This window comes from Streptomyces sp. NPDC092045 (assembly GCF_044756005.1).
Lineage (GTDB): Bacteria > Actinomycetota > Actinomycetes > Streptomycetales > Streptomycetaceae > Streptomyces.
In genome coordinates, this window is record NZ_JBIVSC010000025.1 from 2486 (window position 1) to 57500 (window position 55015).

At 75.5% G+C, this 55015-nt stretch carries 55 protein-coding genes and 1 pseudogene (1 of these 56 only partly in view); 30 read left to right on the top strand and 26 right to left on the bottom strand.

Features of this window, described 5'->3' with window-relative positions; all coding sequences use genetic code 11:
- Window positions 1–162: 162 nt before the first annotated feature.
- Window positions 163–924 (bottom strand): nucleotidyltransferase family protein, encoded by a 762-nt coding sequence (locus ACIQKA_RS31750; RefSeq protein ID WP_402543075.1) that lies wholly within the window; start codon window positions 922–924, stop codon window positions 163–165.
- Between the two features lie 221 nt (window positions 925–1145).
- Here ACIQKA_RS31750 and ACIQKA_RS31755 point away from each other — a divergent pair, with 221 nt between their 5' ends.
- The 8 genes from ACIQKA_RS31755 (at window position 1146) to ACIQKA_RS31790 (ending at window position 15782) form a co-directional block, all read left to right on the top strand.
- Window positions 1146–1328, top strand: coding sequence for a hypothetical protein (locus ACIQKA_RS31755; protein WP_383159917.1), 183 nt, complete (start codon window positions 1146–1148; stop codon window positions 1326–1328).
- A 145-nt stretch (window positions 1329–1473) separates the two neighbouring features.
- Window positions 1474–1743, top strand: coding sequence for a DUF6480 family protein (locus ACIQKA_RS31760; protein WP_383438423.1), 270 nt, complete (start codon window positions 1474–1476; stop codon window positions 1741–1743).
- A 139-nt stretch (window positions 1744–1882) separates the two neighbouring features.
- A complete protein-coding gene (locus ACIQKA_RS31765) occupies window positions 1883–2416 on the top strand; it encodes a DUF5709 domain-containing protein (RefSeq protein WP_383159912.1) in 534 nt (177 codons plus the stop codon).
- Window positions 2417–2970: 554 nt separating this feature from the next.
- Window positions 2971–3828 (top strand): DUF4132 domain-containing protein, encoded by an 858-nt coding sequence (locus ACIQKA_RS31770; protein WP_390108922.1) that lies wholly within the window; start codon window positions 2971–2973, stop codon window positions 3826–3828.
- Window positions 3825–8774 (top strand): DNA-binding protein, encoded by a 4950-nt coding sequence (locus ACIQKA_RS31775; protein WP_402543076.1) that lies wholly within the window; start codon window positions 3825–3827, stop codon window positions 8772–8774. The genes ACIQKA_RS31770 and ACIQKA_RS31775 overlap by 4 nt, the downstream gene beginning before the upstream one ends.
- 212 nt (window positions 8775–8986) lie before the next feature.
- Entirely contained in the window at window positions 8987–10141 is a 1155-nt protein-coding gene (locus ACIQKA_RS31780) for an AAA family ATPase (protein WP_383159997.1), read from the top strand.
- Entirely contained in the window at window positions 10138–13908 is a 3771-nt protein-coding gene (locus ACIQKA_RS31785; protein ID WP_402543077.1) for a DUF5682 family protein, read from the top strand. The genes ACIQKA_RS31780 and ACIQKA_RS31785 overlap by 4 nt, the downstream gene beginning before the upstream one ends.
- A complete protein-coding gene (locus ACIQKA_RS31790) occupies window positions 13905–15782 on the top strand; it encodes a hypothetical protein (RefSeq protein ID WP_402543078.1) in 1878 nt (625 codons plus the stop codon). The genes ACIQKA_RS31785 and ACIQKA_RS31790 overlap by 4 nt, the downstream gene beginning before the upstream one ends.
- Before the next feature lie 46 nt (window positions 15783–15828).
- Here the strand turns inward: ACIQKA_RS31790 and ACIQKA_RS31795 are convergent, their stop codons facing one another.
- Window positions 15829–16332 (bottom strand): hypothetical protein, encoded by a 504-nt coding sequence (locus ACIQKA_RS31795; protein ID WP_383185071.1) that lies wholly within the window; start codon window positions 16330–16332, stop codon window positions 15829–15831.
- Window positions 16333–16442: 110 nt separating this feature from the next.
- A complete protein-coding gene (locus tag ACIQKA_RS31800; RefSeq protein WP_391096800.1) occupies window positions 16443–16871 on the bottom strand; it encodes a hypothetical protein in 429 nt (142 codons plus the stop codon).
- A gap of 220 nt (window positions 16872–17091) precedes the next feature.
- Here ACIQKA_RS31800 and ACIQKA_RS31805 point away from each other — a divergent pair, with 220 nt between their 5' ends.
- From ACIQKA_RS31805 to ACIQKA_RS31815, 3 genes are all read left to right on the top strand, one after another.
- Complete coding sequence (locus ACIQKA_RS31805) at window positions 17092–18570, top strand: threonine/serine exporter ThrE family protein (RefSeq protein ID WP_390108936.1); 1479 nt, start codon at window positions 17092–17094, stop codon at window positions 18568–18570.
- Between the two features lie 189 nt (window positions 18571–18759).
- Window positions 18760–19374 (top strand): flavodoxin family protein, encoded by a 615-nt coding sequence (locus ACIQKA_RS31810; RefSeq protein WP_383448487.1) that lies wholly within the window; start codon window positions 18760–18762, stop codon window positions 19372–19374.
- Window positions 19375–19478: 104 nt separating this feature from the next.
- A complete protein-coding gene (locus ACIQKA_RS31815) occupies window positions 19479–19640 on the top strand; it encodes a hypothetical protein (RefSeq protein WP_402543079.1) in 162 nt (53 codons plus the stop codon).
- Window positions 19641–19723: 83 nt separating this feature from the next.
- Here the strand turns inward: ACIQKA_RS31815 and ACIQKA_RS31820 are convergent, their stop codons facing one another.
- Window positions 19724–20017, bottom strand: a complete 294-nt coding sequence (locus tag ACIQKA_RS31820; protein WP_383160580.1) for a hypothetical protein — start codon at window positions 20015–20017, stop codon at window positions 19724–19726.
- 367 nt (window positions 20018–20384) lie between these two features.
- Here ACIQKA_RS31820 and ACIQKA_RS31825 point away from each other — a divergent pair.
- From ACIQKA_RS31825 to ACIQKA_RS31835, 3 genes and pseudogenes are all read left to right on the top strand, one after another.
- A pseudogene (locus ACIQKA_RS31825) lies at window positions 20385–20843 on the top strand (SRPBCC family protein); the annotation flags it as partial.
- A 608-nt stretch (window positions 20844–21451) separates the two neighbouring features.
- A complete protein-coding gene (locus ACIQKA_RS31830) occupies window positions 21452–21925 on the top strand; it encodes a universal stress protein (RefSeq protein ID WP_383160015.1) in 474 nt (157 codons plus the stop codon).
- 31 nt (window positions 21926–21956) lie between these two features.
- On the top strand, window positions 21957–22400 hold the full coding sequence (locus tag ACIQKA_RS31835; protein ID WP_383185068.1) for a DUF6213 family protein: 444 nt from the start codon (window positions 21957–21959) through the stop codon (window positions 22398–22400).
- On the opposite strand, the gene ligD is transcribed toward ACIQKA_RS31835, so the two are convergent.
- On the bottom strand, window positions 22348–23265 hold the full coding sequence (ligD, locus tag ACIQKA_RS31840; protein ID WP_402543080.1) for a non-homologous end-joining DNA ligase: 918 nt from the start codon (window positions 23263–23265) through the stop codon (window positions 22348–22350). The genes ACIQKA_RS31835 and ligD overlap by 53 nt on opposite strands.
- 198 nt (window positions 23266–23463) lie before the next feature.
- On the opposite strand from ligD, the gene ACIQKA_RS31845 reads away from it, so the two are divergent.
- The 4 genes from ACIQKA_RS31845 (at window position 23464) to ACIQKA_RS31860 (ending at window position 27705) form a co-directional block, all read left to right on the top strand.
- Window positions 23464–24654, top strand: coding sequence for a zinc-dependent alcohol dehydrogenase (locus ACIQKA_RS31845; RefSeq protein ID WP_383438452.1), 1191 nt, complete (start codon window positions 23464–23466; stop codon window positions 24652–24654).
- A gap of 121 nt (window positions 24655–24775) precedes the next feature.
- A complete protein-coding gene (locus ACIQKA_RS31850) occupies window positions 24776–26050 on the top strand; it encodes a cytochrome P450 (protein WP_402543081.1) in 1275 nt (424 codons plus the stop codon).
- Window positions 26051–26136: 86 nt separating this feature from the next.
- Window positions 26137–26361, top strand: a complete 225-nt coding sequence (locus ACIQKA_RS31855) for a hypothetical protein (RefSeq protein WP_383160028.1) — start codon at window positions 26137–26139, stop codon at window positions 26359–26361.
- Window positions 26362–26439: 78 nt separating this feature from the next.
- Complete coding sequence (locus ACIQKA_RS31860; protein ID WP_383160031.1) at window positions 26440–27705, top strand: cation:proton antiporter; 1266 nt, start codon at window positions 26440–26442, stop codon at window positions 27703–27705.
- A 67-nt stretch (window positions 27706–27772) separates the two neighbouring features.
- Here ACIQKA_RS31860 and ACIQKA_RS31865 read toward each other — a convergent pair whose 3' ends face one another.
- Window positions 27773–27922, bottom strand: coding sequence for a hypothetical protein (locus tag ACIQKA_RS31865; RefSeq protein ID WP_383160033.1), 150 nt, complete (start codon window positions 27920–27922; stop codon window positions 27773–27775).
- A 255-nt stretch (window positions 27923–28177) separates the two neighbouring features.
- Between ACIQKA_RS31865 and ACIQKA_RS31870 the strand changes: the two genes are divergently transcribed.
- From ACIQKA_RS31870 to ACIQKA_RS31885, 4 genes are all read left to right on the top strand, one after another.
- Complete coding sequence (locus ACIQKA_RS31870; RefSeq protein WP_383160036.1) at window positions 28178–28585, top strand: VOC family protein; 408 nt, start codon at window positions 28178–28180, stop codon at window positions 28583–28585.
- A 52-nt stretch (window positions 28586–28637) separates the two neighbouring features.
- Window positions 28638–28889 carry a hypothetical protein gene (locus ACIQKA_RS31875; RefSeq protein WP_383160038.1) on the top strand — a complete coding sequence of 84 codons (252 nt, stop codon included), beginning with the start codon at window positions 28638–28640 and terminating at the stop codon, window positions 28887–28889.
- Window positions 28890–29092: 203 nt separating this feature from the next.
- Window positions 29093–29344 (top strand): BON domain-containing protein, encoded by a 252-nt coding sequence (locus ACIQKA_RS31880; protein ID WP_383438463.1) that lies wholly within the window; start codon window positions 29093–29095, stop codon window positions 29342–29344.
- Window positions 29341–30168: a metallophosphoesterase gene (locus tag ACIQKA_RS31885; protein WP_383160044.1), complete on the top strand. Its 828-nt coding sequence runs from the start codon at window positions 29341–29343 to the stop codon at window positions 30166–30168. The genes ACIQKA_RS31880 and ACIQKA_RS31885 overlap by 4 nt, the downstream gene beginning before the upstream one ends.
- Window positions 30169–30252: 84 nt before the next feature.
- On the opposite strand, the gene ACIQKA_RS31890 is transcribed toward ACIQKA_RS31885, so the two are convergent.
- Window positions 30253–31128, bottom strand: a complete 876-nt coding sequence (locus ACIQKA_RS31890; protein ID WP_402543082.1) for a glucose 1-dehydrogenase — start codon at window positions 31126–31128, stop codon at window positions 30253–30255.
- Between the two features lie 299 nt (window positions 31129–31427).
- Here ACIQKA_RS31890 and ACIQKA_RS31895 point away from each other — a divergent pair, with 299 nt between their 5' ends.
- Window positions 31428–31796, top strand: a complete 369-nt coding sequence (locus tag ACIQKA_RS31895) for a PRC-barrel domain-containing protein (RefSeq protein WP_383160048.1) — start codon at window positions 31428–31430, stop codon at window positions 31794–31796.
- A 221-nt stretch (window positions 31797–32017) separates the two neighbouring features.
- On the opposite strand, the gene ACIQKA_RS31900 is transcribed toward ACIQKA_RS31895, so the two are convergent.
- The 17 genes from ACIQKA_RS31900 to ACIQKA_RS31980 all read right to left on the bottom strand — a co-directional run bounded on the left by ACIQKA_RS31900 (window position 32018) and on the right by ACIQKA_RS31980 (window position 47317).
- On the bottom strand, window positions 32018–32308 hold the full coding sequence (locus ACIQKA_RS31900; RefSeq protein WP_383158342.1) for a WhiB family transcriptional regulator: 291 nt from the start codon (window positions 32306–32308) through the stop codon (window positions 32018–32020).
- 139 nt (window positions 32309–32447) lie between these two features.
- Complete coding sequence (locus ACIQKA_RS31905; RefSeq protein ID WP_391096792.1) at window positions 32448–33479, bottom strand: saccharopine dehydrogenase NADP-binding domain-containing protein; 1032 nt, start codon at window positions 33477–33479, stop codon at window positions 32448–32450.
- Between the two features lie 188 nt (window positions 33480–33667).
- Window positions 33668–34789 carry an NUDIX domain-containing protein gene (locus ACIQKA_RS31910; RefSeq protein WP_402543083.1) on the bottom strand — a complete coding sequence of 374 codons (1122 nt, stop codon included), beginning with the start codon at window positions 34787–34789 and terminating at the stop codon, window positions 33668–33670.
- Window positions 34790–35151: 362 nt separating this feature from the next.
- Window positions 35152–36870: a PP2C family protein-serine/threonine phosphatase gene (locus ACIQKA_RS31915; RefSeq protein ID WP_402543084.1), complete on the bottom strand. Its 1719-nt coding sequence runs from the start codon at window positions 36868–36870 to the stop codon at window positions 35152–35154.
- 251 nt (window positions 36871–37121) lie between these two features.
- Window positions 37122–38267, bottom strand: coding sequence for a DUF6596 domain-containing protein (locus ACIQKA_RS31920; RefSeq protein WP_391096789.1), 1146 nt, complete (start codon window positions 38265–38267; stop codon window positions 37122–37124).
- Window positions 38267–38683 carry a YciI family protein gene (locus tag ACIQKA_RS31925; RefSeq protein ID WP_383158329.1) on the bottom strand — a complete coding sequence of 139 codons (417 nt, stop codon included), beginning with the start codon at window positions 38681–38683 and terminating at the stop codon, window positions 38267–38269. Before ACIQKA_RS31925 ends, ACIQKA_RS31920 begins: the two co-directional genes overlap by 1 nt.
- 232 nt (window positions 38684–38915) lie before the next feature.
- Window positions 38916–40493, bottom strand: a complete 1578-nt coding sequence (locus tag ACIQKA_RS31930) for a phytoene desaturase family protein (RefSeq protein ID WP_383158327.1) — start codon at window positions 40491–40493, stop codon at window positions 38916–38918.
- A complete protein-coding gene (locus ACIQKA_RS31935; protein ID WP_383158324.1) occupies window positions 40490–40954 on the bottom strand; it encodes an SRPBCC family protein in 465 nt (154 codons plus the stop codon). The genes ACIQKA_RS31930 and ACIQKA_RS31935 overlap by 4 nt, the downstream gene beginning before the upstream one ends.
- Window positions 40955–40967: 13 nt before the next feature.
- The gene (locus ACIQKA_RS31940) at window positions 40968–42008 is read right to left on the bottom strand and encodes an SDR family NAD(P)-dependent oxidoreductase (protein ID WP_391096787.1); all 1041 of its coding nucleotides are present in this window, start codon (window positions 42006–42008) and stop codon (window positions 40968–40970) included.
- Between the two features lie 74 nt (window positions 42009–42082).
- Complete coding sequence (locus ACIQKA_RS31945; RefSeq protein WP_383158320.1) at window positions 42083–43198, bottom strand: YihY/virulence factor BrkB family protein; 1116 nt, start codon at window positions 43196–43198, stop codon at window positions 42083–42085.
- Window positions 43199–43242: 44 nt separating this feature from the next.
- On the bottom strand, window positions 43243–43494 hold the full coding sequence (locus tag ACIQKA_RS31950; RefSeq protein ID WP_383441972.1) for a hypothetical protein: 252 nt from the start codon (window positions 43492–43494) through the stop codon (window positions 43243–43245).
- 124 nt (window positions 43495–43618) lie between these two features.
- A complete protein-coding gene (locus tag ACIQKA_RS31955; RefSeq protein ID WP_402543093.1) occupies window positions 43619–44224 on the bottom strand; it encodes a maleylpyruvate isomerase family mycothiol-dependent enzyme in 606 nt (201 codons plus the stop codon).
- Between the two features lie 132 nt (window positions 44225–44356).
- Window positions 44357–44770, bottom strand: coding sequence for a hypothetical protein (locus tag ACIQKA_RS31960; protein WP_383158315.1), 414 nt, complete (start codon window positions 44768–44770; stop codon window positions 44357–44359).
- 112 nt (window positions 44771–44882) lie between these two features.
- Window positions 44883–45410 (bottom strand): NUDIX hydrolase family protein, encoded by a 528-nt coding sequence (locus ACIQKA_RS31965; RefSeq protein WP_383158347.1) that lies wholly within the window; start codon window positions 45408–45410, stop codon window positions 44883–44885.
- Between the two features lie 95 nt (window positions 45411–45505).
- The gene (locus ACIQKA_RS31970) at window positions 45506–46078 is read right to left on the bottom strand and encodes a DUF2267 domain-containing protein (protein ID WP_391096786.1); all 573 of its coding nucleotides are present in this window, start codon (window positions 46076–46078) and stop codon (window positions 45506–45508) included.
- A gap of 128 nt (window positions 46079–46206) precedes the next feature.
- Window positions 46207–46605: a DUF2267 domain-containing protein gene (locus ACIQKA_RS31975; protein ID WP_402543094.1), complete on the bottom strand. Its 399-nt coding sequence runs from the start codon at window positions 46603–46605 to the stop codon at window positions 46207–46209.
- Between the two features lie 277 nt (window positions 46606–46882).
- A complete protein-coding gene (locus ACIQKA_RS31980; RefSeq protein WP_383429730.1) occupies window positions 46883–47317 on the bottom strand; it encodes an Hsp20/alpha crystallin family protein in 435 nt (144 codons plus the stop codon).
- A gap of 131 nt (window positions 47318–47448) precedes the next feature.
- Between ACIQKA_RS31980 and ACIQKA_RS31985 the strand changes: the two genes are divergently transcribed.
- The 3 genes from ACIQKA_RS31985 to ACIQKA_RS31995 all read left to right on the top strand — a co-directional run bounded on the left by ACIQKA_RS31985 (window position 47449) and on the right by ACIQKA_RS31995 (window position 49938).
- Entirely contained in the window at window positions 47449–48156 is a 708-nt protein-coding gene (locus ACIQKA_RS31985) for a type III effector protein (protein WP_402543085.1), read from the top strand.
- A gap of 82 nt (window positions 48157–48238) precedes the next feature.
- The gene (locus tag ACIQKA_RS31990) at window positions 48239–48835 is read left to right on the top strand and encodes a helix-turn-helix domain-containing protein (protein ID WP_383429726.1); all 597 of its coding nucleotides are present in this window, start codon (window positions 48239–48241) and stop codon (window positions 48833–48835) included.
- 107 nt (window positions 48836–48942) lie between these two features.
- Window positions 48943–49938 (top strand): class I SAM-dependent methyltransferase, encoded by a 996-nt coding sequence (locus ACIQKA_RS31995; RefSeq protein WP_402543086.1) that lies wholly within the window; start codon window positions 48943–48945, stop codon window positions 49936–49938.
- A 339-nt stretch (window positions 49939–50277) separates the two neighbouring features.
- On the opposite strand, the gene ACIQKA_RS32000 is transcribed toward ACIQKA_RS31995, so the two are convergent.
- Window positions 50278–51189 carry an NAD-dependent protein deacetylase gene (locus ACIQKA_RS32000; RefSeq protein WP_383441979.1) on the bottom strand — a complete coding sequence of 304 codons (912 nt, stop codon included), beginning with the start codon at window positions 51187–51189 and terminating at the stop codon, window positions 50278–50280.
- A gap of 20 nt (window positions 51190–51209) precedes the next feature.
- The gene (locus ACIQKA_RS32005) at window positions 51210–51713 is read right to left on the bottom strand and encodes a VOC family protein (RefSeq protein ID WP_383158299.1); all 504 of its coding nucleotides are present in this window, start codon (window positions 51711–51713) and stop codon (window positions 51210–51212) included.
- A gap of 141 nt (window positions 51714–51854) precedes the next feature.
- Here ACIQKA_RS32005 and ACIQKA_RS32010 point away from each other — a divergent pair, with 141 nt between their 5' ends.
- The 4 genes from ACIQKA_RS32010 to ACIQKA_RS32025 all read left to right on the top strand — a co-directional run.
- Window positions 51855–53228 (top strand): cytochrome P450, encoded by a 1374-nt coding sequence (locus tag ACIQKA_RS32010; RefSeq protein WP_402543087.1) that lies wholly within the window; start codon window positions 51855–51857, stop codon window positions 53226–53228.
- 106 nt (window positions 53229–53334) lie between these two features.
- Window positions 53335–53952, top strand: coding sequence for an ATP-dependent endonuclease (locus tag ACIQKA_RS32015; RefSeq protein WP_402543088.1), 618 nt, complete (start codon window positions 53335–53337; stop codon window positions 53950–53952).
- A 262-nt stretch (window positions 53953–54214) separates the two neighbouring features.
- Window positions 54215–54904 carry a helix-turn-helix transcriptional regulator gene (locus ACIQKA_RS32020; protein ID WP_402543089.1) on the top strand — a complete coding sequence of 230 codons (690 nt, stop codon included), beginning with the start codon at window positions 54215–54217 and terminating at the stop codon, window positions 54902–54904.
- Window positions 54905–54936: 32 nt separating this feature from the next.
- Window positions 54937–55015 carry the 5' end (the start) of a DUF3291 domain-containing protein gene (locus ACIQKA_RS32025; RefSeq protein WP_383158290.1) on the top strand. It continues 449 nt past the right edge of the window, so the window shows 79 of its 528 coding nt (coding positions 1–79); the start codon lies at window positions 54937–54939; its stop codon lies beyond the right edge, outside the window.

Genomic DNA, 55015 nt, shown 5'->3' on the forward strand with positions numbered 1-55015 from the left:
GGGGTTGGGTTTTCTTTTGGGTTACGCGTGCGCCGGCGCGGCTCCGGGGCCGCGGGGGGGGGGGGGGGGGGCGGGGGGGGCGGGGGGGCGGGGGGGGGGCCCCCGGCCCCCCGCGGCCCCCCCCCCCCTCCGCTCTCTTCGTGTGGCTCCGACGGCGCGGCCCTAGGAGGGACCGGCTCCGCCGGGGGTGGTGGGGCCGTAGGTGGGCAGTACGTGGAGCAGTTCGAGCAGGTGGAGGAAGGCCTCGGCCATCGGGGCGCCCTCCGTCTCCTGGCGCACGCGCGCCCAGTCGACCCGTTCGCGCAGGCCTCGTGCCACCGGCAGCAGGGTGCCGAAGTCGCAGTGGTGCTCCGAGAACGCCATCAGCCGCGAGACCAGGAGGTCGGTCGGCGCGATCACCGGCATGTGCACCGAGTCCACCGGGAGCGTCTGGGCCCGTTCCAGGAGCTCGGTCGTGACCGGCCGCCCCGCGAGCGAGAAGATCAGATCGATCTCCTCGCCGCCAGAACGCGCCTTGACCAGCCAGTCCTCGGGCGGATCGACGATCCGGATGCCGTGCTCCCGCAGCGCGTCCGTGACGGCCCCGGCGTCCTCCCGGCGTACCGCGAAGTCCGTGTCGTGCTGGAGCCGGACCGGGATGCCGTGCGCGTAGGCGGCGACGCCGCCGATCAGGGCGAACGGGCATCCCGACGCCTTCAGCACCGCTCCGACCTGCTTCGTCGTCTCCAGGATCGCCTGGGTGTGGTCCGGGGGCAGCGCGGTCGCGTCGCCCTCACGGGATCCTCCCGCTCCGTGGTCCTCCCGCGGGGCCTTCCGGGGCTCGGGAGATCCGGTGCCCGCGAACACGTGGTCGTGAGCGGCGGACGCGGGGTACGCCTCCCCGTTCGCCGGCCGGCGCGGGGCCGGGTCTTCCGTGAGGTTCATCGCCTGCTCCTGTCCTTGCCACTGATCGCGACGGCCCCTCCCCGAAGGGACGGCCCCCGAGGGGTGGAACCGCGTCTACCCAGAGCGGGCTCGCTCATACGCCCCGGTGATCGGCCGCGAACGGCGAGAATCGGCCACCGGAGAACTGTCTGTCCGGTGCCGTTCCGGGTAGTCGCCGGGGCGAGAGAGCACGAACAGAACCGACCACGAGGAGACCGGCCGTGCGGACCACGGAGCAGCGGACGAGAAGAGAACGGCGCCGGCTCACGGACGAGGAGTTCCACGCCCTGATGCGGGAGGCCTCGGACGAGGCGCGGCGCCTGTCGCTCGGCGAACCACCCGGGGCGGAGCCCGACTTCGCCCTGCGCACCCAGCACGCCGAGTTCGGTGCCGCCGCCCACTGACCGGCGGGCCGGGACACCGCCCGGCCGCGCGGAGGCCGGCCCCGTACGCCGGGCCCGTCGCACGCCGGACAGGGCGGGCACGAGCGGATGGCCGCGTCCTCGCGTACCGGCCGTGCGGCATCCGGATTCCGGAGGGAGACACGCCATGACCGGACCGAGCAATCCCGACCCGGACCCCCGGGACACACCCGGCGTCGGCACCGGGGAGGGAGGCGACACGCCCCGCGTCGGCCCCGGGGGCGGAACCGCGCCCGGCGAGACGCCACCGGCCGAGTCCGGAACGAGCACGGGGACCGGGCCCTACCGGCCGCTCCGGCGCGGATGGGCGGCCGGCCCGCTCCTCGCCCTGTGGATCGTCGTCACCCTGTGCGCGCTGTTCTTCCTGGTGTACGCGATCATCCTGGCCACCGGCTGAGCGGGCGACCGCCGGTCCCCGGGCCGTGAGGACGACCGGTCCCGGGGCGCCTTCTCCCGGCCCGGGCTCCTGAGCGCGGACCCCGGCCTTCGCCCACCGGCCCCGACAACGACCTCTGATCTTCGAAAGGAAACCGACCATGGACCGCAACGAGCCCGGCACGGACGAGGCCCGCGGCGACGACGTCTACCAGCCCACCCACTCCGACGTGGACAACCGCCCCAGCGACGCGCTCGATCCGGACAACGCGATCGTGACGGACCCGCTGGAGGACATGGCCAACCCCGGCTACTCGCCTCCCGAGCGCCCGCGAGGCGTGACCCGCCACGGCACCACCCAGCGGGAGCAGCGCGAGGGCGAGTCCCTGGACGACCGCCTCTCCCAGGAGGTCCCCGAGGAGCCGCTGCCGGAGGGCGACAGCATCGGCGACCTCCCGGGCGGCGCGGGCGAGCCGGTCGACGAGCAGGCCGGCAGCACCCGGGCGGGCCGCCTCGCCCCGGTCGACACCCCGAGGGAGACGGGAAACCGCACGGTCGCCCGGGACGTCGGCCCCGACGACTGGGCCGCACCGGCCGAGGAGGCCGCGATGCACGTGGACACCGGGGCGGACGCCACGGTGGACGAGACCGAGCAGCCGTCCGGGTGGCGCGAGGAACCCGGAACGGAGCGCTGACCGCCTGCGACCCCCCGCACCTCCCGGCGCCCCGACGGTTCTGACCGTCGGGGCGTCGGGGCGTTGCGACGAGTGGACCCCGTTCGATCGGGCAGGGGCCGGGTGCCGCTGTCCGGGCGCTTCCCCTCCTGCCCGGGCAGCGGTTTCGAACGGGAAGAGGAACAGAGCAGGAGGAGAACAGGAGAGGAAGGGCCCGGAGGCCCAGGACCCCGCCGACACCCGTTCCCCGCCCCGCCACGCCCGTGGGACGGGAAGGTGCCGTACGGCGAGAGGCACCGTACGGCGAGAGGTGCCGTACGGCGAGAGGCACCGTACGGCGAGAGGTGCCGTACGGCGAGAGGCACCGTACGGCGAGAGGCACCGCGCGGCGAAGGACTGTGCGGCGAAGGGCTGTGCGAAGGCAGGCCGGCCGGGCGGGGACCGCCTGTCCGGGCCCCGAACACGCGTTGTCAGTGACCCTGGTTAGTCTCCCCTCATATTGCGGTTCCAGGGGCTTTCGACCCCTTGGTTCGAGCTGCGTGGTTTCTGACGAACAGGCGGAGGGGGCACGGCCGATGGCGTGGCTGACGGTGGACGAGGGGTACGAGATCACCCTCGATGAGGGGCGCGTGGTCGCACGGCGCGCGGGGGGACGGCAGTTGAAGACCCTGCCGAAGGCGCTCCGGGACCATCCCGAGGCGGACCGGCTGCGGCGCCTCGCCGAATGGCTGGACCGGCACGCGGACGCGTGCGTGGCCCAGGTCGACACCTGGATGGTCTCCTCGCTCCCCGTGCCCACCGGGCTGATCGCCCGCGTGTGGCCGGACGAGGCCTGGCAGGCCGCCCTCCGCGACATGGCCGTGGTGGGCGACGACCCGGACGAGGTCGGCTTCCTGCGGGACGTCACCGCCGACGGCGAGCTGAAGGTGGTCGACCTCGACGGCGAGACCGTACGGCTCTCCCCGCGCACCGTGACCCTCCCGCACCCCGTGCTCCTCCCCGACCTGGACGACGTGCGGGACTTCGCGGCCGAGCTCGGCATCACCCAGCGGGTGGAGCAGATCCACCGGGCCACCTGGGCCCGGCCGGCCACGGCCCACCCGGAGACGGCCACGGAGGTACGGGACTACGCGGGCGGCAGGTTCACCTCCCGCTTCGGCCTCGCGGCCCGCGCCACCTCGCTCGGCTACCGCGTCTCCGGCGGCTACGCCACCTGCAAGGTCCGCGACGGCGGCCGCGCCACGGAGGCGTCCGTCTGGATCGGCGAGCCCTACTGGGACGGGGAGTCGGAGACCGGCGGGCTCGGCTGGCACGACGACGGGGGCCGCGCCGTGCGGCTGAACGAGGTCGGACCGGTGGCCTGGTCCGAGGGAATGCGCATGGCCGCTGCGCTCTACGCCGGCCGCACGATCGAAGAGGGTGGGGACGCGTGACCGGCACGACCGCTTCCGACAGGACCACGGACGGCGCTCCCGGAGGGGCCCGCGACAACGCGGAACTGCTCGCGGCCGGCGCCGTGCTCCCGGCCGGCGTCCGCGACGCGGGGGCCTCGGCGGTCGAGCTGACCGCCCGGACCTACCGCCACCCCGTCCTCGGCGAGGACCGCGTCGTCGTCCGCCTCGCCGCGGCCGAACTCGGCCCCGCCGAGGACCTCGCCGCCGGCTTCCTCGGCCTCGAACCCCACGGGGAACCGGCCGTCGTCGGCCTCGGCCGCCGCCAGGAACTGGGCTTCCCCGAATGGGTCCTGGTCCACCACCCCGAGGACGGCCACCACGCCCTCGCGGTCGTACCGGAGCTCGACCGCCTCGCCCGGCAGGCCAAGACCAAGCCCAAGGCCGCCCTGGACGCCTGCCTCGAACTCGCCGGCCGGCTCGCCTCCTCGGTCCCGCACTTCCTGCCCGTCTTCCACGAGCAGGCCGCCCGGATCTTCCTCGGCGTCGAGAACACCACGTACGCGGGACAGCTCTTCGCCCGCGCCCGCACCAGCGAGGCCGAGCACGGCCTCGTCGTCGACGAGGACCGGCTCGACGCCGTCTTCCTCGAGTTCGCCCTGGCCGGCGCGCTTCCGGTGAAGGTCCTGACCGGTTACGGCAAGGAGCTCGCCGCCCGGCTCGCGCCCGCCGAGGCGTACGAGCGCTTCCGGCGCCTGTGCGTGCGCCGCACCGCCGGCGGCCTCGCCCCCTCCGCCCAGGCCACCGTCGAACTGCGGCGCCTGGCCCGCGCCGCCGGCCTGTCCGCCCCCGAGGCGGAGCAGGACTACCTCGCCGAGCTCCTCCCGCTGCCGGCCACCCTGCGGGCGGCCGAGGGCTGGTGGAAGACCCACCGGTCCTCCCTGGTCGCCCTGGCCCGCCGCGTCCCGGCCGTACGGGGCACGCTCCTGGAGATGGTGCCGCCCTCCGACGGCGGCGAGTTCAGCGACCTGTGGCTGGGGATCCTCACGGAGTCCGGGGCGGACGCCGGACTGACCGGCGCGGACGTGCCGCCGGAGGAGCGCTGCGCCGACGGCGCGGCCGGCTGGCTGGAGCGCTTCCACACCGCCCGGCACCGGGGCTGGGGCAGCCGCCCCACCCTGCCCGCCCTCCTCGACCTGGTGGAGCGCGCCGCCGGGCGGCTGCGCGCCGACCTCGCGGCCCGCCCCGACGGCCGGGACGCCCTGCGGATCGGCGTCGAGGACCTCGACCTGCTCGACCTGCTGCTCTCGCTGGACGTCCCGGTCGCCGACCCGGCGGTCGACGGCCCCCGGACGAACGCCGCCGCCCTCAACCTGTCGGACTGGGCGCGCGGGAAGAACCCCCGCGACCTGGCCGCGGTCGCCGCCGACCCCCGCTTCCGCCCCGCTTTCCGGCGCGCCGCGAACGCCTACCACGACGCCTCCTCCGGAGCGGACGTGATGCGCCGGCTCGCCGCCGCGGCCGGCGGCCGGCCGATGCTCACCGAGTGGATGCGCGACGTCGCCCGCGACTCGGTGGCCGCCGGACTCCCCGGACTGCCCAAGGCGCTCGCGCGCCTGTCGTGGCTGCCCTCCGAAGCCCTCGCGCTCGCACCGGAGGAGGTCGCGGCCGCCGCCGGCGCCGACCTCGGCGAGACCCTGGCGCGCACCCTGCGCGGCGGCCTGTGGGAGGAACTCCACTGGCCGGCCTGGGAGGAGGCCGTCGCGGACCTCACCCCCGGGCGCAACAAGCTCGACGACCTCGTCGTCTTCGAGGCCTGGCCCCACCTGATCGTGGCCAATGCCACCCGGGTGCGGGTCATCGACGCCGAATCCACCGTCCTCACCCACGACCTGCGCGTCCCCACCGGCCGGTCCTCCCACCGGTACGGCTTCCACTACGTCGACGGCGCCCTCCTCGTGTTCTGGACCGGCCACGGCACCAGCGACGTGCAGGGCTACTGGCACACCGCGCCCGACCGCGTGTTCACCCTGGACGCCGACATCAGCTACTGGTCCCTCCGCTCCGACCGCCCCAGCCTGCCGCTGCCCGGCGGCGGCCGCACCACCGGCGCCGGAGTCCTGCACGCCGGCGACACGAAGCTGCCCGGCGAACGGTCGCTGCTCTCCGACGGCACCTCGTACTGGGTGTGGGAGCGCGTCGAGCGGTACGAGAACGACGTGCGGTACGACGACAGCGGCTGGACCGAGTACGACCCCGCGGAGAACGCCCGGGGCCGGCGCTCCCTGCCCGGCTTCCTCGCCGACGCGACCCGCTCCCACGCCCCCGGCGCCGAACTGGCCGCGCAGTCCTCGTGGCTGCGCCCCGCCCCCGCCGTCGACGGCTCGGCCCTCGGCACCCCCGTCGACGGCCTGCTCGGCTGGCGGGTCCTGCGGATCCCCGGCGACGGATGGTGCGCCGACGACACCTCCGGCCGCAGCGTCTCCCTGCCCGAGGGCTCCGACATGCCCGTCGCCGCCCTGGCGTTCCCGGGCGACGACCGGCCCAGGGCCCTGACCCGCCAGTGGCGGGAACTGCTCCTCACCGACCCCGACGGCGTGATCACCACGACGTCCGACGGCGACCGGAACGACATCTACGGCACCGCCGCCACGCCCCTGCCGCCGCTCACCCACTTCTACGCCCTCCGCCCGCGCGACCCGCGGGGCTCGGACGTGCTGCGCGCCGCCGACGCGGAGACGGCCGGCACCCTCCTGAAGGCGGCCGTCCTGGCGGAACGGGCCGCGGACGTACCGGACCTGGTGACCGCCGCGCTGCCGGGGATCACCGCGCCCGAGCTGGTCGCGGGCGTGACGAAGGCGCTGCGCTTCGCCGTGGCGCAGCAGAACGCCCTGGACGCCGTGGCCGCCCGGCTCGACCCGGCGACCGAACCCGAGGAGGCGCGGGTCGAGGGCCCCCACGACAGCCTGCTCGCCGAGGCGCTCGACGGACTCACCGGCTCCGGCTACTACAGCCGGGGCGCCGCCTCGGACGTGGCCCACCGCTTCCTGGGCGAACTGGCCGAGGCACGGTCCGGCACCTCCGCCGCGGCCCCTCCGGGGACGCTCCACTACGACCTGCCCTCCCTGCCGTACTCCCCGTTCTCCCTCGTCCCCCTCCTGAACGAACCGGCGGCGGTCGCCTACCGGGCCGTCGCGCCCGGCAGCAGTGACGAGCACCGGGCCGCACTGCTCGACCTGCTCGGCCGGGTCGACGCCCTGGGCCTCGCCTCGACGGAGGGCTCGACCGACCACTGGCGGCAGGTGACGCTCCACCTCACCACCCCGCACCTGCACACCCCCGACGGCCAGGAGCGCGACACCTCCCGCCGCACCGTCCTCCCGTTCGGCGGGGGAGCGGCCCTCGGGATCACCGAGAACGACCGGGGCGTCGACGACGGACGGGAGTTCGAGGCGCTCCTCCACGCCCCCGACGGCCGGTTCGAGGCACCCGCCCCGTACACCCTGCTCACCGCGACCCCGGTGGGCGACCGGACGCGCGGCGCCGACTGGCTGACCGCCTTCCTGCGGGAGGCGGAGAACCGGGCGGCGGCCCCCTTCCTCCCGGAGGCGGCCGAGGAGTTCAGCAGGCTCACCGGCGTCCCCGGAGCACTGGCCCGGCTCGTCCTCGCCGGCATGCCCAAGGTCGACGACTGGGGGAACGGCTTCCTGCCGACGGAGCTGCGCACGTTCCTCGGCCTGAAGGTGGCCGAGGCCGCCCAGGCGCGCGACGAACTGCGCTCGCTCTCCGTCGAGGTGCGCCGGGCCGTGGTGGCGGCGCTCCTCCCCGAGGACCCGGCGCTGCTGTGGACCGAGGGCCCCGACGTGGCGTCGGCGGCCACGGCCTGGAACGCGTACGTGGGACGGCGCACCCGCGTCCCGGACCGGCTGATCGCGGAGGCCACCCGCGGGGTCCTCACCGACTGGTCCGTCCACCGGGCCCTCCCGGCGCTCCTCGACCCCGCCTCGTCGCCCGAGCTCTCCACCGACGTGGCGTGGCACATCGCGGAGGACCGCCCGGCGCCCGTGCGGCCGGTCGACCGGCCGTTCACCGAATCGGTACTGGTCGCCTCGATGGGCATGTCGGCCTGGCTCGCCCACCGGCTCCCCGCCGGCGACCCCGCGCGGGCCGCGCTGCCCGGTGTCCTCACCGCCGTGCGGCAGCGCCTCGCCTCGCCCGACCTGCTCGTCTCCGCCGGGGGCTACACCAGCCTCGCGGAGTTCCGGAAGGTGGCGGGCACGCCGACCGAGACGGCACCGGACCACGAGCGGTACGGCGCGGTCCTCATGGCCACGCACGACGGCCAGCCCCAGCCGGCCCTGCGGACCGCGCTGCTCGACTCCACCGGCTCCGACCCGTACCTCGCGGTGCTGCGCGGCGCCGACCAGCATCCGATCGGGGTCGAGACGGCCCTGCGGCGGGCCCACGACCCGGCGTTCGCACGGCTCCTCGCCGACCCGGGCGCGCCCGCCGCGGGGGAGACGGACCAGGACGGCACCTGGTGGCCGCAGGACCCCTCGCGCTCCGTGCCCGATCTGGTCGCGGAGGTCGCCGGGACCCACGGCCTGGGAGCCGACGCGGCGGCGCTGTACCTGATGCTCCTCGCGCTGCCCGACCCCACCGATCGCGACACCGCCCGGTGGACGGGCTGGAAGCCGGCCCGCCTCAAGGCGGCCCGCGCCGAACTGGCCGCCACCGACCTGGTGGTGACGGCCGTACGGGCCAGGGCGGGACGCTCGCTGTTCCTGCCCGGCGCCTGGTCCGAGCAGAAGCGGCTCGGACCGCCGGTCGAGCAGTGGAAGCTGCCGATGTACGGGCCGTTCCTGTGCGCCCTGGTGCCGGTCGAACCGGTCGCCGAACTGTTCGCCCGGGCGTGGCGGCGGACCCTCGACGGCGACGTCCCCCGCTTCGAGGAGCTGAAGGTCCGGCGCACCAGGCGCCGCCGCTGACCGACCGCCGCCGGCCGGCCACCACCGCCCGGGCAGCCTCGCCCGGCCGACCGCCCGCCGGGCCGGCACCGCCCGGTCGGCCCCGGCCGGCCGGCGGTCCGCCACGGCCCGGCGCACCGCCGATCATCCGCCGCACGCGGCGACGGCGCGGCGCACCCCCTCCCGGGTGCGCCGCGCCGCCCCACCCGTACCCCCTTCCGGAGGAACCCCGCATGACCGTCACCGAACAGCCCGCCCCCGCCCGGCAGGTCCAGCCGGCCGAGGAGCGCCACGCCGCCGAACTGGCCTTCCTCGCCGCCCAGGACCCCGGCCCGCGCCCGCCCGGCTGGGCCCTCACCCCCCGCGCGGTCGTCACGTTCGTCTGCGGCAGCGACGGCGCGGAACTGGCCCTGCCGAAGCGCCGCGCGGGCCTGCCGCCGAAGCTGGTGATCGCCCCGAAGTTCGTCGGCGAACGCGCCCTGGTGGAACGCTGCGTGGTCACCCTCGCCGGAGAGCGCGGACTGCTCCTCACCGGCGAGCCCGGCACCGCCAAGTCGATGCTGTCGGAACTGCTCGCGGCCGCCGTCAGCGGCACCAGCTCCCTCACCGTGCAGGGCACCGCCGGCACCACCGAGGACGCCTTCCGCTACGGCTGGAACTACGCCCTGCTGCTCGCCCAGGGCCCCACCCCGCAGGCCCTCGTCGACTCCCCGGTGCTCGCCGCCATGCGCACCGGCCGGGTGGTGCGGGTCGAGGAGATCACCCGCTGCCTGCCCGAGGTGCAGGACGCCCTGGTCTCGATCCTGTCCGACCGCCGGATCACCGTCCCCGAACTGACCGCCACCGAGGACGCGGTGGTCGCCGCCGCGCCCGGCTTCACCGTCATCGCCACCGCCAACCTGCGCGACCGCGGCGTCTCCGAGATGTCCGCCGCGCTCAAGCGCCGCTTCAACTTCGAGACCGTCGACCCGATCGCCGACGCCGACGCCGAGGCCGTCCTGATCCGCCGCCAGGCCGTCGCGGCGGTCCAGCGCGCGGGCGCGCCCTTCGGCGTCGACGACGCCGTCCTCGACGCCCTCGTCACCGTCTTCCGAGACCTGCGCTCCGGCCGCTCCACCGAGGGCTGGGACGTGGAACGCCCCGGCACGGTCATGTCCACCGCCGAGGCCGTCCAGGTCGCGGCGTCCCTCGGGGTCGCGGCCGCGTACCTCCCGGGCGGGGACGTCCTCGACCTCCTGCCCGGCCACCTCCTCGGCGTCGTCCGCAAGGACGACCCGGCCGACCACGCGCGCCTCCTCGGCTACTGGGACGGTCCCGTCCGCCGCCGGGCCGAGAACGGCTCGGCGATGTGGCGCCGCCTCTGGGACCTGCGCGGGAGCCTGCGGTGACGACCCTCGACCCGCGGGCGGCCGTGGACGCGCTCGCCGCGTCCCGCTCCCCGTACCTCCTCGGGGTGCGCCACCACAGCCCGGCCCTGGCCGCCGTGGTGCCCGCCCTGCTCGACGAGGCGGGCGCCGAGGTGGTCTGCGTGGAGCTCCCGGCCGACTTCCGGCCCTGGCTGGAGCACCTGGCGGACCCGGAGACCGTCGCCCCCGTCGCCCTGGCCGGGGCGGGCGGGGGCGGACGCCTGGCGTTCTACCCCTTCGCGGACTTCTCCCCGGAGCTCGCGGCGGTGCGATGGGCCCGGGACCACGGCGCGGAGGTCGTCTGCTGCGACCTCCCCCTGTCCGACCCCGGCTGGTCCCTGACGGACACGGAAGGGTTCCCGGGCGTCGACACCGCCGACGGCGACGCCACCGACGCTGGTGCCCCCGGTGGTGGTGCGGCTGACGGTGGTGCCTCCGGTGGTGGTGCCCCGGACGGTGGTGCCTCCGATGGTGGAGCCGTCGACGGTGTCGCCTCCGGAGGTACGGACGAGGGCGCCGGCACCGCTGTCCGTCCCGCCGGCCCGGACAGCGGGGAGACACGGGGGCGCGACTCCTTCGCCGGGGCGCTCGCCGCGGCCGGCACCGGCCGGGACGGCGAGGACATGTGGGACCGCGCCGTGGAGGTGCTGGCCCCCGGCTGCTCCCCGGAAGCGGTGCGCCGCGCCGCCCTGGGCGTGGGCTGGGCCCTGCGGAACGACGGCGCCGTGCCCGCCACCGACCTCGCCCGCGAGGCCCGGATGCGGCAGGTGATCGCCGCGGCCTCGGCCGGGGGCCGCCGCGTCGCCGCCGTGATCGGCGCCTTCCACGCCCCCGCGCTGCTCGCACCGGCGGACGGCGAAGGCGCCGAGAGCCGAACCGTCCCGGAGGCCCCGGACGCACTCCCGGAAACCCCGGCCACGACCCCGGACCCGGCCGTCGCGGTGACCTCGTTCGTCCCGTACTCCTTCGACCTGCTCGACTCCCGGTCCGGCTACCCCGCCGGAATCCGCGACCCGCTGTGGCAGCAGGCCGTGCTCGCCGCGGCCGGAGACCCCGAGCGGATCCGCGAGGCGGCCGCCGTCGCGGTGACCGGCCTGTGCCGGGAGATGCGCCGCGCCGGTCACACCGCCGGCACCGGCGAGGCCGCCGAGACGCTGCGCCTCGCCTGCGACCTGGCCGTGCTGCGCGGACTGCCCGCCCCCGGGCGCGGCGAACTCCTGGAGGCCGTCACCACCGTCCTCGGACAGGGCGAACCCCTCGGCCGGGGCCGGGCGCTGGCCCGCGCCCTGGAAGCCGTCCTCGTCGGCACCGCGCGCGGCCGGATCAGCCCGCACGCCCCCCGCTCCGGCCTGGGTCCCTCGGTCGAGGAGGAGCTCACCCGGCTGCGGCTGCCCCGCCCGGAGGAGCCCGAGCCCCGGGAGGTGCGCCTCGACCCGCTCCGCTCCCCGCTCGACGGACGCCGCGAGGTCCTGCTGCAACGCCTCCTCGTCATCGGAGCCTCCTACGGCGAACCCCTCGCCGTGGCGGCCACCGGCGACGGCACCGCCCTCGGCACCAAGTGGCGCCTGACCTGGAACCCGTCCGTGCCCGCGCGGCTCGACCTCGCCGGGGTCCGGGGAGTCACCGCGGCCCAGGCCGCCGCCGGCACCCTGGCCGAGACCGCGCGCCGCGCGGCCGCCGAGGGCGGCCCCACCCCGGCCCAGATCCTGACCGGGCTCACCGCCGCCGCCCGCTGCGACCTGCCCGACCTGGTCGACGCGCGGCTGCGCGAGGCCTCCGCCGTCCTGCCGGACACCGCGAGCCTGCCCGAACTCCTCGAAGCACTGGACCTCCTGGAGGGCATCCGGCGCGGCCACCACCCCGGCGCCACCGAGGACGCCCGTGCCACGGCCGGCGCGCTCACCGGCGAACTCCTGGAGGCCGCCGTGCGGTCGCTGCCCGGCCTGTCCGGCAGCGACACCCCCGCGGACGCCGGTGCCCTCGTGGCGCTCGCGGACCGGTCGGCCGCCCGGCACCTGGGCCTCCGGATGGACCGGGCCCTCGCCGAACTCGCCTCCGACAGCTCGCCGTTGATCCAGGGCGCCGCCCTGGCCGTACGGGTCCTGCTCGACCTGGACCCGGCCGCGGACCTCGGCGAGCGGGCGGCCGGCTGGATCGACGGCGCGACCTCGCCCGACACCCGGCGGTCCCTGACGAAGCGCCTCGCGGGACTGCTCACGGCCGCCGGCCCGCTGCTCCAGGCGTCCCCGGAAGCGCTCGCCCCGCTCCTCGACCGGATCGACGCCCTGGCCGACCAGGACTTCCTCGACCGGCTCCCGGCCCTGCGCGGCGGCTTCGACGCCCTCGCCCCGGCCGCCCGGGACCGGCTCCTGACCACGGTCACCGAGCGGCTCGGCGACCGGCTCGACCTCTCCCTCGACGCCCCGCCCGAACTGCTCGCCCTGTGGGCGGCGGCCGACGCGGCCGGCCTCGCCGCACTGAAGTCCCTGGCCCCGGCCGCCCCGGAGGCTCCGGCCGACCCGCGTCCCGCACCCGAAGCGGAAGCCGAGCCCACGGCAGAAGCCGCACCCGAGGCGGAAGCCGCACCCGACACGGAAACCGACACGCCCCCCGCCGAAGCACCGGACCGGCGGCTCGCCGCCGCCGACCGCTGGCGGCTCCTCCTCGGCCGCCACAAGGACCGGCTGTCCGCCGACGCGCGCCGCTACGCCCGCGCCCTGGACGAGCTGTACGGCAGCGGACGCGGCGAGGGCGCCGACGACCTGGACGCCGGATCCGGCGGGGGCGGGGGACAGGAGGCCTCCTTCCCCACCGCGCGCGAGTGGTCCCGGGAACTGGAGGCCCTCTTCGGCGCCGACGTGCGCGAAGAGGTCCTGGCCGAGGCCGCCGACGCGGGCCGCGTCGACGTGCTCGCCCAGCTCGACCCGGCGGCGGTACGCCCCTCGGTGGAGCTCCTCGGCTCGGTGCTCTCCCTGGTCGGCGGCATGCCCGAGGCCCAACTCGCCCGGCTGCGACCGCTGGTGAAGCGGCTCGTCGACGAGCTCGCCCGGGAGCTGGCCACCCGTCTGCGCCCGACGCTCTCCGGACTCGCCACCCCGCGCCCCACCCGCCGGCCCGGTGGACGCCTCGACCTCGCCCGCACCCTGCGCGCCAACCTCGCCCACACCCGGCGCACGGACGACGGCCGGGTCGTGGTCGTGCCGGAGCGGCCGGTGTTCAGCACCCGGGCGAGCAAGGAGTCGGACTGGCGCCTGATCCTCGTGGTCGACGTCTCCGGCTCGATGGAGGCCTCGGTCATCTGGTCGGCGCTGACCGCCGCGGTGCTGGGCGGCGTACCGACCCTGTCCACCCACTTCCTGGCCTTCTCCACCCAGGTGGTGGACCTGACCGACCGGGTCGAGGACCCCCTGTCGCTGCTCCTGGAGGTACGGGTCGGCGGCGGCACGCACATCGCGGCGGGGCTCGCGCACGCCCGCTCGCTGATCACCGTGCCGAGCCGCACCCTCGTCGTCGTGGTCAGCGACTTCGAGGAGGGGGCCCCGCTCGCCGGCCTCCTCGGCGAGGTCCGCGCCCTGGCCGCCTCCGGCGCGCACCTCCTCGGCTGCGCGGCGCTCGACGACGCCGGAGCGCCCCGCTACTCGGTGCCGGTGGCGCGCCGACTCGTCGCCGCCGGAATGCCGGTGGCCGCCCTCAGCCCGCTCGCCCTCGCCCGCTGGGTGGGCGACCGCCTCCGTGGAGAACCCCGTTGAGCCCCGAACCCCTGCCGCCCGTCGCCCCCGACGTCCTCGCCGAGGCCGTGGAGCAGCTCAGCGCGCGGCTGCGCAAGAAGCTCGACGCCGCGATCGCGGGCTGCGCCGAGCACGCCGTCCGGGCCGCCGACGGCTCCCTCGACGTGCGCTTCGGCGAGGACGCCCTCGTCACCCTGCGCCCCGGCCCGTCGGGCACGGTCACCGAAGCGGGGCAGGCCGTCTGCACCTGTCTGCTGGCCCCGCGCTGCCTGCACCGCGCGGCGGTCCTGGGCGCGGCACCGATCGCGGACGCGGACGGGTGTGCGGATACGGACAGAGATACGGGCACGGACACGGCGCCGGAGGCCCCGGAACCGACGGCGGACCCCGCGGCCCCGCCCCGGGCCGACTCCGTCGCCGCCTCCACCCCCGCTTCCGTTCCCGTCCCCGGACCCTCCGCGAGCACCACGCCCCCGCTCACCCCCGCCCAGGTCCGGGCCGCCACCGCCCTGTGGGAGGTGGCCGCCGAAGCCCTGTCCGCGGGGGTCACGGCCGGTGGGGCCGTGGTCCAGGCCGAACTGCTGCGCGCCGCCCACACCGCGCGCCTGACCGGGCTGCCCCGTGCCGAAGCGGCCGCGCTGCGCGTCGTACGGGGACTGCGCGCGGCGCGCGAGCGCGGTCGGGGACAGCGTCTCGGCGACCTCACGGGTGCCTTCCGGGACCTCCTGTCCGGTGCCGCCCTGCTCGCCTCGGGGACGGCGGGACCCGGCGAGGCCGGCACCGCGCGCCGCGCCTACGGACAGGGCGGCAGCCTCAGGGCGTACGGCCTGTGCCGGGAGCCGGTGCTCTCCGCCACCGGGTACGGCGGCGTGTCCACCCACCTGGTGGGCCCGGACGGTTCCCGCTACACGATCTCGGACGTGCGCCCCGGCGGCCTCGCCCGTGCCAGGGGAGCGGGTTCCGCGTCCGTGGCGCTCGGCGGGGCCGTCCTCGACCACGCGGGGCTCGCGCGCGGGGGGCTGCGGATCGTCGGCGCCACCGTCTCGCCGGACGGACGGCTCGGGGCGGGCCGGGGGGTGAACGCGACCCCGCTGCGCGGCGTGGACTGGTCCGAGGAGCCCGCGTCGGCGCTGTTCGCCGGGCCGGTGGGCGAGGCGGTGGCCGCGGCGCTCGACGCCGGTTCGCCGGAGGCCGGCGGCCCCGGGGCGGCCCTCCTCGGCTGTGACGTGGAGGTGGTCGGTCCGGCGGGCGAGTACCTGGTGGTCCGTGTCGCCGGGGGCGGGCCGCTGCTGCGGCTGGGCGCGGCCCATCCCCATCCGGAGCTCCCGCACACCGCGAACCTGCGCAGGATCGCGGAACACCCCGGGCTCGCCCTGCGCGTCCTGGGGCGTCCGGACCTGGACCGGGCGGCGACGCTCCGGCCGCTGGCGGTCGGCCCGGTGCCGGGGGAGGCGCACACGCTGCGGTTGCCGGAGGAGTGGCTCGGCCGGGCCGACCTGGGGTACGACCGCCTCCAGGGAAGCCACTTCCCGCGCGGTGCCGGGGACTCGGGCACGACCGCCCCGGCCGCCGCCGTACCGGATCCGCTGGCGGACGCTCCGCTGTGGCGGGTGCGCCGGCTCCTCGAGACCGGGGTCGCGGGCGGGCGGCGGGCCGTGGCCGAGGCCGGCCGGGGGACGGACGCGGTCGGGCTCCTGGCCCCGCTGCGCCGGGCGGGCCTCGGCGGGGCGGCGCAGCTCGCGGCGGCCCTGACGGCGGAGGCGGACCGTCGTCCCCGTGACGCCTTCGGCCGCCTCACCGACGCCTCGGCCGACGGCTACGCCCGGGCCTGGCTCGCCTCGGCGGTCCATCTGGCGGCGGCCGAGAGGTCGTTGGTGGTGGCGTCCTGGTCCTGACGGGAGCCGGAGGACCGGGCCCGCGCCCGGAGAGGGCGCGGGCGGCCTACGCGTAGGTGCAGACCCGGGTGAGACGGTGCTCCTCCACGAGCGCCACGACCGCCCGGGGCGGGCCGGTGGGCTCGACGCCGTGGGCCCGGAGGCAGGCGCGGAGCCGCGCGTCCCGCTCCCCGGGCGGTTCGTTCGCCGCCTGCCACGCCCGGTCGACGGGCAGGAACGGGGCGTAACACGCCTCGTCGGCGCCGGACTTCGTCGCGCCCTCGGGAATCCCGTACCGCACGAGCGGGCCGTCGCCCGGGACGATCCGCAGCGGGAAGCCCCGCTCGCCCATGCAGTCCGCGTAGGCGGCGAACGCGGCCCGGTACCGCTCCTCGGTCACCCGTGGACCGGGGAGCGGCCCGTCCGCCGGGGACACGGCCGGACGCGACGAGGGCCCGCCGGGTCCGGGCGCGACGGGCGGCGGCGCGCAGCCGGTGAGGAGCAGCCCGAGGACACCGAGGAACCCGAGGGGGAGGAAGAGGAACGGGGCGACCCGGGCGGGCCCGGGCACGGATCCGCCTTGCACGCGAGGTCCGCGCACGATGTCCACATCCACATCCACATCCACGTCCACGCCCGTGCCCGTGTCCATGTTCGTTCCCATGTCCTTTCCGCACCCGGTCAGTTGATGTGGACCTCGTAGACCGTGCCCCACTGCCGGGCGATGTTCTCGAACTTCGGGAAGGTGTGGCGGTACTCGTAGCCGTCGCCCGGCGCGTAGACGAACCAGCCCGCGTTGTTCCCGCTGTCGACGCGGACGGTGTAGCGCTGGTTGATGTTCATCTCACCCGCGTTCGCCAGGCACAGCTGGTAGACCGTGCCTCCGCTCGCGGAGTTCTGGAAGTGCACCCTGAAGTAGTCGTCGAACGAGAAGTTGCAGGTGAACGGGTCGACGAAGTTGATCGCCGACGCGGGGGCCGTGCCCGTCGAGAGGAGACCGGCGGTGGCCGCGAGGGTGGCGAGGACGGAGGCCGCCCTCCGGCGCAGGGACGCCGGCCGACGCGTCGGCACGGAGGCGGACGCGGGCGTGGGGGCAGTGGTGCTTCGCATGGCGCTCACCGTAGAAGGGCCGCTTTCCCGTGGGCCGTTCACTGCTCTTCCGCTCCCCCGGAAGGACCAGAGACTCCCGGCGCGCGGGTCGGCAGTGGGGGCGCGTGCGCCGGTGGTGTCCGTCCGGTGTCACCCGCTCGGCGGACGGAGACCCCGGTCGGAGCAGGGAACGGTACGTCCCAGACCGTGCGACGGGCGGACACGAGGGCGGGACGAGGGAATGCGACATGTGCTGCGGAGGCGGCGGGAGGCAGCACGGGCGCGTCAGGAGCGGCTCGAACGGCTCCGCCGGGACGACCGGACGCTGCTCGACCGCCTGTACGGGACTCCGTACGAGGACATCGCCCTCCCGCCGCCCCGCGCCCTGGACGACGCCGAGGCGGTGGAGATCCTGGGGTTCGCGCTGCGCCTCGGCCGGGCGCTCTTCCTGGCCGGGGCGGAGACCCGGCGGATCGAGTCGTCCGTCGTGGCGGTCACCGCCGCCTGGGGGATGGGCAGCCAGGAGGTCGACATCAACGCCCGGTCGATGCAGGTCCAGTACGCCCCCGAGGGCCGGCGGCCCGTCGTCATGCTGAAGGTGATGGGCTCGGAGGACACCCGGGACCTGGACCGACTCGCCGCGCTCGAACGCCTCACCACCCATGTCGCCTCCGGCCGGCTGGACCGGGAGGTCGCCGCCGGGGCCCTGGACCGGATCGAGACCGGGGCCTCCCGCTGGCCCTGGTGGTTCGGCCTGGGCGGCGGCGCGGTCCTGGCGGCGATGCTGTGCGTCCTGGCCTCCGGGACCACGCGCGCGGCCCTGGTGTCGCCCCTCGTCTTCCTGCTCGCCGACCGGGGCGCCTGGGTCCTGTCCCGGGGCGGGCTGCCGTCGTTCTTCGTCACCGCAGCCCAGACCGCCCTGCTCCTGGTCGCGGTCACGGGGCTCGCGGCGGCCGGGGGGCTGAGCCACACGGAGGCGGCCAGCGTGATCGCGGCGAACGTGATCCTGCTGCTGCCGATCTTCACGATCATCTCGCTGACCGAGGACGCGATCGACGGCTTCCGCTCCATGGCGGCGGGCCGCACGGTGAGTCTCCTCGCCTTCTTCACCGCGCTGGCCTGCGGCTTCCTCGCGGTCGGCTTCCTGCTTCGGGGCGCCGACGCGGACGCCCGCTCCACCGCCCTGATCCCGCTCCCGGTCGTCCTCTCGCTGCTCACCAGCGCGATCGGCGCCCTCGGGAACACCGTGTTCATGGGCGGAGGGCTGCGCATCGTCCCGCCCGCGGTCGCCACCGCGGTCCTGGGCGCGGGGGTCAAACTGGCCTGCGTCGGCGCGTTCGGCTGGTCCGCGCCCCCGGCGACCGGCCTCGCGACGGTGGCGATGGGCCTCGCCGCCGCGGTGCTGTCGCCGCGTACGGGCATCCCGGTCCGCGCGTTCGTGATCCCCGGCATCGCCGGCGGCGTGCTGCCGGGGCCCGACCTGTACCGGAGCCTGCTGCAATGGCTGCTGCACGTGGAGGGCGCGGGGGCCTATCTGGTCTCCACGATGGCGTCGGTGGCCGCCATCGGCATCGGCGTGGTCTTCGGAACGCTGCTCGGCACCGCCGCCGAACGCCAGTGGCACTACCGGGGGACCGGCGGCCCGGCCGGGCCCTCCCGTGGCTCCGAGGGGATCGTCCCCGCCGCGGGCGAGCCCGAGCGGGACGCCCCGGCCCGCTGACGCCTCCTTCTTTCGGCCGCGACCGCGATACGCGCCCGCGACAACCACGACAAACGCGACAACCGTGACGATCGCGGCGATCACAGCGGTGCGGTGAAGACCGCGATGGTCGCAATGGCTGCCCGGCAAACGCGCGACATGAGCCGCTTGTGCGACATAAGGACCCCTCGGCGGGGTAGCGGCACACGCATGGATACGACACCCCTGCGCGCCGTCGCCCTCGTCTGCACCCTGTCCCCGTCACCCGCGCGTTCCAGCTCCCAGCTCCTGGCCGAGCAGGTCATGGCGGCACTGGGCGAGCACGGCGTCACCGGCGAGACCATCAGGATCGCCGACCGCAACGTCCTGCCCGGCGTCGAGACCGACATGGGGGAGGGGGACGACTGGCCGGAGATCCGCGACGCCGTCCTGGGCGCGGACATCCTGGTCCTGTCGACCCCCATCTGGCTCGGCCACCCCTCCAGCATCGCCCAGCGCGTCCTGGAGCGGCTGGACGCCGAGATCTCCGAGACGGACGACGAGGGCCGGATGCTGACCTACGGCAAGGTGGCGGCCGTCTGCGTGGTCGGGAACGAGGACGGCGCGCACAAGGTGAGCGCGGACCTCTTCCAGGGCCTCAACGACGTCGGCTTCTCCCTCGCCCCCAACGCCGTCACCTACTGGGTGGGCGAGGCCATGCAGGGCACCGACTACCAGGACCTGGACAAGACCCCCGAGTCCACGGCCGGCACCACCGCGACCCTCGCCGCCAACACGGCCCACCTGGCCCGCCGCCTCAAGTCCGCCCCGTATCCGCCGTCCTGACCGATCCGGACCCCGTCCCAGATCGGGATCCCGTCCCGGATCGAGACCCGGATCCAGACCCAGACCCAGACCCAGACCCAGATCCAGACCGAGGAGCGACAGGCATGACCCAGCACAGGAACGACGACACGGAGCCGCGCACCACTCCTCCCTCCGAGGCCCCGGGGGAGAGCGGTGACGAGGAGGCGCGCGAGGAGGCGGAGGAGGCGGTCGTCGGCGAGGCGGGCGACGACGAGGACGACCGGGACGACGCGGACTCCGCGTGACCGCGACGCCGGGGCGGGCCGTGAGGAGTTCACGGCCCGCCCCGGCGTCGTACGTCGGTGCGGAGGGTTCCCGGGAGGGCCTCTCAGGCGGTTCTGGCCCGGGGCGCGCTCCCCGGTGCCTGGAGCGGTACGGAGCCGGGACCGCTCACCACCAGGACGACGCCGAGGCCCGCGCACATCCTGCGGGCCCGGGCGAGCGCGCTGAAGGACGCCGGGGACGGGCAGGGGGACGGGAACTCGAGGAGCACCCGGTCCGGACGGTAGGCGGAGACGACCGCCTCGATCTCCAGGGCCGCCGCGGCTCGGCTGGTGACGTCGAGCTCGCGGAGGAGCCTCAGGTGCAGGACGCCGTCTTCGAAGGCATGGCTCAAGAGCATGGTCTACCTCCCGGACCGGGTGGGCGCCGCCGGAGCGGCACGAGGCGGTGATCAGTCGATCGGTGGGAGGGACCGGCGAGCGGTCCCGGTGCGGCGCACGGTGAGCGGTTCGTGGAGCTCGACGGGAACACCGCGAGCGCCGCATCCTCGGCGCGAGCCGGCCGCCGGGGCCCTTCTCCGCCGCAGGACGCTCTGTGTCCAGCCTGAAGCAGCTCGACAGGTGGCTGCCACCCTCCATTATGCAAGGAACGCGCCTGCCTGCACCTTTCCCGTTCCGGCCCCGCACACGGGACTTCAAGGGCCTGATTGAGGCGGGAGCGGCCGGGTACGCGGGGAACGACCACAACGGAACGAAGGAGGCAAACCGGTGAGTACGGTCGAGAAGACCATCGATGTGGACGTCCCGGTGCGGAGCGCCTACGACCAGTGGACGCAGTTCGAGGAGTTCCCCCACTTCATGGAAGGCGTGGAGGAGGTGCGGCAGGTCGACGACCGCCACTGCCACTGGCGGACCAAGGTGGCGGGCGTGCGGCGCGAGTTCGACACCGAGATCGTCGACCAGCTGCCCGACGAGCGCGTCGCGTGGCGGACCGTGGGCGGAGAGGTCCGGCAGAAGGGCGTCGTGACCTTCCAGCCGCTCGACGAGGGCCACACCAGGGTCCGGCTCGCGATGGAGGTGGAGCCGGAGGGCGTGGTGGAGAAGACCGGTGACGCCCTCGGGATCCTCGACCTGCGGGTCAAGGGCGACCTGAAGAGGTTCAAGGGCTTCATCGAGGAGCGCGGGCAGGCGACCGGCGGCTGGCGCGGCCGCATCCGCCCCTCGGACGGCATGAACCCGCTCCCGGCCGACGGCACGCGGAGCGCCCCCGGCGGCACCCCGGCCACGACGGGCACGACGGGCGGTGCCCCGGCCACGACCGGGCCGACGGGCACGACCGGTGACGTCCCCGTCATCCCGGGCCAGGTCGACAGGTCCGCGCACGGTGCGGGCGCCTGGCCGCCCGCCGACCGCCCCTGAGGACGCCCGAGGAGACGGACGGATCCCTCCCGGGGACACCGACGGACCTCTGAGGGCACCCGAGAACGGCGGACGGCACTCATCACGGCCGGGGGCCGGTCGCGCGGACGGAACCACGTCCCGCGACCGGCCCCCGGCCGTGCGCGCCCCGGCGAACCACGGGAGCACGGACCCGGTGCCCCCCCGGGACGGACGCGTACGAGGGCGGCTGCCGGGCGGTCCGGGCCCTCCCGGGGCACATTGGTACGGAGGGGCGACCGCCCCTACGCCGGACCGCCCGCGCGTACGGCACGTGGTGCCGGGTAGTCGGTCGGCAGGAGGACCCTGTTCCGGCGGCGGACGCGGAGGAGACGGAGCCGAAACCCGCCGACCGGGCCCGGACCGCCTTTCCCGGCGTGAGCGAGAAGGGGCATGACATGAGTACCGATGACGGCACTTCCCGCGTGGTCGTGGGCGTGGACGGCTCGCCCGCGTCCCACGCCGCCCTGCGCTGGGCGCTCCGGTACGCGCGGCGCACCGGAGCGACCGTGCACGCCGTGGGGGTCTACGACCTCCCCGGGGCCGAGGGGTGGTCCGCGCCGGCCGTGGACGTGCTCTTCGACGAGGAACAGGCCCGGCGGTCGCTCTCCGAGGAACTCACGGCGGTCCTCGCTCCGGGCGACGACGTCCCCCTGGTCCAGCACGTGGTGCGCGGAAACCCCGCCCGGGTGCTGATCGAGGAGTCGGACGGCGCCGAACTGCTCGTCGTGGGGAGCCGGGGCCGGGGAGGCTTCGCGAGCCTGCTCCTCGGCTCGGTGAGCCAGCAGTGCGCCGCACACGCCTCCTGCCCCGTCGTCATCGTCCGTCCGGAGACGGCCGACGGCACCCCGCCCGCGGGCGACACCCCCTGATGCGCGTCGGCGACACGGAGGTCGGACCATCATGAACGCATCCATGTCCCTGGTGCTTCTGCCGGACGGCCACCTCGTGCTCCCCGCCGACGAGGTGACGGGCCTGCTCCGGCACCTCGCGGCCGGGTGGCTGGAGTCGACCGGCGAGGACGACCTCGATCTCGCGCCGGAGACGGTGGTGGCCCTGGCGGGAGCGCTGACGGAGGTCGCCGACCGGATCGACGTGGAGTGCATCGCGCTCGCGCCGCACGGCGACGAGGACCCGTTCGACCAGGAGAGGCCGTTCACCGACGGGAACGGCGAGGAGGACGCGCCCGACGACGGCGGCCCGTTCGACGAGGACACCCCCCTCAACGAGGGGAGCCCGTTCGACGAGGGCCGCCCGTTCGGCGACGGAGGACGCTTCGACGGCGAGGACCCCCTCAGGGACGAGCACGGAGACCCGTACGACGGAGGCGGTCCGCCGCAGCCCTGAGGGAGCGGCCGCGCGGAGCCGGGCTCCACGGGTCCTCCTCCAGGAGCAGGTCCGCGTCCGCGAGGCGCCGGGCGCGCGCGTCGACCGCCGGGTCGTCCAGGTCGTCCCAGGCGAGCGGGGCCGCGACGGGTGCCCCGGCCCTGGCCCGCACCGTGTACGGGGCCACGGCGGTCTGCCCGTACGCGTTGCGCTGGATGTCGAGGTAGAGCCGCCCCTCCCGGGCCTTCTTGCGCACCTCGGTGGTGAGCCGGTCGGGATGCCGGGCGGCGAGCACCCCGGTGACGTCGGCGGCGAAGGCCCGCACGTCGTCGTAGGGGGCCTTCCGGTCCAGCGGCACCAGGACGTGCAGCCCCCGTGAGCCGGTGGTCATGAGCAGCGACGGCAGCTCCAGCGCGTCGAGGAGGTCGCGGAGCCAACGGGCCGCGTCCCGCACCGGCCCGAAGCCCTCCCCGGACGGGTCGAGGTCGAAGACCAGCCGGTCCGGGTGGTGCGGGCGGTCGACCTTCGACAGCCACCGGTGCAGGGTGACGGAGCCCTGGTCGGCGAGGAGGACCAGGGTGGCCGCGTCCTCGGCCAGGACGTACGTGACGGTGCCGCCCTCCTTCGGCATCCCGGCGCGCCCCACCCAGTCCGGGAAGTGGTCCGGCGCGTCCTTCTGGAAGAATCCCCGCTCGCCGATGCCGCCCGGATGGCGCTCCAGGGTCAGCGGCCGGCCGCGCAGGTGCGGCAGCATCCGCGGGGCCACGGCGCGGTAGTACTCCGCGAGGTCGGCCTTGGTGATGCCGTCCTCGGGGAAGAGCACCTTCTCCGGCCGGCTGACCGTGACGGTGCGCCTGCCCGCCCGCACCTTCAGGGTGTCCGTCATCGCGTCCTCCCTCTCCGTGCGCGTTTCCGGGCACCGCCCGGACGCCTCCTACGGGGCCGCTACCCGCGAAGGCGCGGGCCTATCGCGATGTCCCCGCCGGGCCGCGCGGCCCCCGGCTGCCCGGAGGGAGGCATACGACCCCGCGGTCCGGGGCACTCGCGCCGTGAACCCCGAAAGCCGCACGTGAGGAGCTCGACCATGAGGGCGTTGACCTGGCACGGACACCGGGACGTTCGTGTGGACACCGTGCCCGACCCCCGGATCGTCGATCCGACGGATGTGATCGTCCGCGTCACCTCCAGCGGGATCTGCGGCTCCGACCTGCACCTGTACGAGGTGTTCGGCCCCTTCCTCGACCCGGGTGACATCCTTGGCCACGAGCCCATGGGGATCGTGGAGGAGGTCGGCCCCGAGGTGCGGAACCTCAAGGTCGGCGACCGGGTGGTGGTGCCGTTCAACGTCTCCTGCGGCACGTGCTGGACGTGCGGTCAGGGCCTGCAGTCCCAGTGCGAGACCACCCAGGTCAGGGAGTACGGGACGGGCGCCTCGCTGTTCGGCTACACCAAGCTCTACGGACAGGTCCCCGGCGGACAGGCGGAGTTCCTGCGCGTCCCCTTCGGCGACACCCTGCCCGTCAAGGTCGGCCAGGACGCCCCCGACCAGCGCTACCTCTACCTCTCCGACGTGCTGCCGACCGCCTGGCAGGCCGTGGCGTACGCCGACGTCCCGCCCGGCGGCACCCTGACCGTCCTCGGGCTCGGCCCCATCGGCGACATGGCCGCCCGCATCGCGCTCCACAGGGGCGCGAGCAAGGTCATCGGCGTGGACCTCGTCCCCGAGCGGCTCCGCCGCGCCCGGGACCGCGGCGTCGAGGTCCTGAACCTCAAGGAGCACGGCAAGGACCTCGGAGACCGGGTGCGGGACCTCACGGACGGCCGGGGCACCGACGCGGTCGTCGACGCCGTCGGCATGGAGGCCCACGGCGCCCCGCTCACCAAGGCCGCCCAGAAGATCCCCGGCTTCCTGCCCGACGCCCTCGCCCAGAAGATGATGACCAGGGTCGGCGTGGACAGCATGACCGCCTTCGACACGGCGGTGGACGTGGTCCGCCGCGGCGGCACCATCAGCCTGTCCGGCGTCTACGGCGGCGCCGTCGACCCCGTTCCGATGTTCAGCCTCTTCGACAAGCAGATCCAGCTCCGCATGGGCCAGGCCAACGTCTGGCGGTGGGTCGAGGACATCCTCCCGCTCCTGGACGACGCCGACCCGCTCGGCGTCGACGACTTCGCCACCCACACCCTCCCCCTGGAGGACGCCCCGCAGGCGTACAAGACGTTCCAGGCCAAGGAGGACGGCATGATCAAGGCGGTGCTGACCCCCGGCCGCTGAGCGGCCCCGCAGCGCCCCGTCTCCCGGCCGGGCCGCCTCCGCTCCCCGGCCGGGAGACGCGAACCGGTGTGAAATCACCACTTCGTGGAACCCGTCTCTCATGAAAGCGACCCCCCGGGACATGTCCGACCCCCTCCGCACCCCTCTGCTCGACAGCACCGCCGCCCTCCTGACGAAGGGCTACGGCTGGCTGCCCGACCTGCGCCGCCGCGCCGGAAACGCCCCGGCCGTGCCCGTGCGGATCCTCGGCCGGCGCGGGGTCGCGCTGCACGGCAAGGAGGCGGTGGACTTCTTCTACGACGAACGGAACGTCCGCCGGCACGACGCCCTGCCCGGGCCCGTCCTGGACACCCTGTTCGGCCGCGGCGCCGTCCACACCCTCGACGGGGGGCCGCACCGCGGGCGGAAGGCGCTGTTCCTGACGCTGCTGAAGGACCCGGAGCGGATCGCCTCCCTGGTGGAGCACGCCCGGCGGGCGTGGGACCGGGCCGAGGCCGAGTGGCAGGGCCGGGAGCGGGTGGTGCTCTTCGACGAGGCCGCCCGCGTCCTGACCGCGGCCGTCCACGAATGGGCCGGCGTCCCGCTGTCCGTGGGCGAGGAGGAGAGCGCCGCGCGGGACCTCGTGGCCATGGTGGACGGCTTCGCCGCCGTCGGGCCCCGGCACCTGCGCGCGCGGCGGGCGAGGAAGCGGCAGGAGGAGCGGCTCGCCCCGCTGATCGAGGAGCTGCGGTACGCGGGCGCCCCGTCCGGGCAGGCGACGGTCGCGCAGGCGGTGGCCGCGCACACCGACGCGAACGGCCGGCAGCTGGACCCGCACACCGCGGCCGTCGAACTCCTGAACGTCCTGCGCCCCACCGTCGCGGTCACCTGGTTCCTCGTCTTCGCCGCCCACGCCCTGCACCGCTGGCCGGAGCACCGCGACCTCCTGGGGACGGACGAGCGACACGCCTGGGGCTTCGCCCAGGAGGTGCGCCGCTTCTACCCCTTCGCCCCGTTCACCGGCGGCCTCGCGGCGGCCGACACCCAGTGGGGCGGCGTCCCGATCGAGAAGGGCAGCCTGGTCCTCCTCGACCTGTACGGGCACGACCACGACCCCGACCTGTGGCCGGAGCCGTACGCCTTCGACCCGACCCGGTTCACCCGTCCGGGCGCGACGATCGGCCGCGACGACCTCGTGCCGCAGGGCGGCGGCGATCCGGCGGCCGGCCACCGGTGCCCCGGCGAGGACATCACCCTCGCCCTCCTGGCCTCCCTGGTGCCGCGCCTCGCCCGCCTGTCCCACGGCGCGCCCGACGAGCAGGACCTGTCGATCCCCCTGCACCGCGTACCGACGCTCCCGCGCAGCGGATACGTCATGGAGCGCGTACGCCCGGTGTCCCCGGCCGCGGCGGGCTGACCGCCCTGCCGCCGGACGTCGCACCACCCCACGTTTCGAGAGAAGACCGTGAGAGAGAAGACCGTGACGAGCGAGAGGAGAGCGGAATGAGCGACGCGCACACCCCGGGGGACTCGGAGGACCCGATACCCCGCGACCGCGAGGACCAGCAGGCGGCGGAGGGCGAGGACCCCCTGGCCATCCCCGTCACGCGGGACCCCGGCGAGGAGGAGCTCCCGGACACCGACGTGTCCGGGACGGGGCCCCAAGGGCGCGCCGAGAGCGGGACCGTCAACCCGGAGCACCCCGCCCCCGACGAACCGGCCGACTGACCGGGGCACCGCCACCGGCACCACCGTCACCGCCCACACCACCGTCACCGCCGCCGCCATGGAAACGGAGCCCCGCCCGTGAGCCCCGCAGATCTCGTGTTCACGGCCCTGGGCCTCGGAGCCCTGGCGGCGGCCGTGCTGCCCAGACTCGTACGGCGCATGCCGTTCTCGATGCCCATGGTGTTCCTGGCGGTCGGGGCCCTGACCGGGCTGCTGCCCCTCCCGATGCCCGAACTCGACCCCGTGGCGGACCGGGCCTGGGTGGAGCACGTCACCGAGATCTGCGTGATCGTCTCCCTCATGGGCGCCGGACTCGCGCTGAACCGGCGCTTCGGACTGCGCTCCTGGGCCGGACCGTGGCGGCTCCTCGGCATCACCCTGCCGCTGACCGTCCTCGCGACCACCGCGCTCACCTGGTGGCTCTTCGACTGGCCCGTGGCCACCGCGCTCCTCGTGGGAGCCCTCCTCGCGCCGACCGACCCGGTGCTGGCCGCGGAGGTGCGGGTGGGGGAGCCGACCGACGAGGACGACGACGAGGACGAGGTCCGCTTCACGCTCACGGCCGAGGCCGGCCTCAACGACGGACTGGCCTTCCCCTTCGTCCTCGCCGCCGTCGCGCTCGCCGGGGCCGGCGGGGTCTGGGCGGAGGCCGACTGGGGGAGCTGGTTCGGCGTCGACCTGGTGGCCAAGGCGGTGATCGCCGTCGTGATCGGGATCGTCCTCGGACGGCTGCTCGGATGGATGTTCTTCCGGGCCGAGGCCGAGTCGCTCAGGCTGTCCGAGCACATGGAGGGCTTCGTCGCGCTCGCCGCCACCTTCCTCGCGTACGGACTCACCGAACTCGCCCACGGCTACGGCTTCGTGGCCGTCTTCGTCACCGCCTGCGCCATCCGGGCCGCCGAGCGCGGCCACGGCTACCACAAGGTGCTGCACGGCTTCACCGAGCAGATCGAACGCCTCCTGACGGCGGCGCTGCTCTTCCTCCTCGGTCACTACCTCGTCGCCACCGGCCTCGCATCGCTGACCTGGCCGATGGTGGTGCTCGCGCTGGCCCTGATCGTGGTCGTCCGCCCGGTGACGGGCTGGATCGCCCAGCTCGGCTTCGTCACCGGCCCCCGGGAACGCGTCGTCACCGCCGCCTTCGGACTGCGCGGCATCGGTTCCCTCTTCTACCTCGCCTACGCGCTCGGCCACCACGGATTCGAGGAAAGGGCCCACGAGTTGTGGGTCCTGACCGCCACCACGGTGGCCCTCTCCGTCCTGCTCCACGGGATGAGCGCGACCCCGGTCATCCGCCGGCTCGACCGGCTGCGCGAGGTCCGCCCGTCCGACGCGCCGCCGTGAGCCTCCCCGCGGACATGACCGTGGGCCCGGCATCGGCCGGGCCCACGACAACCGCCGGAACGGGCCGTCAGCGACGGCCGCCCCGCAGTCTGCCGAGGAAGCGGCGCGCCCGGGCCCGGTTCCGGGGGTCGGCGGCGGCGCGCCGTACCGACGCGATCGTCCGCCGTCCCTGAGGGCTGCGGCCGAAGCGCTTGATGCGGTTCAACAGTGCGGACATGGAACCTCCTGTACTCGTGACGCGTACGTCGTTCGAGCGCGTCGACCGCGAGGAGCCCGGCGGAAGGGCGCCGGGCGGCGGGGACGCCACGGACTCCGTGTACCCCCGATGCGCCCGGACACGCGACGGCCCGTCAGCTCCGCGCACTCCAAAGGGACTTGGCGGCCGGCGCCTCGCCGGGCACCGCACCGGAGCGCGGTCGGCCGACGCCGACTCCCCCTGCCTGAAAGGCCTTTGGCGGGGCACACGCACCCCATGACCGTTTCCAAGACCGGCGTCCTCGTCCTCGACAGCACCGATCCCGAGCCCCTCGCCCGCTTCTACGCCGCCCTGCTCGACGCCACCGTCGAACCGAGCGGCGGCGACCCCGACCTGCTGCTGCTCTCCAGCGCCTCGGGCCTCGTCCTGGGCATCCGCCGCGACCCCGGCCAGGCACCGCCGAGCTGGCCCCGCCCGGACGACTCCCAGCAGGCCCACCTGCTCATCCTCGTGGCGCCCGACGCGCTCGACGAGGCCGAGCGGGAAGCCGTCTCCCTGGGCGCGCGCCCCGTCTCCGCCGACCAGAACGGCACCCGCCTCGACCGGCGCACCGACACGCGCCGCTACACGGACCCGGCCGGCCACGCCTTCGTGCTCGCCCCCACCGGCGGTGTTTCCGCCTGACGCCCGGGGGCAGCCGCCCACGTGCCCGCCCGCACGACAGAGGAGGACGACCATGAGCCACCACGAGCGCCGCCGCACCCTGCCCGCGGACGCCCCGCCGCGCACCACGCCCTCGGAGGCCGTCGGCGAGAGTGGCGACGTCGAGGCGCGCCGGGAGGCCGAGAAGGCCACCCGGGACGGCCGGGGCGGGTCCCCGGAGGACGAGGACGGCATGAACGCCAAGCGCCAGTCCCCGGGCCTGGGCCGCGAGGAGCAGCGCCGCCCGCACGGGCGCAGGGGCGAGGCCGGGACCGAGGAGGGGTAGCCCGCCGGGACTCCACCCGCCAGGGCTTCCGGACACCGCGCGGACGGCCGCGCGCCCCGGCTCCTCCCGCCCGCGCCGCGCGACAGGGGAGGAATGGTACGTACGGGACGGGGGAGACGCGACGGTGGAGGACGGCCGCCCCGGACGGGGCGGGTCGCCTCCGGCAACCGCACGGCGGCAGGACGACAGGACGGAGGACCGCGATGGACACCGGCGAGGACGAGTACCGGATCGCCCGGTTCAGGGAGCGGCTCGCACGCGACGACACGGCCGAACTGGGGGTGCGCATCGAGACGCGCGGCACCGCCGTGCTCCTGACGGGCACCGTGCCGACGGCGGAGCACCGGGAGGAGATCCTCCGGCTCGCCGGGACGGAACTGGCCGGCCTTCCCGTCCGCGCGGACCTCGTGGTCGTCGGCGTCGATCCCCCCGAGCGACCGGAGGAGCTGCTGTGACCGCACCGGAACGACAGGAGGACGGGGCCGTCGTCCGGGTGGCGGCCGTCGGCGACATCCATCTGAGCCCGGACTGCCGGGGCCTGCTGCGCCCCTCCTTCGAGACCCTCCCGCTCTGCGCGGACGTCCTCCTCCTGGCGGGGGACCTCACCCGGCACGGAACGGTCTCCGAGGCGGAGGTGGTCGCGGACGAGGTGCGCGACCTCGGCGTCCCCGTGGTGGCCGTCCTCGGCAACCACGACTACCACTCCGACCGGGAGGCGGACATCGCGCGCGTCCTCACCGACGCGGGGGTCACCGTCCTGGAGGGCGACCGGACGGTCCTGCCGGTGGAGGGCGGCCGGCTCGGCATCGCCGGTACGAAGGGCTTCTGCGGCGGCTTCGCGGGCCGCAGCGCCGGGGAGTTCGGCGAACGCGAGATGAAGGACTTCGTCCGCACCACGCGCCGCGCCGCCGAGGGGCTCCACGAGGCCCTGTCCGGCCTGGCCGACTGCGAGGCGCGGATCGCCCTCACCCACTTCTCCCCGGTCCCCGACACGCTCGCGGGCGAGCCGGTCGAGATCTACCCCTTCCTGGGCAGCTACCTCCTGGCCGAGGCGATCGACGGGGCGGGCGCCGACCTCGCGGTGCACGGCCACGCCCACCTGGGCACCGAGCACGGCATGACGGCGGGCGGGGTGCGCGTCCGCAACGTCGCCCAGCCCGTCATCGGCAAGGCGTTCGCCCTCTACCACCTGCCCCTCGCCCGGACGCCGGAGCACTCCGGGGCCGGGGAGGCGCCCGGGAGGGCCGGGCGGCCCCCGGCGGCCGGCGCCCCCATGTGACACGCCGGCCACCGCCCCGTACGACGAGGGAGCCGCACGACCCGGAGGTCGTGCGGCTCCCTCGTCACGGTCTCCGGGGCGGCCTCACGGCAGGGGCGTGCCGCCGGTGGCGTTGACGATCTCCCCGGTGATGTAGCTCGCCCCGGGCGAGGCGAGGAAGACGTACGCGGGCGCCATCTCCGCCGGCTGGGCGGGGCGCCCCAGGGGCGACTGCTTGCCGAAGTCCTCCACGTCCGGCATCGTCGCGGGGATCAGCGGGGTCCACACGGGCCCGGGGGCGACCCCGTTGACGCGGATGCCGCGCTCGGCGAGCAGCTGCGCCATGCTGTGGGTGAAGGAGACGATCGCGGCCTTCGTCATCGCGTAGTCGAGGAGCGGCGGGCTCGGTTGGTAGCCCTGCACCGAGGTGGTGTTGATGACGGACCCGCCGCGCGGCATGTGGGGGAGGACCGCGCGGGAGAGCCAGAACATCCCGTACAGGTTGGTCTTCATCACCCGGTCGAACTGCTCCGTGGTGATGGCCTCGATCCCGTCGGGCTGGGCCATCTGGTAGGCGGCGTTGTTGACGAGGACGTCCACGCGTCCGAACTCGTCCACCGCCCGGTCGATCAGGGCCGTGCACTGCTCCTCGTCGCGGACGTCGCACTCGACGGGCACCGCCCTGCGGCCCGCCCCGCGGATCAGCCGGGCCGTCTCGGCCGCCTCGTCCGCCTCCTCGGGGAGGTGGGTGAAGACGATGTCCGCGCCCTCGCGGGCGAACGCCAGGCACACGGCCCTGCCGATCCCGGAGTCGCCGCCGGTGACGACCGCCGCCCGGTCGGGGAGCAGGCCGTGCCCCTGATAGGAGTCCTCCCCGTGGTCGGGCCGGGGGTCCATCCGCTCGGTCGACCCGGGGTGCTCCTGCTGCTGGTCGGGGAACGGGGGGACGGGGTGGTGCGGGGTGTTCTCGGTGGTGTCCATGGGGTTCGGCTACCCGGACGCCCGCCCCGCATCCCGCCTTTTCGCAGGACAGGAGCCATCCGGCGGTCTCCTCGGGGGACGCTGCCTTCTCGGCGGACGCGGCAGGCGTGACGAACGCGGCGGGCGTGGCGGCACGGCGGGCGTGACGAACGCGGCGGATCGGCGGGCGCGAATGGGTCGCGTGGGCCGGGGCAGGCGGATTCCGGGCGGAGAACACGCTCCGCCACGCACGGCGCACGCAGACGGAGGGACGGCGGACACCGACGACCGTCCTTCCCCGACCCGAGGAGTGGGGACGCATGACCGAGCACGCGTGGAGTTACAGGTCGACCGCGGGGCACCTGGCCGGCGCCGACCTGACCGGCTACAAGGTCGAGGCGACCGACGGCGGCATCGGCAAGGTGGACAAGCACTCCGACGAGGTCGACGACTCCTACCTGGTCGTGGACACCGGAGTCTGGATCTTCGGCAAGGAGGTCCTCCTGCCGGCGAGCACCGTGACCCGGATCGATCCGGAGGAGCGGAAGATCTTCGTGGACCGCACCAAGGAGCAGATCAAGGACGCCCCGGAGTTCTACCGCGACCAGCACCTCGACGACCCGGCCTACCGCGACCAGCTGGGCATCTACTACGGCCCGGGCGGACCTTTCGGCGGCCGCGTCGTCTGACGCGCCGGAGGGAAGGAACGAGGGGCGGGGCCCCCCCCACCCGGTGGGGGCCGCCCCCCCGTGCAGGCCGGCGCCCCCCCCGCCCGGGGGGCACCTGGGGGCGCCGGGTGCGCCGCCGGGGGGGGGGGGGGGCCCGGGGGGGGGGCCCCCCCCCCCGGGGGGGGCCCCCGCCCCTCGTTCCTTCCCGGCCCCCACCCCACCGGAGGGGCACCGGAAGGTTCCTACGCGGCGGCCGCGGTACGGAGGCGGAGGGCCGCCTCGCGCTCCTGCTCCGTCAACCCGCCCCAGACCCCGTAGGGCTCCGCCACGCTGAGGGCGTGCTCCAGGCAGCGGGCGCGCACGGGACACGTCGCGCAGACGGCCTTGGCCGCCTCCTCGCGCGCCGCCCGGTCCTGCCCCCGTTCGCCCTCGGGGTGGAAGAACACCTCGGTGCCCACGCCACGGCACGCCGCCGCCGTCTGCCAGTTCCACTGGTGCTCCGCCCGCCCGGGCAGATGCGACACCTTGGCCATCCCGGTCGTCCTCCTCGAATCAGTTCGTGAATGCCTCCAATGTCGCGTCTGGCCGCAAAGGCCACCTCGAAACGCCCGGGTTCGGAAAACACGTCGCCGTGTCCCTGCGGCGGTCCTCCCCGGCGCGGAAGTCCGCGCGTCACCGGGGCAGTTCGAACGAGACGTGCGGGGAGAGGGCGCGCAGGAAGGCGGGCGCGTCGAAGGCCGCGCCGGCGGAGGCGACGCCGACCGTCGCGGTCCGGCCCGAGAGGACGCGGTCCAGCGCCTCCACGGCGAGCGGCGCGCTGACGGCGTAGATGTCCCGGCCGCGCGCCACGGCCCGCCGCTCCTCCCCGCCGGAGCGCACGAGGACGTCGACGAGGAACGTCTGGTCGGACCGCCCGTGCGCGTCGACCGCGGCCGGCGCCGGGGTGTCGGGGGCGGCCAGGTCCCGGGCCGCCTCGACCGTCATGTAGGTGCGGACCTCGGGAACGGCCAGGTGGCTGGGGACGGTGACGACGTCGGCCATGGTGAACTCCCCGATCACGGACCGCACCCCCAGCGGTTCGGGAAAGCTCCACTCCAGGGCCTGCGGGGCGTCGTCGCGGTACTCCAGCCGCCCACCGCCGAACACCACGCGCCGCCCGTCCCTGCGCTCCCGGGAGACCGCGCCCGCCGTGCGGGTCCCCGGGGTGGGGTGCCAGCCGCTCAGCCCGTACGCGACGTGCGCCTCGTCGGCCTCCGTCCAGTCGCCCATCGCCGCCGTGACCAGCAGGTCGCCGAGGCCGCCGAAGAACGCCGCCGCGGGGACCACGAGGGTGCCCGCCGCGGCGGCGCGCTCCGCGTACCGCGCGAACGTGTCGAGGTTGGCCTCGATCTCCGCCGCCACGTCCACGTACGGGATCCCGGCCCGGAGCGCCGCCTCGATCACCGGCCCCGCGGTCGTGGCGAAGGGGCCGGCGCAGTTGACCACGGCGCTCGCGCCGGCCAGCGCGCGGTCCAGCGAGGCCGGGTCGTCGACCGTGGCCGTCCGCGCGTCCAGTCCCGGCCGGGTGTCCGCGTACGCCCGCAGCTTGTTCTCGTCGCGCCCGGCCAGGACCGGGACGAACCCCCGCTCCAGGAGCTCCGCCACCACGAACCGCCCGGTGTGCCCGTACGCCCCGAAGACCGTCACGACCCGCCCCGCACCCATCACGTCTCTTCTCCCGCCGCCTTGATTGTTCAACTGTGAACAATCTTGGCGGGGGCGGGCGGTCGGCACCAGAACCGGAAGTGCCGTCCCCCGCACACTTTCGGACAGGGGTGCCGGACACGCCCTAGGGCGTGTGTCGAAAGTCCCGCCTGCCCTCCGGGCAGACGGCGCCACTTTCGACACACGCCCTAGAAGGCGACGGGACCGGTGAGCTCGGTGAGGGGACGGCGGTCGGCCCGGGGGACGCCGAGGAGATCGCGGGCCCGGTGGACGGCCGCGAGCTGCGCGGCCCCGTGCGGGCCCCAGTCGGAGAGCTCCAGCACCTGCTCGGGGGTGGCCAGCGCCCGGACGGGGGCGCGATCGGCGGCCGGACCGCCGGGCGGCGGGCCGACGCGGGTGAGGACGGCGGCGTGGCGGACGAGCGCGTACGGGCCGTCCGGACAGCCCGGCCCCTCCGGGCCGTTCGGGCCGACGAGGTGTCCGAGGTACAGGGGGCGGGCGGCCGTGGCCGCGGCCTCCCCGTCCGCCTCGCGGACCAGGGCGGCCCAGGGGTCGCCGCGGTCCGCCGGGCCGGGCGCGCCGCCGGGCAGGCGGACCGCGCCGGTGCCGGGGTCGAGGAGGACGAGGACCCGCCCGTCCGGGGCGAACAGCCAGCCACGCGACTGGCGCACCGGAAGACCGTCCGGGACCGGGGCGGGGTCGAAGGGGTGGTGGCGGGGGACCCGGGCGGTGCGCAGGGCGCCGACCCGGTCGAGGACGCCGGGCGCGATCGGGACGCCGTTCTCCAGGAGCGCGGGTCCGGCCCCCTCGACGCGGGCGCGCAGCGCGGACAGGACGCGGCGGGCGTCGCCCGGGATCATCAGACCGGGCAGGTCGGCGGGTTCGACGAACTCCACGGCCTCGACCTCGTGCCCGGGCAGCCGGATCGAGGCGATCCGCTCCCCGTCCCAGACGCCCCCGTCGTAGACGTGCAGGATCTCGCCGGGGAACCGCATCACCCCGGGAGCGCCGAAGCTCTCGGCGGAGACCCAGTCGACGGCGAGGCCCCGGTCGACGACCGCCGTGACGCCGAGCTCCTCCCACAGCTCCCGGGCGGCGGCGCGGGCGGGGGACTCGCCCTTGTCGACGGCCCCGCCCGGCAGGAGGCACGAGGGGCGGTAGTCGACGCGCTGGACCAGGACCCGCCCGCGCGCGTCGGTGATCAGCACGGACGTACCGGCCCACAGGGCGGCGGACGCGCGCAGGGCCCCGTACTCCTCGTCGGTCATCGACGTGCCGGGAGACTCGTCGGGGGCGGAAGGCGTCGTCATCTCTCTCCGATCGGTGCGGCGCCCCGGCGGGGCGGCGAAGAAGGGTGCCGTGGCGCGGGCGGTGGGGTGGGGTGATCGCGCCGCGAACATCGTCTCGTTCCCCGGTGGTCCGACGGCCACACACCCGCCCCGGTCCGCTCAACGGACGGGGGGAGCGGAGCGTCACGCCCCCTGCGGAGGAGCGGACCGCACGACCGTTCACCCCCCGTGCCGCCGACCGACCGGCACGACCGCCCCGCCCGCGCCCCGGTGCACCACCCCGCCCGCACCCCGGTCGACCGGCGCACCCGCCCCGGTCCGCCCGTCGTCGCGGCGCACCTCGTACGACAGCGGCGGTCGTGCCGACCGCCCGTCGGGTGCGTTCAGTCCACCCGGATCCCCAGGACGCACGCGTCGTCCTCGTGGCCCGCGAGCCCGGGGTCGGCCAGCAGCGCGTCGACCACCTCCCGCGGCTCCAGGAGGGCCGAGGCCTCCAGCGCGTCCGCCAGCCGCGCGATCCCCACGGTCACGTCCTCGCCCCGGTGCTCGACCATGCCGTCGGTGTAGAGGACCAGCAGGTCGCCCGGGCGCAGCGGCGTCGACGACGTCTCGTACGCGTACCCCGGCAGCGCGCCGAGGAGCGGACCGCGCTGCTTGGCCTCCAGCGGCTCGGCGCGTCCGTCGCGCAGCAGCAGCGGCGCGGGATGACCGGCGTCGGCCCAGTGCAGGACCTTCTCCTCGTCGAGGTGGCCGGCCACCACCGTGGCCGTCTGCCCCGTCGGATCGCTGCACACCAGCTCGTTCAGCCAGGTCGTGATCTCCCCGGCGGACGCGCCCGTCTGCGCCAGGCCCGCCAGGGCGTGCCGCTGCTGGGCCATCCGCGCCACGGCCTCCAGACCGTGGCCCGACGCGTCGCCGATCGCCACGAGCACCCGGCCGTCCGGCAGCAGCCGGCACTTGTACCAGTCACCGCCCACCGCCGCGTCCGGCTCGGCCGGCCGGTAGGAGGCCGCCACCGTGAGGCCGACCGCCGCGAGCGCCTCGGAATGCGTCGGCAGGATCGCCTCGCGCAGCGTGTCCGCGATCCTCCGCTCCGCCTCCGTCTGCCGCCGCAGCCGGTCCGTCTCCCGCTCCGTCTCGGCCAGCCTCCGCCGGCTGCGGATCTGCGGCGTGAGGTCGCGGGCCACCAGGTTGAGGGCCCACGCCCTGCCGTCCGTCCCGGTGGCCGGCCGGCCCAGCAGGTCGAGCGTGCGGACCTCGCCGAGCACCACGAAGCGGATCCGGGTCCAGGCGGGCTCCTCGCCCGCGAGGACCGACGTGAGGAACTCGGCGAACGCCGTCAGGTCGTCCGGCAGCAGCGCGTCGCACAGCTGGTCGAGCGACCACGGCATCCGCACGTCGGCGTGGAGGATCCGGCTGAGCCCCTCCGACCAGGTCACCTTCCCGGAGAGCAGGTCCCAGTTCCCCCACCCCATCGAGGCGATGAACTGCGCGTCGATGGTCATCAGCTCGGCCGGGCTCTGCAGGGGCCGCCAGGTCACGAGGAGCTGCTCGCCGCACCGGGCGGCGGTGTACAGCAGCGGGGTCCGGTGGATCCGGCCGAGCCGCTGCTCCGTGTAGTCCACCACCTGGCCGTTCAGGGGCCGGCCGGTGCTCACCACGTCCGTCAGGGCGGCCAGCAGACCGGAGTCCGCCGCGCCCGGCCGCGCCTCCAGGAAACGCTGTCCGACCTGGTGGTCCGGCTCTTCCAGCCAGTCCGCCGACCGGACGCGGTTGCCGGCGACGATCCGGAAGTCCGGAATGCCGCCCGACTCGTTCCACAGCGGTTCGAGCAGCACGGCCGAGGCCGGGATCGCGGTGAGTATCGAACAGGCCCCGTGGGTCCCCGGCTCGTGGTTGCCGCACAGGCACGGCGAGGCCTCGCCCGTCTCCGCCGAGGGCGGCAGCACCGCGAGGGACCGCACCGGCGACGCCCGCTCGGTGCCGGCCGGAGCCCCCAGGGGGCGCTCCGTGCTCCGGCGCACCGCGGCGCGCAGGGAGGCGACCTCCCGGCCGATCATGTCCTTGAGGGCATCGACGCTGTCGGGCAGGGGAAAGCTCATCGTCCGCCTCCGCGAACCGCACGACGTGCCGCTCGCCGCCGAGCCCCGGCGGCGCCTCCTTCGGCTCCGCCGGCCGCTCGCCCGACGGCGACCCGCACGGCCGCCAGGGCCCCGGCCGCCACGGGGGCGGCTGCCCGACCCCGGCCGATTCATGCACGGAGGCGGACCGGGCCGGACCGGGCGGACCGGGCGGACCGGCGGGACCGCGACGGCTCCGGTCCCGGCAGCCCCCGCGGTCCCCGGCAGCCCCCTCAGAGGCTCCGGCCCGCGTTGAGCCGGGCCGCCCGGCGCGTCAGGTGGTCCCGCTCCGCGAGGTTGGGCGCCTTGCGGGCCGCCTCCGCGTACAGCCGCGCCGCCGTCGCCGTGTCACCGGCCCGCTCGTGGAGGTACGCCGCCACCGCCGCGTACCGGGGCAGCGAACCGTCCAGGGCCGCGAGCGCCGCGAGACCGGCCCGGGGCCCGTCCGCCTCGCCGACGGCCACCGCCCGGTTGAGCCGGACGACCGGGCTGTCCGTCAGGCGCGCGAGCTCGTCGTACCACTCGACGATCTGCACCCAGTCCGTCTCCTCGGCGGTGGGCGCGTCGGCGTGCAGCGCCGCGACGGCGGCCTGGGCCTGGAACTCGCCCGGCCGGTCGCGGGCGAGGGCCGCCTGCAGGATCCCGACGCCCTCGGCGATCGCCCCCGTGTCCCACCGGCTCCGGTCCTGCTCGGCGAGCGGCACCAGACCGCCGTCGGGCGCGGTCCGCGCCGCGCGCCGGGCGTGGTGGAGCAGCATGAGGGCGAGCAGTCCCGCCACCTCGGGGTGGTCGATCACGGCCGCGAGCTGCCGGGTGAGCCGGACGGCCTCGGCGGCGAGGTCGACGTCGCCCGAGTACCCCTCGTTGAAGACCAGGTAGAGGACGCGCAGCACGGTGGCCACGTCGCCGGGCCGGTCGAGGCGCACGCCGGAGACCGTCCGCTTGGCCCGGCTGATGCGCTGCGCCATGGTCGCCTCGGGCACCAGGTAGGCCTCGGCGATCTGCCGGGTGGTCAGCCCGCCCACGGCGCGCAGCGTGAGCGCGACCGCGGACGACGGCGTCAGCGACGGGTGGGCGCACAGGAAGTAGAGCCGGAGCGTGTCGTCCACCGAGGGCACGGGCCCCGGAGCCGGCTCCTCGTCGACGAGGTCCTCGCGCCGGCGACGGGCGGTGTCCGCCCGGGCCGCGTCGAGGAACCGGCGCCAGGCCACGGTGACCAGCCAGCCCTTCGGATCCCTCGGCGGGTCCGCCGGCCAGACGCGGACCGCCTCGACCAGCGCCTCCTGCACGGCGTCCTCGGCCGCCGCGAAGTCGGCTCCGCGGCGGACGAGGATCCCGAGGACGCCCGGCACGAGGCCCCTGAGCAGGGCTTCGTCCATCAGTGGCACCACTCCGTGGCGGTGGGCGGCGCGGTCAGGAAGGGGCGGACCTCAAGCCATTCGTGGATCGGCTTCCCGCCGGCCCCGGGGGCGGCCGACAGTTCGCCCGCCAGCTCGACGGCGCGCTCGTGGCCGTCGACGTCGATCACCATCCAGCCGGCGATCAGGTCCTTGGTCTCGGCGAAGGGGCCGTCGGTGACCGGCGGGCGGCCCTCGCCGTCGTAGCGGACCCACGCCCCCTCGGGGGCGAGCGCCTGACCGTCGACGAACTCGCCGCTCTCCCGCAGCCGGGCCGCGAAGTCGTTCATGTACCGCATGTGCGCCGAGATCTCCTCCGGCGTCCACCGCTCCATGGGCACGTCGTTGACGGCGGCCGGAGCGCCCCGGTAGTGCTTCAGCAGCAGGTACTTGGCCATGGTGTCTCTCCTCGGAGGGGGTGCGGCCCATTGTGGTCGCGTTCACCCCCGGGACGGAGCGGGGCGCGGGTTCTCGACATCGCCGGCCGAATTTTTCCGCCTTTTCCACGAGCCCTCGCCACGAGCCCTTTCTGCGAGCCCCTCCACGGGACCTTTCCACACGCCCTTTCCCCGGGCCCACGAGAGGGGGCGGCCCCCGTCCGGGGCCGCCCCTCCGGCGGCGGCGGGGCCTTTACCGGCGCCGGGGGAGGTGCGGGCCCCTGAGCGCGGCGCGGGCCGCGTTGGCGCCGGGGGCACCGTGGACGCCGCCGCCGGGGTGCGCCGTCGCGGAGGCGAGGTAGAGGCCCCGGACCGGCGTGCGCGGCCGTCCGGTGCCCGGCACGGGACGGAAGACCAGCTGCTGGTGCATGTTGGTGGTGCCCTGGTTGATGGCTCCGCCCACCAGGGACGGGTTCAGCCGTTCCAGATCGGGCGGCGCCAGGATCCGCCGGGCGCGGACGGCGGCGCGGAACCCGGGCGCCAGGCGCTCGATGCCCGCCTCGACGCGGTCCGCGATCGCCTCCTTCTCCCGCTCGTCCCAGCGCCCGCTGATGCCGTCCTCCCCGGCGTCGGACCGGATGTGCTGGGGGACGTGCGTGTAGCCCCACGCCGATTCCGTACCGGCGGGGGAGCGGCTCGGGTCCGCCGTGGTCATCTGCCCGAGCACGGTGAACGGCACCTCGGGCACCTGCCGCATGGCGAGCTGCCCGGCGAAGCGGGTGAGCGCGTCGACGCCTTCGGCGACGTGGACGGTCCCGGCGCGGCGCGCGCCCTCGGAGGTCCAGGGGATCGGGCGGTCGAGGGCCCAGTCCACCTTCACCGTGGAGAAGTCCCACTGGAAGCGGCGCAGGTCGGCGCGGAACCGCGGCGGCAGGTGCTCCTCGCCGACGAGGCGTTCGTACAGCTGGGGTGCCGGGACGTCGGCGAGGACCGCCCGCCGCGCGGGGACCTCGGTGCCGTCGCCGGTGCGGACGGCGACCGCCCGGCCGCCCCGGACCACGATCCGCGTCACCGGGTGCCCGCAGCGCAGCTCGCCGCCCCGGTCGAGCAGCCGCGCCACGAGCGCGTCGGTGAGCCCGCCCGCTCCGCCGACGGGCACGGGGAAGCCGTGGTCCTGCCCGAGCATGCTCATGAGCCAGCCGAAACCGCCGCCGAGGGCCGACTCGGGTCCCAGGTCGGCGTGGAGCGCGTTCCCCGCGACCAGCAGCTTCCCCCCGTCGCCCGCGAAGTTCTCCTCGCCGAAGCGGCGGGCGGGCAGGAGCATGGTGCGCAGCAGGCGCAGCGCGTCGCCGGGACCGGTCCGGGCGAGGAGCCGGGCCCCCGCCCGTACCGGTGGGAACGGGGTGAACAGGCAGCCGATGAGATCGTCGGCGACACCGCGCCAGAGCCGGTGCAGCCGCTCCCAGGCCGCGCCGTCGCCGGCGGCGAACCCCTCCGTCGAGGCGGCGGTCTCGTGGACGTCACGGCTGAGGACCGCGCAGCGCCCGTCGGCGAGCGGATGGGCCAGGACGGCGGGGGCGTGGCTCCAGCGCAGCCCGTACCGGTCGAGCGCGAGGTCCCGGATCACCGGCGACGCGGCGGCGAGCGGATAGAAGGAGCTGAAGAGGTCGTGGACGTAGTCGGGGTGGACGCCCCGGTCGCTGCGCACGGCCCCGCCCGGTTCGTCCCGGGCCTCCAGGACGACGACGTGCCATCCGGCGTCGGCGAGGAGGTTGGCCGCCACCAGGCCGTTGGGCCCGGCGCCGATGACCACCGCGTCGGGCGCCGTCACGACCGGGCCCCCCGCTCCCGGCCGGCTTCCCGTCCCCGGGCGACGGCGACCTTCTCCAGGCGCGCCAGCATGCTGCGGTGCCGCCAGCGCGTCAGCACGTCCACGGCGGTGTTGTGCCAGCGCGCCGCGGGCCCCCGCAGGGGGTGTTCGTCGACGATGACGAGCGTGTCGTCGCCCCACGGCATCAGACGGAAGGCGATGCGGGCGGTGCCCAGGTCGGTCTTCGCCTCCAGTTCGAGACGACGGCCCGGCTCGCAGATCCGGGAGGTGGTGTGGCCCCGGTACGACTTCGGCCCGATCTTCAGCACGTACCCCAGCTCCGCCCCCGGGGCGGGCCACTGCCCGTCCTCCTCCCACGTGTCGTGGGTGCCGACCACGAACCGCGAGTACAGCCGGCCGTCGCTCAGGACGGACCAGACGTCCTCGGGAGGGGCTTCGACGAGACGGTTCCACCGTGCCATGACTGTGATCTCCTCAGTAGGAAGGTCGGGACGGGAGTCGGGAGGGGAGGCGGGAACGGGCGCGGAGGGCGCCGACGACCGCACCGGCCCCGGCGGTCAGGACGGCCAGGCCGGCGGCCCGCCGGCCGGCCGTACGGATCCGCGCGTGCCGGCCGCCGGACACCGCCGCGGTGTCCCCGGACGGGTCGTGCAGGATGCCGGCGGTGTCCGGTGCCGTGCCCGGGGCGTCGAAGTAGACGTCCTCGGTACGCCGCCGGATCAGGCGCCGCACGAGGCCGGGCGCCAGGGCGTGGGCGGCCGGCAGGAGCCGCGCGCCCGGTCCGACGACCACGCGCCGCCGGGGGCGGACCGCCGCGCCCACGACGGCCCTCGCCACCCGCTCGGGAGTGGCGACGGCCGGCAGGGACCGCACGCGGCGGCCCGTGCGGTTGGCCGCGTGCAGGAAGAACGGGGTGTCGACGCCGGTCGGGAGGACGGTGCACACGGAGATCCCGTAGTCCCCGGAGAGCGCCAGCTCCTGGCGCAGGACCTCGTCGAGGCTGATCAGGGCGGCCTTCGAGGCCGCGTAGGGGCCCTGGTAAGGCGCTTCGACGGCGCCCCCCAGCAGGGACGAGAGGTCGACGATCACGCCCCGGCCCCGGCGGCGCATCGCGGAGAGCGCCGCCCGCATCCCGTGCAACACGCCGAGTACGTTGACCTCCCACAGCCGCCGCACGTCGTCCGGCGGCACCTGGTCGAGGCGGCCCATGACGCCGACCCCGGCCGCGTTCACCCAGACGTCGACACGGCCGAACCGGTCGAGCGCCACCTCGGCGACCCGGGCCGTCGCGACCGCGTCCGTGACGTCGGCGGGGACGGCCACCGCCTCGGCGAGGGCGTGGGCGGCCGCGCACTCCCGCGCCACCTCGTCCAGGACGTCCGCGCTGCGGGCGGTGACGACCAGGCGCGCGCCGCGCGCGGCGAACGCCCGCGCCACGGCGCGCCCGATCCCGCTCGACGCGCCCGTGACCACGACGACCGTGCCGGGCGCGAGCGCCCGCTTTCCTGTCCTCATGCGTCGCATCTGACCTGTTTCGAGGGGTTCATGCACCCGGGGTGGTCCATCGGAGCGGGACCGGGGCCGGGGCCCTACGCCCGCTTCTCCGGCGCGTCACCGGGCCGCCGCTCCCCGGCGTCCCGCTCCCGTCCGCTCTCCTCGAACCGGCGCACGTCCTCCTCGTCCCAGGCGCGCGTGTCCCGCGGCTCCGTGTACGGCTCCCGGTCCGGCGGCATCCCGCCGAGCACGGCCCGCTGCCGCACCGCCTCCGCGTCGAACTCCAGTCCCAGGAGCAGGGCGAGGTTGCTGATCCACAGCCAGACCAGGAACACGATGACGCCGGCCATCGTGCCGTACGTCTTGTTGTACGAGGCGAACTGGCTGACGTACAGCGCGAACCCGGCGGAGGCGAGCATCCAGATCAGCAGGGCCAGGAAACTGCCGGGGGTGATCCACTTCCACCCCTTGACCTTGGCGTTGGGGCTGGCCCCGTACAGCAGCGCGATCATGGCCGACACCAGCAGGACCAGGACCGGCCACTTGGCGATCGACCACACGGTCAGCGCGGTGTCCCCGATGCCGAGCGCGGTCCCGGCCTGGCGCGCCAGGGTGCCGGTGAACACCACGATCAGGGCGCTGACCACCGCGAGGACCATCAGGACGGCCGTCATCCCTACCCGTACGGGGAGGAGCTTCCACACCGGGCGGCCCTCCGGCATGTCGTACACCTGGTTGGCCGCCCTGATGAACGCCCCCACGTAGCCGGACGCCGACCAGAGGGCGAGCACCACGCCGACGACCGCCATGACCGAGCCCGTGCCGGCCTGGCCCTGGAGCTGCTCCACGGCGTTGTTCAGCATGTCGCGAGCCGGCCCGGGGGTGAGCTGCCGCAGGTTCTCCATCACCCGGTCGGTGGTCGACTTCCCGCTGATGCCGAGCAGCGACAGGAGCACCAGGACCGCGGGGAAGAGCGCCAGGATGCCGTAGTACGTGAGGGCCGCCGCGCGGTCCGTCAGCTCGTCGTCCTTGAACTCCCGCACCGAGCCCTTGAGGACCCCGAGCCAGGACCGGCCCTTCAACTGGGTCGGGGCGTCCGGCGCGCGCCGCTCGACTTCGGGCCCCGGCCCGACCTCCTCGGGCGTCGGCGTATCCCGCTCCGCGGCCTCGTCGCCGCGTTCTTCGTCTCCTGCGTGGTGAGATGTGGCCATGCCCCTGCGGGTGCCCCCGCTCGGCGGGCATAAGCCCACGTCGTTCAGGCCGCGTCGGCGCGTCCGGCGTCCGCGCCCGGCCGGTCCCCGCCGCGCGCGGACCCGCCCCGGACCGACCGGTGCCGCGCCGGGCGGCGCTCGGCGGCCGCCCGCCCGGGGGCCGTCACCAGCCGGAGGTGGCGGCGGCCGGCGTGGCGCGAGGCCTTCGGCGGAGTCGTCACCCGGTCCTCGACCCGGTCCATGAGGAACAGGAGCAGTCCCAGCAGGGGCAGCAGGAGAACGGCGATCGCAACCACGGCACTTTTCCTCCTCGTCGAACGCGTCGGCCTCGCCGAACCGCGTTTCCTCGCTCCCCGTGCGGGTGCCCGGATCCGCGTCCGACGCGCGACGGCTCGTGTGAAGGTTCTGCGACCGACGGGTTCAGCGGACGTTCGACAGCAGGGCGACGCCCGGTCCGTCCAGGTCGTCGAAGGCCGCCGTCCGGCCGCAGACGGCCAGGAGCAGCGAGAGCGCAGGCCCGGTGACCTCCGGCCCGGTGCCCATGTCGGCGTCGGCGTCGGTCGCGGAGAGACGGACGCGGGTCAGCAACTCCCTGGCCCCGCCGAACGACGCCGGGGTCCGCGCCTGCAGACGGAGCGACCGCACGACGGCCCGGGACGGATAGGCGCGGGCGAGCCCCAGGGGCCGGCGGACGTCCTCGCCGTGGACGACCTCCTCGACGAGCCGGCTGTCGAGGGGCGCCGGGGGAGTCGACCTCCGTGACGCCACCCGGCGCAGCCGCTCCAGCGTCTCCCCGGGCGTGGCACCGCGCTCCCGGGCCACGCCCAGGGCGTTCTGGCGGTCGAAGTCGAACCGCGCCCGGACGAGGCCGGCCACGAATCCCAGACGTGTCGTGCGGGCCGTGTCGACCAGATGGGCGGCCACGTCGTGCACGCTCCACCCCGCGCAGAGCGACGGCGCGTCCCACTGCTCCCCGTCGATCCGCGCGAGGTCCCCGACGAGCGCGGCGCGCTCCGCGTGCACCATCGGCCAGACGTCGTCCACCACGGTTCCTCCTCGGTCGGTCGCGGTGTTCCGACAGTGAGGACCGGGGGGACGGCGGAAACTCATCGCCCGGCACCCGCGGGCCCGCGGTCCGCACGGGGTGCCGGGTTCGGGCTAACCGGCGGCCATGTCGGGACCGGGCAGGAGCGTCTCGTCGAGGTGGTGGCCCAGCTCCCGCAGGCCGCGGGTGACGGCGATCGCCCGTCTGCGGAGTTCGGTGACCTCCGCCGGTTCCCGGGCGCCCCGTGCGGGGGCCGGGTCGGTGCCGGGGTCGGGCGGGGGCGGCGTGGCCGCGAGCACCGCGTCCCAGGCCTCGCGGGCGATGCGCTCCGCCGTGGCGTCGTCGATGCGGCGCCCGCCGTCCGGGGCGCCCCCGTCCGGCCGCTCCGGCCGCTCCGGGGAAGCGGAGGAGCCGGCGGCGCGCGGCTCCCGCTCCGGATCCGTACGGCTCAGGTGGGCCTCGATGGCCGCGCGCGCCGCACGGACGTCGGCCGACTCGGCCGGGGCCCCTTCCGGTTCTGTCGTCATGCGGGCACCGTAAGCGCGCGGGGCCGCCACCGGGCGGGCGCCACGCAGTGCGCCCGCCCCGGTTGGCCCGGACGCCGACCCGCACGGTCGCCGCTCCCGCGCGGGGCCGCTCTCAGTAGGTGTGTCCGACGTGCGCGAGGGCCTGCTTCAGGAGTGCTCCCCGGCCGCCCGGCATCTCGTCCTGCACGGTGGGGGAGGCCGCCTCCTGGGGGCTGAACCACACGAGGTCGAGGGCGTCCTGACGGGGACGGCAGTCACCGGTCACCGGCACGATGTAGGCGAGGGACACCGCGTGCTGACGGGGATCGTGGTACGGGGTGATGCCCGCCGTGGGGAAGTACTCGGCGACGGTGAAGGGCTGGAGGGAGGCGGGGACGCGGGGCAGGGCCACGGGGCCGAGGTCCTTCTCCAGATGACGCAGCAGCGCGTCGCGGACCCGCTCGTGGTGCATGACACGGCCGGACACCAGGGTGCGGCTGATCGTTCCGTCCGCGCCGATGCGCAGGAGCAGTCCGACGCTGGTGACTTCGCCGCTGTCGTCCACGCGTACGGGCACGGCCTCGACGTACAGGATGGGCATGTGGGCCCTGGCCATCTCCAGCTCGTCCGTGGACAGCCAGCCGGGCGTGGTCTCGGTCATATCAGACATCGCTTGATCATACTTACCCGGTCGCCTCCAGCGGAACGGGGCAGGAAGTCCACACCCCTCGTTCGAGTGACGTTTCCGGCGAACCCCTATGCGGCTCCCCGGCCCGCGAAGGGACGGGAGGCACGGGCCGCACGGGCCCCACCGGCCGTGTCGCCCGCGCGCCGGTGCGGGCGGAGTTCGGCCCTGCCGAAGAGAAGGGCGTAGCCGGAGGGAAGCCGGTCGACGATGCGGTCGGCGAGCTCGGGGCCGGCCAGCCGGGCGACGGGGGCGAGGACGGCGCCGACGTCCCAGCGCGTGGTGGCGGGGCTGCCGCCGGTGCGCCGGGCGAGGTCCTTGACGAACTCCCAGCCGGTGAGGGGGGTGGTGGCGGGCACCTGGGCGGTGAAGACCAGGGCGGCCTCGACGGGGAGGCGGGCCGCGAGGTCGACCCGCTCGTCACCGACGAGCTGCCGTCCGAGGGCCGCCAGTACGGACCGCACGGCCTCCTCGGCCCGCTCGCGGGTGGGGTAGGCGCCTTCGTAGCGGACCCGTTCGAGCAGGTCGGAGTAGGACGCCCCGCCGTGGGCCGGCGCGGGTCCGGCGGCGGAGGGCACGGAGGCCGTGCGGGCCACGGGGGTCACGGGGGCGGTGGAGGTCGTCGTCTCGGTGCGGAGGGTCATGGGGGTGCGTATCGCCGTTCTCTGTCGGGCCCGGCCGGTGGGGCCGGGCGGAGTGGACGGGGTTCGACAAGCTGGGGCGGATCAAGGTGGCCGATCAAGGGGGGAGGGCAGGGCGGGGCGGGCCGGGATCACCGGGAAAGGTACGGCCGGCCGAAGAGGAGGTCGTAGCCGGGCGGCAGCTGAAGGAGCATCCGTCCGGTCAGCTCCTCGCCCGTGACGTCGGCGACGACGCTGAGGACGGCGCTGACGTCCCAGGCCGCGGTCCGCTCGGTGGCCCCCTCGATCCAGGCGGCCGTCGCGCGCACGAAGCGTTCCGGCGAGAGCGGTTCGGCGGCCTGGAGGGGGTTGAGCAGGACGACGGCGAAGGTCTCCGGGAGGCGCGCGGCGAGCTCGGCCCGCACGTCGCCGACCAGATGGGCGCCGAGCAGCGCCAGTACGACGCGGGCGGCTCGCTCGGCCTCCTCGGGCGTGTCGTAGTCGCCGCGTTCCCGGACGTTGTCGAGGAACGCGTGCCATCGCGGTCTCATCACGGCCCCTTCCTTCGGGGAGGCGGAGTGACGGGGAGCGGGGGAGGGGAGACGGGCCTCCGCCCCCGCCCCGTGGACGGCCGGGGCCTGTCCGGCGGACCGGGGCCGGGCAGCCCCCGGGGGTGTCTCGCCGATCATGCCGGGCTCGCGGTGTCCGGCACCGCACCCCGCCGCGTCGTCGTCGGTCGCCGACGCTCTGCGTCGACTCCCTCCTCCGCCTCGCGACGCACGGCACCGGACACCGCTCCCCGATCCGGCCCGATCGACAGGACACGCCCTAGCCGCTGATCTGCCTGCGGTCGTCGCCGCGGCCGATGGCGATCTTGCGGGGCTTCGCGCGCTCGGCGATCGGAATCCTCAGGGTGAGGACGCCCGCCTCGTAGTCGGCCGTGATCTTCTCGGTGTCGAGCGTGTCGGCCAGTACGAGCTGCCGGGAGAAGACGCCGAGAGGCCGCTCGGACAGCTCCATCTGGACGTCCTCGGCCCTGACGACGGGCCGTCGCTCGGCCTTGACCGTCAGCATGTTCCGCTCGACGTCGATGTCGATCGCGTCCGTCGACACCCCGGGCAGATCCATGACGATCACATATGCGTCGCCCTCGCGGTAGGCGTCCATCGGGACCGCGGAAGGACGGGACCACGTGCCGGTCGTCCCCAGCATCTGCTGGGTGAGGCGGTCGAGTTCGCGGAACGGGTCGGTGCGCATCAACATCGCGAAACACCTCCAGTCGGTTCGGGCAGTGACTGCCGATGCGCGTCGGCTGACACCGTTGTAACATGTCAACGGATGGACGACAAGTCAGACGTCAACGGACGGATGACGAGCGGAGAGGATGTCATCCCATGGCAGGAGCCGACCTTCCCGTCAGCCTCCACGCGGCCCTCGCGGCGCTCGCCGCGATGGGCGAAACCGTGCGGGAGGCCGGGTCGGCGAAGGCCCCGGGCGGCCCGGGAGCCGCCGATGTCCCGGACGGCCCGGACGGCCCGGACGTCCCGGGCGCGTCGGGAGCCACCGCGCGCACCTCCTCCGAAGAGGCGCTCGCCGCGCTCCTCCTCCTGCGCGAACTGCGGGAGCGGCTCGCCGGCTGGGAGCCCGGTCTCATCGAGGCCGCGCGGGACGCGGGCGCGAGCTGGGCCGAGCTCGCCCGTCCCCTCGGGGTCACCAGCCGCCAGGCGGCCGAACGCCGCTACCTGCGGGTGCGCCCCGGCAGTCCCGGCGCCACCGGTGAGCAGCGGGTCCGGGCCACCCGCGACCGCCGCGCCGCCGACCGCACTGTCACCACCTGGGCCCGGGGCAACGCGGCCGACCTGCGCGGACTCGCCGGGCGGATCACCGCCCTCGACGCCCTCCCCGCCGCGCTCCGGCACGACCTCGGCGAAGCCCTCGCGGACAGCGACCCGGCCCTCCTCCTCGAACCCCTCGCCCGTGCCCACCGCCACCTCGGCCCCCTCCACCCGGACCTGGCCGAACGCGTCAGCACCCTCACCCACCGCGCCGCGGCCCTCCGGGAGGAGAGCGACCAGCGCCGCTCCGGCCCCCCGCAGCAGTGACGCGGATCCGGGCCGCCGTAGCGGTCGGGTCCCGGTCGACGCCGTCGGGCGGACTTTGCGGCAGGCGCATACGATGCTGCTCATGCAGCAAGACGACGAGGACCTGGACGGTCTGGTGCGCAAGCGGATCCGTGCCCTGCGGCTGGCGCAGGGCTGGTCCCTGGAGGAGCTGGCCACCCGTGCCCGGCTCAGTCAGTCGTCCCTCAGCCGCATCGAGAACGGCCGGCGCCGCCTGGCGCTCGACCAGTTGGTGATCCTCGCCCGCGCCCTGGACACCACGCTCGACCAGCTCGTGGAGACCGCCGCCGACGACGTCGTCATCAGCCCGATGATCGACGGCGCGCGCGGGCAGATGCGCTGGCCCATCAAGGGCGAGCCCGGCATGACCGTCGTGCGCCAGCGGGTGACCGACCCTCCGCCGGACAGCCCGTCCCGCATGCGCGCGCACCCGGGACGGGAATGGCTCGTCGTCCTGTCGGGCACCGCGACCCTCGTGCTGGGTCACCGCCGCTTCCGCGTCGAGACCAACCAGGCGGCGGAGTTCCCCACGATGATGCCGCACGCGATCGGCGCGGAAGGAGGGCCGTGCGAGATCCTGGGCATCTTCGACCGCGACGCCCGCCGGGGCCACCAGCGCGACGGCGGCGACCGCGACCCCCAGGTGCCGCCCGGCCGGTGAGGCGGCACGGAGCCGCGTCTTGCGCCTCGGGCAGCGGACGGGACGATTGTCTTGCGCAAACAGGATGGAGTCGTGCCGCAGGCGCATGAGCGTCCTAGCGTGGAGACATGACCCACGCACACCCCCACGACCACGCCTCCGCTCCCCACGACCACGCCTCCGCTCCCCACGGCAGCGGCCGCGCTCCCGGCCACCACGACCATGCCGCCGACCACCGCGGCACCGACCGCCATGCCGCCGGCCACCACGGCCCCGGCCACCACGGTCACTCCCACTCCCACGACGCGGACGACCAGAACGTCCAGGCCGAGATCCTCGACCTGGACGCGGAAGTCCTCGCCGAGCACATCGCCGACCTCGTCTCCTGGCTGCCCGTCCGCACGCCCCCGCGCGCGATCGTGGACCTGGGCTGCGGCACGGGGGCGGGCACCTTCGCCCTCCTCGACCGCTTCCCCGAGGCCCACGTCACCGCCGTCGACTCCTCGGCCGGACACCTCCAGCGGCTGCGGGAGAAGGCGTGCGCCCGGGGCGTGGAGGGGCGCGTCCGCACCGTGCAGGCCGACCTCGACCGGGCCGACTGGCCCGACCTCGGCACCCCGGACCTGGTGTGGGCCTCGGCCTCCCTCCACCACCTGCGCCAGCCCGACCGCGCCCTGCGCGAGGTCCACGGCCTCCTCGCCCCCGACGGCCTGCTCGCGGTGGTCGAACTGGCCGGCTTCCCCCGCTTCCTGCCCGAGGGCGCTCCGGAGGACCGGCCCGGCCTGGAGGAGCGCTGTCACGCCGCGAGCGAGCGCTTCCACGCCGAGCACGTGCCCCACCGCGGTGCCGACTGGGGACCGTTGCTCACCGGCGCCGGGTTCGCCCTCGACGGCGAACGCACGATCACGGTGAACATCGAGGCCTCCCGCGACGAGACGGTCGGCGCGTACGCCCTCGGCGGTCTGCGGCGCATCCGCCGCAGCGTCGCCGACGTCCTCCCGGCCGAGGACCTCGCCGCGCTCGACCGGCTGCTCGACACCGACGGGCCCCACAGCATCCTGTGCCGCGACGACCTCGGCGTACGGACCGAGCGCACGGTCTGGGCCGCGCGCCGCGAGGGCTGATCAGCGGTGCTGCCGTCGGCCGGCGGCGCGGTCGCTTCCAGAGGGCGACCTCCTCGCGCCGGTCGCCCTCGGCCTGCCTCGCCTCGGACGGCGCCGCGCCGTCGCCCTCGTCGGCGGGGCAGGAGGTGGACGGAGCAGGCTTCGTCGCTCTCGCCCGCGGCGGTCTTGTCGAAGCCGTCGGAGCCGGTTCGCCCGGGCCGCTCCTCAGCCCCGGGCCCGTTCCTCGCCCCGGGTCCGTTCCTCGCCCCGGGCCCGTTCCTCGCCCCGGGCCCGTTCCTCAGCCTCGGCCTCGTTCCTCGCCCCGGGCCCGTTCCTCAATCCCGGGTTCGCCCCCCGGCCCTATGTGCCGTCATGCGCCCCGTCCCCGTCGTCGACGGGGACGCCCAGGCGGGCGGCCACGGTGGTGAGGGTCGTCCCCAGGGGGAGGGCGACGCGGGCGGCCGCGTGCCGGTCGCCCCGGGTCGGATCCCGGTTGACGATCAGTACCGGCTTTCCGGCCAGGGCCGCCTGGCGGACGAACCGGAGCCCGGACATCACCGTCAGGGAGGAGCCCAGGACCAGGAGCGAGGACGCCCCGCGCACCAGCTCGCGGCAGTGCTCGACCCGCCGCGCCGGAACCGCTTCGCCGAAGAACACCACGTCCGGCTTGAGGACGCCGCCGCAGCTCGCGCAGGGCAGCACGCGGAAGTCCCCGACCTGCTCGTCCGTGAGGTCGGCGTCGCCGTCCGGGTTGATCCCGGCCGCCACCGGATCGAAGCCCGGGTTGGCCTCCTCCAGCCGCCGAGCGAGGTCGCGGCGCGGGCTGAGGGCGCCGCAGGAGAGGCAGACGACCCGGTCCAGGCTTCCGTGGAGTTCCACGACGCCCTCGCTGCCGCCGGCCTGGTGCAGACCGTCCACGTTCTGGGTGATCACGCCCGCGAGCAGGCCGTGCCGCCCGAAGGCGGCCACGGACCGGTGCCCGGCGTTGGGGCGGGCCCGGGCGAACGTGCGCCGGCCGAGGTGGCTGCGCGCCCAGTAGCGGCGCCGGGCCCGGGCGCTCGCGGTGAAGTCCTGGTAGGTCATCGGGGTGTGCCGGCTCAGGCTCCCGCCCTCGCCCCGGTAGTCGGGGATCCCCGACTCCGTGGAGAGGCCCGCCCCGCTGAGCACCAGCACGCCGCCGGCGCCCAGCGCGTCGACCACCGGCGCCGGGTCGGTGGTGCCCGGCGGCAGGTCCTCGGCGGGGATCCAGCTCAGAGTGGGGCGCATGCGCATGCCGCCAGGGTACGGAACGGTCAGACGAGACAGAACTCGTTGCCCTCCGGGTCTTGGAGGACCACCGCGTAGTAGTCCATGCCGTTCGGCCGGTCCATGGCGTACAGGACGGTGGCGCCGAGCGCCGTCAGCCGGGACACCTCGCCGTCCACCCGCTCGCGGCGCAGCGCGAGCGGGACCTCGCGGCCGCCGCCCACCTTGAGGTCGAGGTGGACGCGGTTCTTGACCGTCTTCGGCTCCGGGACGCGCTGGAACCAGACCCGCGGCCCCGTTCCCCCCGGGTCCACGATCGACTCCGGGAGTTCCCCGGCGTCCCCGCCCAGCTCCTCCTCGGGAACGCCGACGGCCTCCCAGTACGCCCGCCAGGTGGCGTGGCCCGCGGGCGGCGGATCGGGGACGTACCGCAGGGCCTCCAGCCAGAAGGGCACGAGGCGCTGGGGGTCCGCGCAGTCGATGGTCAGTTGCAGGGTCATCTCGGGGCGCTCGGAACGCCCGGAGGGCTCCGGCGGTGCGGTTCGGTCCATGGCACGAGCTTCCCAGACACCACCGACAGCCGACCGTTTCACGCCAACAGGCCAGATGTGGACCACTGTTCGACGATCCCTACCCGTCGGTCACTTCCTGGTGGAGAATCACCGCAGGCGACGACCGAGGGGGAACCGTCCATGACCATCACCGCCGGCACCGAAGCGCCCGAGCTCGCGGGACTCCCGCTGCTCGGCTCCCTGTTCGACCTCAAGAACGACTCCCTGGCGACCTTCCTGCGCGCCCGGCGCGAGCACGGGGACGTCGTGCGGATCACCGCGGGGCCGCCCGGCATCCGCGCCACCGTCTACGGAGTCTTCTCCGCCGAGGGAGCGCAACAGGTCCTCGCCGGGGAGTCGGCCAACTTCCGCAAGGACAACGCCTTCTACCAGGAGGTCCGCGAGTCCTTCGGCAACGGCCTCCTCACCAGCCAGGACGAGGACTACCTCCGCCAGCGCCGGCTCGTCCAGCCCCTCTTCACCCGCCGCCGGGTCGACGGCTACGCCGCGGCCGTCGCCGCCGAGGTCGCCGCCCTCACCGCGGAGTGGCGGGAGGACGGCGACGGGTCCGTCGACGTCCTCCAGGAGATGGCCCGGCTCGCCCTGCGCGCCGTCGCCCGCATCCTCTTCGGCACGGACGTCGACGCGGCCGTGCGGATCGTCGAGCGCAGCTTCCCCGAACTCGGCGCCTACGTGCTGCGCCGCGGCTTCTCCCCCCTCAACGTCCCCCGCAACTGGCCCACCCCCGGCAACCGCCGGGCCGCCACCGTCCACCGGGCGCTGTACGAGGTCTGCGACCGCATCATCGCCGAGCGCCGCGCCTCGGGCCGGGCGTCGGACGAGGGCGACGACCTCCTCACCCTCCTCATCGGCGCCGAGAGCGCCGAGGACGGCAGCTTCGACGCCACCGAACTGCGCGAGCAGGTCCTCGTCTTCCTGCTCGCCGGGCACGAGACCACCGCCACCTCCCTCGGCTTCGCCCTCCACCTGCTCGGCCTCCACCCGGAGGCGCAGAAGCGGGCCCGGGAGGAGGTCGACCGGGTCCTCGCCGGCCGCACCCCCGGCGCCGCCGACCTCGACGCGCTGCCCTACGTCACCCAGGTCCTCAAGGAGGCCATGCGCCTCTTCCCCGCCGCCCCGGTCATCGGCCGCCGCGCCGTCGCCGCCACCGAGATCGGAGGCGTCGCCGTTCCGGCGGGCGCGGACGTCGTCGTCGCCCCCTGGGTCACCCACCGCCACCCGGACTACTGGGAGGACGCGGAGCGCTTCGACCCCGACCGCTTCACCCCCGAGGCGGAGGCGGCCCGGCCCCGGTACGCCTGGTTCCCCTTCGGCGGCGGCCCGCGCGCCTGCATCGGCCAGCACTTCTCGATGCTGGAGTCGGTGATCGCCCTGGCGATGATCCTCCAGCGGTACGGCTTCGAGGCCGTCGACACCGAGGTGCCCCTCACCTCCGCGATCACCCTCCAGGCGGCGGGCCCGGCCCGCTGTCGCCTCATCCCCAGGGAGGCGTGACCACGGCGACGAGGACGGCCCGGTCCCCGCGCGGGGACCGGGCCGCGCCGTGCCGGGGCCCGGACATTCGGTGCCGTACCGGCCGGCGGAAGTGCAGACTCGTCCCATGGCGGACAGGGACGCGTTCCGGGACGAGGTCGGCCGCTGGGCCGCGGGCGGCCCCGGCGGCGCGGCGGGGGAGCCGGCTGCGTCCCTGGGAGTGCGGACGGCGGTGCTCCTGGCGACGCCGAGCGACCTCGCGGCCGTCGAGACGCTGGCCGCACGGCGCGGCCGGGACCTCGCCGCGGACGGCGTGTGCGCGGTGTCGATGGGCGGGGCGATGAACATCGCACGCTACGCCGGTCTCCTCGGGCCGCCCGGTCTGGGCCCGCGCCTGACGGGACTGTGCGACGAGCGCGAGCGGAGCTTCTGCGACCGGGGTCTGCGGAGGGCCGGGGCGCCGCTGGACGGCGTCTTCGTCTGCGTGGCGGACCTGGAGGACGGACTCGTCCGCGCGCTCGGCCCGGAGCGGGTCGAGGAGATCATCCGGGCGGAGGGCGACCAGCGGGCCTGGCAGACCTTCCCGAACCAGCCCGCGCAGCACGGCCGGCCCCGGCGGCAGCAGCTGCGGCGCTTCCTCGGCACGAAGAAGGACCGCAAGATCCGCTACGGCCACCTCCTGGTGGAGGCCCTCGACGCCGGACGGGTGCCGAGCCCCCTCGACGACCTCCTGACGAGTCTGTGAGGGGCCTCCCGGCCAGTCCGTGAGCGCGCCCCCGATGAGCAGTCGGCGTCCGGCCTCCCGGCGAGTCCGTGAGCGATCCTCCGGCGAGCAGCCGGCGCCCGGCCTCCTGACGATTCCGTGAGCACCCCCGACGAGCAGCCGGGCCCGACTCCTGCCGGACCCGTGACCGCCGGGCGGCACCGCTTCCCGGTCGGGCGGCACCACTCCCCGGTACGGAGTCCGCTTTTCTATCTCCCATCAGCGTTGTTCATAGAATGGGCGGGTGGAAGACATCGATGCGATCGCGGCGTTGCAGGATCCGGTGCGCCGCCGCCTGTACGAATACGTGGCGGCCCAGGGCCGCGAGGTCGGCCGCAACGAGGCCGCCGAGGCCGCCGGGGTGGCGCGCACGCTCGCCGCGCACCACCTGGACAGGCTGACCGAGGCCGGACTCCTGGAGAGCGGCAGCCGCCGCCTGACGGGCCGTTCGGGTCCGGGGGCGGGCCGCCCGGCCAAGGTGTACACCCGGGCGCCGGGCGAGCGGTCGGTGTCGCTGCCCGCGCGCGACTACCGCACCGCCGCCGAACTCCTCGCCGAGGCCGCCGAGCAGGCCGGTCTCGACGCCGGGCTCCGTGCGGCCGCGCGCCGCCGGGGCGAGGCCCTGCGCGGCCCGGCGGCACCCTGCGGAGCCCTCGAAGAGGCCATGGAGGTGCTGGCCGCCCGTGGCTACGAACCGCACCTGGAGATCCCCGAGGACGCCGAGGGCGCGGCCGGGGCGGACGCCCGTGTCGTCCGCATGCGCAACTGTCCCTTCCACGCCGTCGCCGAGAGCTTCCCGCCGCTCGTCTGCGGCATGAACCTCGCCCTCCTCGAAGGGCTGCTCGGCGCGGACGGCCCGGTGCGCGCCCGCATGGACGCCCGGCCGGGGGAGTGCTGCGTGGTGGTCGAGGATTCTAAAAACAACGATCATTGACATAGAAAAGCGGGCCGTGCTGAGATGAGGCCATGACCGCCTCCCCGCACGCCGCCCACCTCGCCCAGCTCAACGTCGCCACGCTCCTCCACCCCTTCGGCGACCCGCGCG

Coding starts and splice junctions, on each gene's coding strand:
- ACIQKA_RS31750 (WP_402543075.1), bottom strand. CDS start 924: ATGAACCTCACGGAAGACCCGGCCCCGCGCCGGCCGGCGAACGGGGAG.
- ACIQKA_RS31760 (WP_383438423.1), top strand. CDS start 1,474: ATGACCGGACCGAGCAATCCCGACCCGGACCCCCGGGACACACCCGGC.
- ACIQKA_RS31765 (WP_383159912.1), top strand. CDS start 1,883: ATGGACCGCAACGAGCCCGGCACGGACGAGGCCCGCGGCGACGACGTC.
- ACIQKA_RS31770 (WP_390108922.1), top strand. CDS start 2,971: ATGGCGTGGCTGACGGTGGACGAGGGGTACGAGATCACCCTCGATGAG.
- ACIQKA_RS31780 (WP_383159997.1), top strand. CDS start 8,987: ATGACCGTCACCGAACAGCCCGCCCCCGCCCGGCAGGTCCAGCCGGCC.
- ACIQKA_RS31800 (WP_391096800.1), bottom strand. CDS start 16,871: ATGCGAAGCACCACTGCCCCCACGCCCGCGTCCGCCTCCGTGCCGACG.
- ACIQKA_RS31805 (WP_390108936.1), top strand. CDS start 17,092: ATGCGACATGTGCTGCGGAGGCGGCGGGAGGCAGCACGGGCGCGTCAG.
- ACIQKA_RS31810 (WP_383448487.1), top strand. CDS start 18,760: ATGGATACGACACCCCTGCGCGCCGTCGCCCTCGTCTGCACCCTGTCC.
- ACIQKA_RS31815 (WP_402543079.1), top strand. CDS start 19,479: ATGACCCAGCACAGGAACGACGACACGGAGCCGCGCACCACTCCTCCC.
- ACIQKA_RS31820 (WP_383160580.1), bottom strand. CDS start 20,017: ATGCTCTTGAGCCATGCCTTCGAAGACGGCGTCCTGCACCTGAGGCTC.
- ACIQKA_RS31830 (WP_383160015.1), top strand. CDS start 21,452: ATGAGTACCGATGACGGCACTTCCCGCGTGGTCGTGGGCGTGGACGGC.
- ACIQKA_RS31835 (WP_383185068.1), top strand. CDS start 21,957: ATGAACGCATCCATGTCCCTGGTGCTTCTGCCGGACGGCCACCTCGTG.
- ligD (WP_402543080.1), bottom strand. CDS start 23,265: ATGACGGACACCCTGAAGGTGCGGGCGGGCAGGCGCACCGTCACGGTC.
- ACIQKA_RS31845 (WP_383438452.1), top strand. CDS start 23,464: ATGAGGGCGTTGACCTGGCACGGACACCGGGACGTTCGTGTGGACACC.
- ACIQKA_RS31850 (WP_402543081.1), top strand. CDS start 24,776: ATGTCCGACCCCCTCCGCACCCCTCTGCTCGACAGCACCGCCGCCCTC.
- ACIQKA_RS31855 (WP_383160028.1), top strand. CDS start 26,137: ATGAGCGACGCGCACACCCCGGGGGACTCGGAGGACCCGATACCCCGC.
- ACIQKA_RS31865 (WP_383160033.1), bottom strand. CDS start 27,922: ATGTCCGCACTGTTGAACCGCATCAAGCGCTTCGGCCGCAGCCCTCAG.
- ACIQKA_RS31870 (WP_383160036.1), top strand. CDS start 28,178: ATGACCGTTTCCAAGACCGGCGTCCTCGTCCTCGACAGCACCGATCCC.
- ACIQKA_RS31875 (WP_383160038.1), top strand. CDS start 28,638: ATGAGCCACCACGAGCGCCGCCGCACCCTGCCCGCGGACGCCCCGCCG.
- ACIQKA_RS31880 (WP_383438463.1), top strand. CDS start 29,093: ATGGACACCGGCGAGGACGAGTACCGGATCGCCCGGTTCAGGGAGCGG.
- ACIQKA_RS31890 (WP_402543082.1), bottom strand. CDS start 31,128: ATGGACACCACCGAGAACACCCCGCACCACCCCGTCCCCCCGTTCCCC.
- ACIQKA_RS31895 (WP_383160048.1), top strand. CDS start 31,428: ATGACCGAGCACGCGTGGAGTTACAGGTCGACCGCGGGGCACCTGGCC.
- ACIQKA_RS31900 (WP_383158342.1), bottom strand. CDS start 32,308: ATGGCCAAGGTGTCGCATCTGCCCGGGCGGGCGGAGCACCAGTGGAAC.
- ACIQKA_RS31905 (WP_391096792.1), bottom strand. CDS start 33,479: ATGGGTGCGGGGCGGGTCGTGACGGTCTTCGGGGCGTACGGGCACACC.
- ACIQKA_RS31910 (WP_402543083.1), bottom strand. CDS start 34,789: ATGACGACGCCTTCCGCCCCCGACGAGTCTCCCGGCACGTCGATGACC.
- ACIQKA_RS31915 (WP_402543084.1), bottom strand. CDS start 36,870: ATGAGCTTTCCCCTGCCCGACAGCGTCGATGCCCTCAAGGACATGATC.
- ACIQKA_RS31920 (WP_391096789.1), bottom strand. CDS start 38,267: ATGGACGAAGCCCTGCTCAGGGGCCTCGTGCCGGGCGTCCTCGGGATC.
- ACIQKA_RS31925 (WP_383158329.1), bottom strand. CDS start 38,683: ATGGCCAAGTACCTGCTGCTGAAGCACTACCGGGGCGCTCCGGCCGCC.
- ACIQKA_RS31935 (WP_383158324.1), bottom strand. CDS start 40,954: ATGGCACGGTGGAACCGTCTCGTCGAAGCCCCTCCCGAGGACGTCTGG.
- ACIQKA_RS31940 (WP_391096787.1), bottom strand. CDS start 42,008: ATGAGGACAGGAAAGCGGGCGCTCGCGCCCGGCACGGTCGTCGTGGTC.
- ACIQKA_RS31945 (WP_383158320.1), bottom strand. CDS start 43,198: ATGGCCACATCTCACCACGCAGGAGACGAAGAACGCGGCGACGAGGCC.
- ACIQKA_RS31955 (WP_402543093.1), bottom strand. CDS start 44,224: ATGGTGCACGCGGAGCGCGCCGCGCTCGTCGGGGACCTCGCGCGGATC.
- ACIQKA_RS31960 (WP_383158315.1), bottom strand. CDS start 44,770: ATGACGACAGAACCGGAAGGGGCCCCGGCCGAGTCGGCCGACGTCCGT.
- ACIQKA_RS31965 (WP_383158347.1), bottom strand. CDS start 45,410: ATGACCGAGACCACGCCCGGCTGGCTGTCCACGGACGAGCTGGAGATG.
- ACIQKA_RS31970 (WP_391096786.1), bottom strand. CDS start 46,078: ATGACCCTCCGCACCGAGACGACGACCTCCACCGCCCCCGTGACCCCC.
- ACIQKA_RS31975 (WP_402543094.1), bottom strand. CDS start 46,605: ATGAGACCGCGATGGCACGCGTTCCTCGACAACGTCCGGGAACGCGGC.
- ACIQKA_RS31980 (WP_383429730.1), bottom strand. CDS start 47,317: ATGTTGATGCGCACCGACCCGTTCCGCGAACTCGACCGCCTCACCCAG.
- ACIQKA_RS31985 (WP_402543085.1), top strand. CDS start 47,449: ATGGCAGGAGCCGACCTTCCCGTCAGCCTCCACGCGGCCCTCGCGGCG.
- ACIQKA_RS31990 (WP_383429726.1), top strand. CDS start 48,239: ATGCAGCAAGACGACGAGGACCTGGACGGTCTGGTGCGCAAGCGGATC.
- ACIQKA_RS31995 (WP_402543086.1), top strand. CDS start 48,943: ATGACCCACGCACACCCCCACGACCACGCCTCCGCTCCCCACGACCAC.
- ACIQKA_RS32000 (WP_383441979.1), bottom strand. CDS start 51,189: ATGCGCATGCGCCCCACTCTGAGCTGGATCCCCGCCGAGGACCTGCCG.
- ACIQKA_RS32005 (WP_383158299.1), bottom strand. CDS start 51,713: ATGGACCGAACCGCACCGCCGGAGCCCTCCGGGCGTTCCGAGCGCCCC.
- ACIQKA_RS32010 (WP_402543087.1), top strand. CDS start 51,855: ATGACCATCACCGCCGGCACCGAAGCGCCCGAGCTCGCGGGACTCCCG.
- ACIQKA_RS32015 (WP_402543088.1), top strand. CDS start 53,335: ATGGCGGACAGGGACGCGTTCCGGGACGAGGTCGGCCGCTGGGCCGCG.